The organism is Ensifer sesbaniae (genome assembly GCF_013283665.1).
In the GTDB taxonomy this organism is placed as follows: domain Bacteria; phylum Pseudomonadota; class Alphaproteobacteria; order Rhizobiales; family Rhizobiaceae; genus Ensifer; species Ensifer sesbaniae.
In genome coordinates this window covers 344,707-399,223 of record NZ_JABEKU010000003.1, presented here as the reverse complement: position 1 = coordinate 399,223, position 54,517 = coordinate 344,707, and the positions used below count along the sequence as shown (strand labels likewise).

At 63.4% G+C, this 54,517-nt stretch carries 54 protein-coding genes (2 of these 54 running past the window's edge); 29 read left to right on the top strand and 25 right to left on the bottom strand.

Going from position 1 to position 54,517, the window contains the following annotated elements:
• The 3 genes from BHMPCIPO_RS30475 to BHMPCIPO_RS30465 form a co-directional block, all read left to right on the top strand.
• A protein-coding gene (locus BHMPCIPO_RS30475) for an electron transfer flavoprotein subunit beta/FixA family protein (protein ID WP_173520556.1) crosses the window boundary here: on the top strand, nucleotides 1-138 show its final stretch. The gene continues 612 nt to the left of window position 1, outside the view; only the last 138 of its 750 coding nucleotides appear in the window; its start codon lies beyond the left edge, outside the window; the stop codon is at nucleotides 136-138.
• A gap of 23 nt (nucleotides 139-161) precedes the next feature.
• Nucleotides 162-1,091, top strand: a complete 930-nt coding sequence (locus BHMPCIPO_RS30470) for an electron transfer flavoprotein subunit alpha/FixB family protein (RefSeq protein ID WP_173520555.1) — start codon at nucleotides 162-164, stop codon at nucleotides 1,089-1,091.
• A 149-nt stretch (nucleotides 1,092-1,240) separates the two neighbouring features.
• Nucleotides 1,241-2,113: a 3-hydroxybutyryl-CoA dehydrogenase gene (locus tag BHMPCIPO_RS30465; protein WP_173520554.1), complete on the top strand. Its 873-nt coding sequence runs from the start codon at nucleotides 1,241-1,243 to the stop codon at nucleotides 2,111-2,113.
• A 69-nt stretch (nucleotides 2,114-2,182) separates the two neighbouring features.
• Here BHMPCIPO_RS30465 and tlpA read toward each other — a convergent pair whose 3' ends face one another.
• Nucleotides 2,183-2,854 (bottom strand): thiol:disulfide interchange protein TlpA, encoded by a 672-nt coding sequence (gene tlpA, locus BHMPCIPO_RS30460; protein ID WP_173520553.1) that lies wholly within the window; start codon nucleotides 2,852-2,854, stop codon nucleotides 2,183-2,185.
• A 26-nt stretch (nucleotides 2,855-2,880) separates the two neighbouring features.
• Here tlpA and argH point away from each other — a divergent pair, with 26 nt between their 5' ends.
• The 4 genes from argH to BHMPCIPO_RS30440 all read left to right on the top strand — a co-directional run bounded on the left by argH (nucleotide 2,881) and on the right by BHMPCIPO_RS30440 (nucleotide 8,787).
• Complete coding sequence (gene argH / locus BHMPCIPO_RS30455) at nucleotides 2,881-4,284, top strand: argininosuccinate lyase (protein ID WP_173520552.1); 1,404 nt, start codon at nucleotides 2,881-2,883, stop codon at nucleotides 4,282-4,284.
• Nucleotides 4,285-4,392: 108 nt separating this feature from the next.
• Complete coding sequence (gene lptM, locus BHMPCIPO_RS30450) at nucleotides 4,393-4,587, top strand: LPS translocon maturation chaperone LptM (protein WP_173520551.1); 195 nt, start codon at nucleotides 4,393-4,395, stop codon at nucleotides 4,585-4,587.
• 73 nt (nucleotides 4,588-4,660) lie between these two features.
• On the top strand, nucleotides 4,661-5,929 hold the full coding sequence (gene lysA / locus BHMPCIPO_RS30445; protein ID WP_173520550.1) for a diaminopimelate decarboxylase: 1,269 nt from the start codon (nucleotides 4,661-4,663) through the stop codon (nucleotides 5,927-5,929).
• A gap of 203 nt (nucleotides 5,930-6,132) precedes the next feature.
• Nucleotides 6,133-8,787, top strand: coding sequence for a TIGR02302 family protein (locus BHMPCIPO_RS30440; protein ID WP_173520549.1), 2,655 nt, complete (start codon nucleotides 6,133-6,135; stop codon nucleotides 8,785-8,787).
• Between the two features lie 170 nt (nucleotides 8,788-8,957).
• Here the strand turns inward: BHMPCIPO_RS30440 and BHMPCIPO_RS30435 are convergent, their stop codons facing one another.
• The 3 genes from BHMPCIPO_RS30435 to BHMPCIPO_RS30425 form a co-directional block, all read right to left on the bottom strand.
• Nucleotides 8,958-9,317 carry a response regulator gene (locus BHMPCIPO_RS30435; protein WP_173520548.1) on the bottom strand — a complete coding sequence of 120 codons (360 nt, stop codon included), beginning with the start codon at nucleotides 9,315-9,317 and terminating at the stop codon, nucleotides 8,958-8,960.
• 224 nt (nucleotides 9,318-9,541) lie between these two features.
• Nucleotides 9,542-10,087, bottom strand: a complete 546-nt coding sequence (gene hpt, locus BHMPCIPO_RS30430) for a hypoxanthine phosphoribosyltransferase (protein WP_173520547.1) — start codon at nucleotides 10,085-10,087, stop codon at nucleotides 9,542-9,544.
• Between the two features lie 63 nt (nucleotides 10,088-10,150).
• The gene (locus tag BHMPCIPO_RS30425; RefSeq protein WP_173520546.1) at nucleotides 10,151-10,813 is read right to left on the bottom strand and encodes a hypothetical protein; all 663 of its coding nucleotides are present in this window, start codon (nucleotides 10,811-10,813) and stop codon (nucleotides 10,151-10,153) included.
• A 348-nt stretch (nucleotides 10,814-11,161) separates the two neighbouring features.
• On the opposite strand from BHMPCIPO_RS30425, the gene ftsE reads away from it, so the two are divergent.
• The 4 genes from ftsE (at nucleotide 11,162) to BHMPCIPO_RS30405 (ending at nucleotide 14,517) form a co-directional block, all read left to right on the top strand.
• On the top strand, nucleotides 11,162-11,785 hold the full coding sequence (gene ftsE, locus BHMPCIPO_RS30420) for a cell division ATP-binding protein FtsE (protein ID WP_246304743.1): 624 nt from the start codon (nucleotides 11,162-11,164) through the stop codon (nucleotides 11,783-11,785).
• Between the two features lie 67 nt (nucleotides 11,786-11,852).
• Complete coding sequence (locus BHMPCIPO_RS30415; protein WP_376741740.1) at nucleotides 11,853-12,800, top strand: cell division protein FtsX; 948 nt, start codon at nucleotides 11,853-11,855, stop codon at nucleotides 12,798-12,800.
• A gap of 98 nt (nucleotides 12,801-12,898) precedes the next feature.
• Nucleotides 12,899-13,597 carry a YdcF family protein gene (locus BHMPCIPO_RS30410; RefSeq protein WP_173520543.1) on the top strand — a complete coding sequence of 233 codons (699 nt, stop codon included), beginning with the start codon at nucleotides 12,899-12,901 and terminating at the stop codon, nucleotides 13,595-13,597.
• 128 nt (nucleotides 13,598-13,725) lie between these two features.
• Entirely contained in the window at nucleotides 13,726-14,517 is a 792-nt protein-coding gene (locus BHMPCIPO_RS30405) for a lysophospholipid acyltransferase family protein (RefSeq protein ID WP_173520542.1), read from the top strand.
• A 3-nt stretch (nucleotides 14,518-14,520) separates the two neighbouring features.
• On the opposite strand, the gene BHMPCIPO_RS30400 is transcribed toward BHMPCIPO_RS30405, so the two are convergent.
• The gene (locus tag BHMPCIPO_RS30400; RefSeq protein WP_173520541.1) at nucleotides 14,521-15,072 is read right to left on the bottom strand and encodes a gamma-glutamylcyclotransferase; all 552 of its coding nucleotides are present in this window, start codon (nucleotides 15,070-15,072) and stop codon (nucleotides 14,521-14,523) included.
• A gap of 314 nt (nucleotides 15,073-15,386) precedes the next feature.
• Between BHMPCIPO_RS30400 and BHMPCIPO_RS30395 the strand changes: the two genes are divergently transcribed.
• Nucleotides 15,387-16,397: a DUF2125 domain-containing protein gene (locus BHMPCIPO_RS30395; protein ID WP_173520540.1), complete on the top strand. Its 1,011-nt coding sequence runs from the start codon at nucleotides 15,387-15,389 to the stop codon at nucleotides 16,395-16,397.
• A gap of 62 nt (nucleotides 16,398-16,459) precedes the next feature.
• On the opposite strand, the gene BHMPCIPO_RS30390 is transcribed toward BHMPCIPO_RS30395, so the two are convergent.
• The 3 genes from BHMPCIPO_RS30390 to BHMPCIPO_RS30380 all read right to left on the bottom strand — a co-directional run bounded on the left by BHMPCIPO_RS30390 (nucleotide 16,460) and on the right by BHMPCIPO_RS30380 (nucleotide 19,399).
• The gene (locus BHMPCIPO_RS30390) at nucleotides 16,460-17,383 is read right to left on the bottom strand and encodes a prephenate/arogenate dehydrogenase family protein (protein WP_173520539.1); all 924 of its coding nucleotides are present in this window, start codon (nucleotides 17,381-17,383) and stop codon (nucleotides 16,460-16,462) included.
• Nucleotides 17,383-18,489 carry a histidinol-phosphate transaminase gene (gene hisC / locus BHMPCIPO_RS30385; RefSeq protein WP_173520538.1) on the bottom strand — a complete coding sequence of 369 codons (1,107 nt, stop codon included), beginning with the start codon at nucleotides 18,487-18,489 and terminating at the stop codon, nucleotides 17,383-17,385. The genes BHMPCIPO_RS30390 and hisC overlap by 1 nt, the downstream gene beginning before the upstream one ends.
• 145 nt (nucleotides 18,490-18,634) lie before the next feature.
• A complete protein-coding gene (locus BHMPCIPO_RS30380) occupies nucleotides 18,635-19,399 on the bottom strand; it encodes a class I SAM-dependent methyltransferase (protein WP_173520537.1) in 765 nt (254 codons plus the stop codon).
• A gap of 81 nt (nucleotides 19,400-19,480) precedes the next feature.
• On the opposite strand from BHMPCIPO_RS30380, the gene gloB reads away from it, so the two are divergent.
• Both gloB and BHMPCIPO_RS30370 read left to right on the top strand, forming a co-directional pair.
• A complete protein-coding gene (gloB, locus tag BHMPCIPO_RS30375; RefSeq protein WP_173520536.1) occupies nucleotides 19,481-20,251 on the top strand; it encodes a hydroxyacylglutathione hydrolase in 771 nt (256 codons plus the stop codon).
• Nucleotides 20,251-20,688 (top strand): cupin domain-containing protein, encoded by a 438-nt coding sequence (locus BHMPCIPO_RS30370; RefSeq protein ID WP_173520535.1) that lies wholly within the window; start codon nucleotides 20,251-20,253, stop codon nucleotides 20,686-20,688. Before gloB ends, BHMPCIPO_RS30370 begins: the two co-directional genes overlap by 1 nt.
• Before the next feature lie 9 nt (nucleotides 20,689-20,697).
• Here the strand turns inward: BHMPCIPO_RS30370 and yddG are convergent, their stop codons facing one another.
• Complete coding sequence (gene yddG / locus BHMPCIPO_RS30365) at nucleotides 20,698-21,588, bottom strand: aromatic amino acid exporter YddG (protein ID WP_173520534.1); 891 nt, start codon at nucleotides 21,586-21,588, stop codon at nucleotides 20,698-20,700.
• A gap of 96 nt (nucleotides 21,589-21,684) precedes the next feature.
• Complete coding sequence (locus tag BHMPCIPO_RS30360) at nucleotides 21,685-22,461, bottom strand: DUF3108 domain-containing protein (RefSeq protein WP_173520533.1); 777 nt, start codon at nucleotides 22,459-22,461, stop codon at nucleotides 21,685-21,687.
• A 380-nt stretch (nucleotides 22,462-22,841) separates the two neighbouring features.
• Between BHMPCIPO_RS30360 and rpmB the strand changes: the two genes are divergently transcribed.
• On the top strand, nucleotides 22,842-23,132 hold the full coding sequence (rpmB, locus tag BHMPCIPO_RS30355) for a 50S ribosomal protein L28 (protein ID WP_034806568.1): 291 nt from the start codon (nucleotides 22,842-22,844) through the stop codon (nucleotides 23,130-23,132).
• Between the two features lie 151 nt (nucleotides 23,133-23,283).
• Nucleotides 23,284-23,925, top strand: a complete 642-nt coding sequence (locus tag BHMPCIPO_RS30350; RefSeq protein ID WP_173520532.1) for a queuosine precursor transporter — start codon at nucleotides 23,284-23,286, stop codon at nucleotides 23,923-23,925.
• 134 nt (nucleotides 23,926-24,059) lie between these two features.
• On the opposite strand, the gene BHMPCIPO_RS30345 is transcribed toward BHMPCIPO_RS30350, so the two are convergent.
• The 4 genes from BHMPCIPO_RS30345 to BHMPCIPO_RS30330 all read right to left on the bottom strand — a co-directional run bounded on the left by BHMPCIPO_RS30345 (nucleotide 24,060) and on the right by BHMPCIPO_RS30330 (nucleotide 29,074).
• Nucleotides 24,060-25,064 (bottom strand): esterase-like activity of phytase family protein, encoded by a 1,005-nt coding sequence (locus BHMPCIPO_RS30345; RefSeq protein ID WP_173520531.1) that lies wholly within the window; start codon nucleotides 25,062-25,064, stop codon nucleotides 24,060-24,062.
• A 201-nt stretch (nucleotides 25,065-25,265) separates the two neighbouring features.
• Nucleotides 25,266-27,161, bottom strand: coding sequence for a cobaltochelatase subunit CobT (cobT, locus tag BHMPCIPO_RS30340; RefSeq protein ID WP_173520530.1), 1,896 nt, complete (start codon nucleotides 27,159-27,161; stop codon nucleotides 25,266-25,268).
• 207 nt (nucleotides 27,162-27,368) lie between these two features.
• Entirely contained in the window at nucleotides 27,369-28,364 is a 996-nt protein-coding gene (gene cobS / locus BHMPCIPO_RS30335; protein ID WP_034806552.1) for a cobaltochelatase subunit CobS, read from the bottom strand.
• A 74-nt stretch (nucleotides 28,365-28,438) separates the two neighbouring features.
• Nucleotides 28,439-29,074, bottom strand: coding sequence for a J domain-containing protein (locus BHMPCIPO_RS30330; protein ID WP_173520529.1), 636 nt, complete (start codon nucleotides 29,072-29,074; stop codon nucleotides 28,439-28,441).
• 148 nt (nucleotides 29,075-29,222) lie between these two features.
• Between BHMPCIPO_RS30330 and BHMPCIPO_RS30325 the strand changes: the two genes are divergently transcribed.
• On the top strand, nucleotides 29,223-29,504 hold the full coding sequence (locus tag BHMPCIPO_RS30325) for a BolA family protein (RefSeq protein WP_173520528.1): 282 nt from the start codon (nucleotides 29,223-29,225) through the stop codon (nucleotides 29,502-29,504).
• 4 nt (nucleotides 29,505-29,508) lie between these two features.
• On the opposite strand, the gene BHMPCIPO_RS30320 is transcribed toward BHMPCIPO_RS30325, so the two are convergent.
• Genes BHMPCIPO_RS30320 through BHMPCIPO_RS30310 form a run of 3 tightly spaced genes read right to left on the bottom strand, consistent with a single transcriptional unit; the run spans nucleotide 29,509 to nucleotide 32,529 of the window.
• Complete coding sequence (locus BHMPCIPO_RS30320) at nucleotides 29,509-30,816, bottom strand: HlyC/CorC family transporter (protein WP_173520527.1); 1,308 nt, start codon at nucleotides 30,814-30,816, stop codon at nucleotides 29,509-29,511.
• Complete coding sequence (gene aroB / locus BHMPCIPO_RS30315; RefSeq protein ID WP_173520526.1) at nucleotides 30,813-31,946, bottom strand: 3-dehydroquinate synthase; 1,134 nt, start codon at nucleotides 31,944-31,946, stop codon at nucleotides 30,813-30,815. The genes BHMPCIPO_RS30320 and aroB overlap by 4 nt, the downstream gene beginning before the upstream one ends.
• The gene (locus BHMPCIPO_RS30310) at nucleotides 31,939-32,529 is read right to left on the bottom strand and encodes a shikimate kinase (protein ID WP_173520525.1); all 591 of its coding nucleotides are present in this window, start codon (nucleotides 32,527-32,529) and stop codon (nucleotides 31,939-31,941) included. The genes aroB and BHMPCIPO_RS30310 overlap by 8 nt, the downstream gene beginning before the upstream one ends.
• A 235-nt stretch (nucleotides 32,530-32,764) precedes the next feature.
• Between BHMPCIPO_RS30310 and BHMPCIPO_RS30305 the strand changes: the two genes are divergently transcribed.
• From BHMPCIPO_RS30305 to BHMPCIPO_RS30285, 5 genes are all read left to right on the top strand, one after another.
• Complete coding sequence (locus tag BHMPCIPO_RS30305) at nucleotides 32,765-32,914, top strand: hypothetical protein (protein ID WP_173520524.1); 150 nt, start codon at nucleotides 32,765-32,767, stop codon at nucleotides 32,912-32,914.
• Nucleotides 32,911-33,867, top strand: coding sequence for a site-specific tyrosine recombinase XerD (gene xerD, locus BHMPCIPO_RS30300; RefSeq protein ID WP_173520523.1), 957 nt, complete (start codon nucleotides 32,911-32,913; stop codon nucleotides 33,865-33,867). The genes BHMPCIPO_RS30305 and xerD overlap by 4 nt, the downstream gene beginning before the upstream one ends.
• A gap of 63 nt (nucleotides 33,868-33,930) precedes the next feature.
• A complete protein-coding gene (locus BHMPCIPO_RS30295) occupies nucleotides 33,931-34,884 on the top strand; it encodes an acetyl-CoA carboxylase carboxyltransferase subunit alpha (protein WP_173520522.1) in 954 nt (317 codons plus the stop codon).
• 301 nt (nucleotides 34,885-35,185) lie between these two features.
• Complete coding sequence (locus BHMPCIPO_RS30290; protein WP_173520521.1) at nucleotides 35,186-36,622, top strand: L,D-transpeptidase family protein; 1,437 nt, start codon at nucleotides 35,186-35,188, stop codon at nucleotides 36,620-36,622.
• A complete protein-coding gene (locus BHMPCIPO_RS30285) occupies nucleotides 36,622-36,858 on the top strand; it encodes a sulfurtransferase TusA family protein (RefSeq protein WP_173520520.1) in 237 nt (78 codons plus the stop codon). Before BHMPCIPO_RS30290 ends, BHMPCIPO_RS30285 begins: the two co-directional genes overlap by 1 nt.
• Before the next feature lie 27 nt (nucleotides 36,859-36,885).
• Here BHMPCIPO_RS30285 and BHMPCIPO_RS30280 read toward each other — a convergent pair whose 3' ends face one another.
• Nucleotides 36,886-38,046, bottom strand: coding sequence for a CobW family GTP-binding protein (locus BHMPCIPO_RS30280; RefSeq protein ID WP_173520519.1), 1,161 nt, complete (start codon nucleotides 38,044-38,046; stop codon nucleotides 36,886-36,888).
• A gap of 12 nt (nucleotides 38,047-38,058) precedes the next feature.
• On the bottom strand, nucleotides 38,059-39,129 hold the full coding sequence (locus BHMPCIPO_RS30275; RefSeq protein WP_376741739.1) for a D-alanyl-D-alanine carboxypeptidase family protein: 1,071 nt from the start codon (nucleotides 39,127-39,129) through the stop codon (nucleotides 38,059-38,061).
• Between the two features lie 202 nt (nucleotides 39,130-39,331).
• On the opposite strand from BHMPCIPO_RS30275, the gene BHMPCIPO_RS30270 reads away from it, so the two are divergent.
• Nucleotides 39,332-40,495, top strand: a complete 1,164-nt coding sequence (locus BHMPCIPO_RS30270; protein ID WP_173520518.1) for a M20 aminoacylase family protein — start codon at nucleotides 39,332-39,334, stop codon at nucleotides 40,493-40,495.
• Between the two features lie 19 nt (nucleotides 40,496-40,514).
• Nucleotides 40,515-40,979, top strand: coding sequence for an Lrp/AsnC ligand binding domain-containing protein (locus tag BHMPCIPO_RS30265; RefSeq protein ID WP_173520517.1), 465 nt, complete (start codon nucleotides 40,515-40,517; stop codon nucleotides 40,977-40,979).
• A gap of 268 nt (nucleotides 40,980-41,247) precedes the next feature.
• On the opposite strand, the gene BHMPCIPO_RS30260 is transcribed toward BHMPCIPO_RS30265, so the two are convergent.
• Nucleotides 41,248-42,294: an NAD(P)-dependent alcohol dehydrogenase gene (locus tag BHMPCIPO_RS30260; RefSeq protein ID WP_173520516.1), complete on the bottom strand. Its 1,047-nt coding sequence runs from the start codon at nucleotides 42,292-42,294 to the stop codon at nucleotides 41,248-41,250.
• Between the two features lie 217 nt (nucleotides 42,295-42,511).
• Here BHMPCIPO_RS30260 and BHMPCIPO_RS30255 point away from each other — a divergent pair, with 217 nt between their 5' ends.
• Nucleotides 42,512-43,450 carry an AraC family transcriptional regulator gene (locus BHMPCIPO_RS30255; RefSeq protein WP_173520515.1) on the top strand — a complete coding sequence of 313 codons (939 nt, stop codon included), beginning with the start codon at nucleotides 42,512-42,514 and terminating at the stop codon, nucleotides 43,448-43,450.
• Between the two features lie 107 nt (nucleotides 43,451-43,557).
• On the opposite strand, the gene BHMPCIPO_RS30250 is transcribed toward BHMPCIPO_RS30255, so the two are convergent.
• The gene (locus BHMPCIPO_RS30250) at nucleotides 43,558-44,040 is read right to left on the bottom strand and encodes an Lrp/AsnC family transcriptional regulator (RefSeq protein WP_173520514.1); all 483 of its coding nucleotides are present in this window, start codon (nucleotides 44,038-44,040) and stop codon (nucleotides 43,558-43,560) included.
• 78 nt (nucleotides 44,041-44,118) lie between these two features.
• Between BHMPCIPO_RS30250 and BHMPCIPO_RS30245 the strand changes: the two genes are divergently transcribed.
• Together BHMPCIPO_RS30245 and BHMPCIPO_RS30240 are read left to right on the top strand one after the other, a co-directional pair.
• Nucleotides 44,119-47,175, top strand: coding sequence for an aminotransferase class III-fold pyridoxal phosphate-dependent enzyme (locus BHMPCIPO_RS30245; protein WP_173520513.1), 3,057 nt, complete (start codon nucleotides 44,119-44,121; stop codon nucleotides 47,173-47,175).
• Between the two features lie 104 nt (nucleotides 47,176-47,279).
• Entirely contained in the window at nucleotides 47,280-48,290 is a 1,011-nt protein-coding gene (locus BHMPCIPO_RS30240; RefSeq protein WP_173520512.1) for an amino acid ABC transporter substrate-binding protein, read from the top strand.
• A 249-nt stretch (nucleotides 48,291-48,539) separates the two neighbouring features.
• Here the strand turns inward: BHMPCIPO_RS30240 and BHMPCIPO_RS30235 are convergent, their stop codons facing one another.
• From BHMPCIPO_RS30235 to BHMPCIPO_RS30220, 4 genes are all read right to left on the bottom strand, one after another.
• Complete coding sequence (locus BHMPCIPO_RS30235) at nucleotides 48,540-49,427, bottom strand: branched-chain amino acid ABC transporter permease (protein ID WP_173520511.1); 888 nt, start codon at nucleotides 49,425-49,427, stop codon at nucleotides 48,540-48,542.
• A 23-nt stretch (nucleotides 49,428-49,450) separates the two neighbouring features.
• Nucleotides 49,451-50,188, bottom strand: a complete 738-nt coding sequence (locus BHMPCIPO_RS30230; protein ID WP_246304741.1) for an ABC transporter ATP-binding protein — start codon at nucleotides 50,186-50,188, stop codon at nucleotides 49,451-49,453.
• A gap of 88 nt (nucleotides 50,189-50,276) precedes the next feature.
• Nucleotides 50,277-51,440 (bottom strand): ABC transporter substrate-binding protein, encoded by a 1,164-nt coding sequence (locus BHMPCIPO_RS30225; RefSeq protein WP_173520510.1) that lies wholly within the window; start codon nucleotides 51,438-51,440, stop codon nucleotides 50,277-50,279.
• 21 nt (nucleotides 51,441-51,461) lie between these two features.
• Nucleotides 51,462-53,333 (bottom strand): branched-chain amino acid ABC transporter ATP-binding protein/permease, encoded by a 1,872-nt coding sequence (locus tag BHMPCIPO_RS30220; protein WP_173520509.1) that lies wholly within the window; start codon nucleotides 53,331-53,333, stop codon nucleotides 51,462-51,464.
• Between the two features lie 179 nt (nucleotides 53,334-53,512).
• On the opposite strand from BHMPCIPO_RS30220, the gene BHMPCIPO_RS30215 reads away from it, so the two are divergent.
• Both BHMPCIPO_RS30215 and BHMPCIPO_RS30210 read left to right on the top strand, forming a co-directional pair.
• Nucleotides 53,513-54,394, top strand: coding sequence for a MurR/RpiR family transcriptional regulator (locus BHMPCIPO_RS30215; protein WP_173520508.1), 882 nt, complete (start codon nucleotides 53,513-53,515; stop codon nucleotides 54,392-54,394).
• A 46-nt stretch (nucleotides 54,395-54,440) separates the two neighbouring features.
• Nucleotides 54,441-54,517, top strand: the beginning of a protein-coding gene (locus BHMPCIPO_RS30210) for a cysteine hydrolase family protein (protein ID WP_173520507.1). The gene runs 586 nt beyond the window's last position; the window shows 77 of its 663 coding nt (coding positions 1-77); it begins with the start codon at nucleotides 54,441-54,443; its stop codon lies beyond the right edge, outside the window.

Here is a 54,517-nt window from a genome sequence, read left to right as displayed (position 1 = left end):
GCCGACTTCGGCGTCGACACCGCCGCCCGCCTCAAGGTGCTGAAGACCGAGGAGCCGTCGGGCCGCAAGGCCGGCATCAAGGTCAAGTCGGTCGCCGAGCTCGTCGAGAAGCTCAAGACCGAAGCCGGCGTCCTCTAAGTTCAGCAAAGGGAGATTAAATCATGGCCATTCTTCTTCTGGCTGACCACGACAGCAACCACCTTTCCGACCAGACCGCCAAGGCGCTGACCGCTGCCACCAAGATCGGTGGCGACGTGCATGTGCTGGTTGCTGGTGCCGGCGCCAAGACGGCGGCCGAACAGGCCGCCAAGCTTGCCGGCGTCTCGAAGGTGCTCGTCGCCGACGACGCCTCGCTTGCCAACAACCTCGCCGAGCCCTTAGCGGCGCTGATCGTCTCGCTCGCCGGCAGTTACGACACGATCGTTACCGCCGCGACCTCGGTCGGCAAGAACGTCATGCCGCGCGTTGCCGCCCTGCTCGACGTCAGCCAGGTCTCGGAAATCATCGAGGTCGTCTCCGCCGACACCTTCAAGCGCCCGATCTATGCCGGCAACGCCATCCAGACGGTGCAGACGACGGAAGCCAAGCGCGTCATCACCGTGCGTACCGCCGCCTTCGCCTCCGCTGCCGAAGACGGTTCGGCTGCGATCGAAACTGTTTCGGCGGCTGCCAACCCGGGCGTCTCCTCGTTCGTCGCCGACGCGCTGTCGTCGTCCGACCGCCCGGAACTGACCTCGGCAAAGATCATCATCTCCGGTGGCCGCGCGCTCGGCTCCTCGGAGAAGTTCCAGGAAGTGATCCTGCCGGTGGCCGACAAGCTCGGTGCCGCCGTCGGCGCTTCGCGCGCCGCCGTCGATGCCGGTTATGCTCCGAACGACTGGCAGGTCGGCCAGACCGGCAAGGTGGTCGCACCCGATCTCTACATCGCCTGCGGCATCTCCGGGGCGATCCAGCATCTCGCCGGCATGAAGGACTCCAAGGTGATCGTCGCGATCAACAAGGACGAGGAGGCGCCGATCTTCCAGGTCGCCGACTACGGCCTCGTCGCCGATCTCTTCGACGCCCTGCCGGAGTTGCAGAAGGCCCTGTAACCCACGGCAAGATCCGCCCGCCGCCGCCCATGAAAAGGGCTGGCAAAAGCGTGGACTTGGCATTAACAATCTACCGGGCCGGCCAAACCGGCCCGGTTTGCGTGTCTGAGGCGGCCTGGCCGCCCACTTGAAGATGGATGTTCGCCGCAATGATCAAGACGGTCGGAGTTATTGGTGCCGGGCAAATGGGCTGCGGCATTGCGCATGTTTCGGCAATCGCCGGATACAAGGTGCAGATCTACGATCTTGCCGCTGAACGGATCGAAGCGGGCCTTGCCACCATCAACGGCAATCTCGCCCGCCAGGTATCCTCCGGCAAGATGACCGACGAGGCGCGCAAGGCGGCGCTTGCGTTGATCAAGGGTTCCTCCGACATCAACGACCTGTCGCAGGCCGACCTCGTGATCGAAGCCGTCACCGAAGACGAAACGATCAAGCGCAAGATCTACGGCCAGGTTTGTCCGATCCTGAAGCCGGAAGCGATTTTGGCGACCAACACCTCTTCCCTGTCGATCACCCGCCTGGCCTCGGCCACCGATCGCCCCGAGCATTTCATGGGCATCCACTTCATGAACCCGGTTCCGGTGATGAAGCTCGTCGAGCTCGTGCGCGGCATCGCCACTGACGAGCAGACCTTCAAGACCGCCAAGGAATTCGTCGCGACGCTCGACAAGACCGTAACGGTCGCCGAAGATTTCCCGGCCTTCATCGTCAACCGCATCCTGCTGCCGATGATCAACGAGGCGATCTATACGCTTTACGAAGGCGTCGGCAGCGTCGAGGCCATCGACACGGCCATGAAGCTTGGCGCCAACCATCCGATGGGCCCGCTGCAGCTTGCCGACTTCATCGGCCTCGATACCTGCCTGTCGATCATGCAGGTGCTCTATGACGGCCTGGCGGATTCGAAGTATCGCCCCTGCCCGCTTCTGGTGAAATATGTCGAAGCCGGTTGGCTCGGCCGCAAGTCTGGCCGCGGCTTCTACGACTATCGTGGCGATGTCCCGGTTCCGACCCGGTAATGCCATCAGCAACTGACAAAAGAACCCGGCGCACCGCCGGGTTTTTCTTTGGGTGAGTTCTGATCCCGCTCAGCTGCCGGCAGCCGGGGCAATCGCCGCGCTGATCAGCGCCTTGGCGTCGTCGCTGTCCCAGGCGGCCGGGCCATTCATCGAGCCGATGAGGCAGCCCTTGTCGTCGAGCAGCAGCGTTGCCGGCAAGCCGAAGGCGAGACCTTCCTTCTTCATGTTGTTGAACACGCCCATAGACGCATCGCGGTAATAGGCAAGCTCATGCACGGCGGTCTCGTCGAGAAACGCCTTCGGCTTCTCGTCGTCGCCGACGTCGATATTGATCGCCACCACTTCGAACTTGTCGCTGCCGAGCGACTTCTGCAGCGCATTCAGCGCCGGCATTTCCTCGCGGCAGGGCACGCACCAGGTGGCCCACAGATTGACGAGCAGGGTCTTGCCGGCGAAAGCCGAGACGCTCGTCGGCTTGCCGTCGGGGCCGTTGAAGTCGAGCGCGATCGGCCGCGGTGACGACGCCGGCGCCATGGCGGCCACCTGCCCCTTCATCAGCGGCGTCAGTGATGCGACCTTGGCTGATGTCAGCGGGCAGCTGGCACTGGCCGTTTCGGTCTGCGCGCCATTGCCAGACCCCGTCTCCTTCACGTATACCGCTGCCGCACCGATGATCACGCCGAACAGGGCGGCGAGCGCGAACAGTTTCACGGCCGGGGGGGATTTCTTCTGGTCGGGCATCTCATTCTCCAAGGCGGGCATTCTTCATGACTGACGGCAATTCCGAGACGAAATTCTCCAACCAGATGTGGGGCGGTCGCTTTGCCTCGGGTCCGGACGCGATCATGGAGGAGATAAATGCCTCGATCGGCTTCGACAAGAAGCTCTATGCCCAGGATATCCGCGGCTCAATAGCGCATGCGACCATGCTGGCGCATCAAGGCATCATTTCGGCTGAAGACAAAGACAAGATCGTTCACGGCCTCAACACGATCCTGTCAGAAATCGAAAGCGGTCAGTTCGACTTCTCGCGCCGCCTCGAAGACATCCATATGAACATCGAAGCGCGGCTGGCGACGCTGATCGGCCCCTCGGCCGGCCGCCTGCACACCGCCCGTTCGCGCAACGACCAGGTGGCGCTCGACTTCCGCCTCTGGGTCAAGGAAGAGTTGCAGAAGACCGAGAAGGCGCTGACGGCGCTGATCGCCGCCTTCCTCGACCGCGCCGAGGAACATGCCGACACCGTCATGCCCGGCTTCACCCACCTGCAGACGGCCCAGCCCGTCACCTTCGGCCACCATTGCATGGCCTATGTCGAAATGTTCGGCCGCGACCGCTCGCGCGTGCGCCACGCTATCGAGCATATGGACGAAAGCCCGATTGGCGCGGCGGCACTGGCCGGCACCGGTTTCCCGATCGACCGGCACATGACGGCCAAGGCGCTCGGCTTCGCCGGCCCCACCCGCAACTCGATCGACACCGTCTCCGACCGCGACTTCGCGCTCGAATTCCTGTCGATGGCATCGATTGCCGCCACGCACCTGTCGCGTCTCGCCGAAGAGATTGTCATCTGGTCGACGCCGCAATTCGGCTTCATCCGCCTGTCGGATGCGTTTTCGACCGGCTCCTCGATCATGCCGCAGAAGAAGAACCCCGACGCCGCGGAACTGGTGCGCGCCAAGACTGGCCGCATCAACGGTTCGCTGATCGCGCTGCTGACGGTCATGAAGGGCCTGCCGCTCGCCTATTCCAAGGACATGCAGGAAGACAAGGAACAGGTCTTCGACGCCGCCGAAAGCCTCGAACTGGCGATTGCCGCCATGACCGGCATGGTGCGTGACATGACTGTTCGCACCGACCGCATGAAGGCGGCCGCCGGCTCCGGCTATTCGACCGCGACCGATCTTGCCGACTGGCTGGTGCGCGAGGCGGGACTGCCCTTCCGTGACGCCCACCACGTCACCGGCCGTGCCGTCGCGCTGGCCGAACAGAAGGCCTGCGATCTGGCGGATCTTTCGCTTGCCGACCTGCAGTCGATCCATGCCGACATCACCGAGAAGGTCTTCGACGTGCTGACCGTCGAGGCCTCGGTTGCCAGCCGTACCTCTTTCGGCGGCACGGCCCCCAACGAGGTTCGCAAGCAGATCGCCTGGTGGCGCGCCCGCAACTAGGGACGGACGAAGGTGCGGGCGGTTTCCGCCCGCAAATTCAGGGTGCACAAGCGCCGGAAAAATCGATAAGACATCGCACCAGCATCAGTCCCGCGAAGGAAAATCACGATGACATTCACGAAGGCGGCCCGGCTTGCGCTCCTGCTGGCGATCCCCGGGCTGGTTCTTGTCGGTTGCGGACGCAAGGGTGATCTCGACCGCCCCGGTTCGACGGCGCCGATTAACACCAAGACGCCCGCCGGAACCGTGGAGCAGAAGGAAAAACCCGACGAACGTCCTTTCCTGCTCGATCCCCTCCTCTAGTTGAAATTACGCAATTCCGGACGGAAGATCGCATCATACTTCCCTGGAATTGCTCAAAGCCGAGCTGCAGCCCGTGAACCACTTCCAGTACCGCGACGGAATCCTCTACGCCGAAGACGTGCCGGTCACCGACATCGCGCGCGCCGTCGGCACACCCTTCTATTGCTATTCGACAGCCACACTCGAGCGCCACTATACGGTCTTTTCCAAGGCCTTCGCCGACGTGGACGCGATGGTCTGCTACGCCATGAAGGCCAATTCGAACCAGGCAGTGCTGAAGACGCTCGGTCACCTCGGCGCCGGCGTAGACGTCGTCTCGGGTGGCGAACTCCGCCGCGCGCTTGCCGCCGGCATTCCCGCAAGCCGGATCATGTTCTCCGGCGTCGGCAAGACGCCGCAGGAGATGGATCTGGCACTGGACGCCGGCATCTATTGCTTCAACGTCGAGTCCGAGCCGGAACTCGAGGTGCTGAACCAGCGTGCCGTGCGGGCCGGCAAGCGCGCCCACGTCTCCTTCCGCATCAATCCGGACGTCGACGCCAAGACCCACGCCAAGATTTCCACGGGCAAGAAGGAAAACAAGTTCGGCATTTCCTGGGAGCGCGCCCGCGCCGTCTATGCCCACGCCGCCACCCTGCCCGGCATTGAGGTGACCGGCATCGACATGCATATCGGCAGCCAGATCACCGAGCTGCAGCCCTTCGACGACGCCTTCAAGCTGCTGCGTGAACTGGTCGATACGCTGCGCTCCGACGGCCATTCGATCGACCATGTCGACATCGGCGGGGGCTTGGGCATTCCCTACAAGGACGACAACAACCCTCCGCCGCTGCCGGATGCCTACGCCGAAATCGTCAAGAGCCAGTTGCAGTCGCTCGGCTGCAAGATCGTCACCGAACCGGGTCGGCTGATCGTCGGCAATGCCGGCATCCTCGTGACGGAGGTCATCTACGTGAAGGATGGCGGCGACAAGACCTTCGTCATCGTCGACGGTGCGATGAACGACCTCATCCGCCCGACGCTTTACGAGGCCTATCACGAGATCCGCCCTGTTCGCATCTCCGCCGCCAATGCCCCGCGCATCCGCGCCGACGTCGTCGGGCCGGTCTGCGAAACCGGCGATTATCTGGCGCTCGATCGCGAAATGGCGATGCCGAAGCCCGGCGATCTCTTCGCGATCAGTTCGGCCGGTGCCTACGGCGCCGTCCAGGCCAGCACCTACAATTCCCGTCTGCTGATCCCCGAAGTTCTGGTCAAGGGCGACCGCTTCCACGTGGTTCGCCCGCGCCAGGATTACGATGCCCTGATCGGCCTCGATTCGGTTCCGGACTGGCTCGGCTGAGGCAACCCGCACCAACGACGACAAATTGTGGTCGCCACCCGGGCGATCACGATTCTGTTTGCGCCCTCGTCTTCGCCACAAACGATGGTATCCTGAAGGCCAGCGGGCTAAGCGACGCTGCGTGCCGTTTCCAGCCGCATCTCGCTTTACTATATTGGGTCAGCCACGAGCGTTGATGGGCGACCGAAAGGAAACTTGGGCGGATGACGCAATTCCGGCAGGATGAAACGCCACAACCGAAGCCGTTTTCGAGAACCCTGGCACTGAAGAGATGGCTGGCGCGCTCGGTGCTGGTCGCCGAACAGCTTCTGCCGCGCATCCTCCTGCCCGGTTCCATCGTTCTTCTGTTTCTCGCCTTCGCCTGGCTCGGCTTCTTCCGCGTGGCGCCGTTCTGGCTGCATGCCCTGACGCTCTTTGTCTTCGCCATCGGCTTCCTCGCATCCCTGGTGCCGCTGGCGCGGATCCGCTTGCCTGGAAATGCCGATGCCGACCGCATGCTGGAAGAGCGCAACGCCCTGCCCCATCAGGCAATCCGCGTCCAGGACGACCGGCCGGCAACCGACAATCCCCTGGGCGAAGCGCTTTGGCGCGAGCACCAGGCCCGCATGGCACGAATGATCGGTGCGCTGGATACGGGGCTTCCGCGTCCTGACATCGCCCGGCACGACCCTTTTGCCCTGCGCGCCGTGCCGGTGCTTCTCGCCTGTATCGCCTTTGCCTATTCCTATTCCAACCGCGCCGGCCTGCTGAGCGACGCGCTGCGCCTGCCGCAGGCTTCGGTCGAAACGGCTGACATCCGCATCGATGCCTGGGTGACGCCGCCGGCCTATACCGGCCGCGCCCCGATCTTCCTCACCGGCAAGCCGCAGGCCGCACCTGCGGCAGAGGACGGCGGAGCCATCACCATCCCGCAATTCAGCGACCTGACCGTCCGGGTCACCGGGGCAGGACCGGACCAGGTCGTCCGCTTTGCCGAAAGTGGCGCGGCCAAGGCAATCGCCATTCCGGCGGCCGGCGAGAAAGCCGAGGAAACGAAGCCCAAGCCGAAGGTAGGCGAATCCGGACCGAAGGTCGCAGAAATGGCTGCGCCGGAGCCTGCCCGCTACCCGAATGCCGTGCGCAACCATGTCTACAAGGTCGTCAAGGACGGCGAGCTCGTCGTCGGGGAGCGGCGCTGGGCTTTCAAGATCATCCCGGACGGTGTGCCGCAGATCTCCTTCGACGGCATACCGCGTCCCACCGTCAATGCGGCGCTGGAAATCACCTTCGCGGCGACAGATGACTACGGCATCGCCCAGGCCTGGGCCGAGATCAAGCCGCTCGACGAAGCCGCGGAGGGGGCCCATCCGCTCTATCCGCTGCCCGAATACCGGCTCGACCTGCCACGCCGCAACGCGCGCGAGGCCAAGGGCACGACCAGCCGAAACCTCAGCGAACACCCGCTTGCGGGCAAGCGCGTGCGGATCAGCCTCGTCGCCCGCGACGCCGCTGGCCAGGAGGGCCGCAGCCCGCCGCAGGACATGATCCTGCCTGCCCGCCAGTTCATCCAGCCGCTCGCCGGCGCCGTGGCGGAACAGCGCCAGGTCTTCGCGCTCGATGCCAACGACCTGCCACGCGCCATCGACCTCAACGACGCCGTAGCCTCCCTTGCCGAGGACTGGATCCCCAACCTCACGCATTTCCTACTGCTGAAGTCGGCGCGGACACGCATGGCGCTTGCCTACAACGACGACATGCTGCGCGACGCCGCCGGATACCTCTGGGAGATTGCGCTCGGTATCGAAGACGGCGACCTGTCGCTCGCCGAACGGCGCCTGCGTGACGCGCAGCAGGCGCTCTCGGACGCCCTGGAGCGCAACGCGTCCGATCAGGAAATTGCCAAGCTGATGCAGGAGCTGCGCCAGGCCATGCAGGAATACATGCAGGCTCTCGCCCAGCAGGCGGCGAAAGACCCGCGCATGGCCGGAAAAATGAACCCGAACAACATCCTGCGCCAGCAGGATCTCGAAAAGATGATGAACCAGATCGAGAACCTGGCGCGCTCCGGCGCTCGCGATCAGGCACGCCAGATGCTGTCGGAGCTGCAGCGCATGATGAACAACCTGCAGGCCGGCCGCGGTCAGCAGCAGATGGGCGAGCAGAACGACGCCATGCGCCAGCAGATGGACAAGCTCGGCAAACTGATGCAGCAGCAGCAGCAGCTTATGGATGAGACGTTCAAGCTCGATCAGGCGCAGCGCGACCGCATGCAACGCGGCGACCCCTTGCAGGGTGAGGACAACGAGCTCTTCGGCCAGGAGATGCCGCAGGACCCGGGACAGCGCAGCGATCCAAACGGACAGCCCAATCCGCTCGACGACATGACCGCCGAACAGTTGAAGGATGCACTGAAGCAGTTGAAGCAGCAGCAGGATGAGCTCGGCAAGCAGCTCGGCGAACTTAACAGGAGCCTTGAAAGCATGGGCATCAAGCCGGGCAAGGGCTTCGGCGAAGCCCGGCGGGAAATGGACGGCGCTTCCGGCGCGCTCGGCAAGGGCCAGGGCGAACAGGCGGTCGGCAACCAGGGTCGCGCGCTGCAGGCCCTACGCCAGGGCGCCCAGGACATGATGAACCAGATGCAGAGCCAGGGTCAGGGCCCCGGCATGGGCGTTCCGCAATTCGGCCAGAACGGACGCGATCCGCTCGGCCGCCCCCAGAACAACCGGGGTCCGGAATTTGGCGACCACGTGAAGGTGCCCGAGGAATTCGACACGCAACGCGCCCGTCAGATCCTCGAAGAAATCCGCCGCCGGCTCGGGGATAACCTGTCGCCGGAAGTGGAACGCCAATATCTCGAGCGACTGCTAGACATGCAGTGAGGCCCGTAAGCCGGTTTGCCGCCAATTGAGCTAAGGATTCGCTGCTGCCCCTTCAGCCATTCTCGCGCAAAACGGCTGCGCACTTTAGCGCGACATGCACTGCGCTGCGAGCGGAACGCGGCGCTGGGCCCCGCAAGCGGGATAGCACTCAGTCGCCGGATTGGGCTTCGTCAGGCGGCCAGCGCAAGCGCAACGGCCTTGCGGATATCGGGAAGGGAAAAGGGCTTGGAGATGACGTCGACGATCTTGTCGGCGAGATCGTCGGCCCGCTCGCGCTGCTCGGCATAGCCGGTCATCAGCAGGATCTTCATTGCCGGAAAGGCGGCCGACGCTTGATGCGTCAGCTCGATGCCATCCATGACCGGCATGCGGATATCGGAAAGCAGGAGATCGAAAGCCTCGGTCTGGAGGCACGCAAGGCCGTCGGCACCGTCGCCCGCCTCGACCGTCTCATGGCCGTCGAGCTTCAATGCCCGCGCGACGAAGGAACGCAACGCATCCTCGTCCTCGGTAATCAGGATCTTCGCCATCATGGCCTCCGCGTTTCCAAGGCGCGGCTCTCACGCCGGCGCCCGCACCTGATCCAAAAGGTTACAGCGGGCGTCAGTCATCGACGGGACACGACGGCGCTGCAGCACCGCGAATCCGATAGGGAATCACCACGCGGCGCATCCCCAACCAATCAGTTTTTCGTTTGTGTTCGGTAAACGCTGAGCGACCGGATTTCAGGATCGGCGTGCCGTTTTGACACACCTTACTCGGCGTCGCCGGTGACGACGCCGACAAAAGGCAGCTCGCGGAAGGCATAGGCGACATCCATGCCATAGCCGACAACGAAGTGATCGGGGCACTCGAAACCGACATAATCGGCCTCGAGCTCGACCTTGCGCTTGACCCGCTTGTCGAGCAGCACGGCGATCGTCACGTTGCGGGCGCCGCGCTCGTACATCAGCTCCTTGGCGAAACGCAGCGTCCGGCCGGATTCGAGAATGTCGTCGATCAAGAGCACGTCGCGTCCATGCACGTCGCTGTCGATATCCTTGGTGATCTTGACGCCCTGCGAGACCGTGCCGGTGCCGTAGCTCGACAGTGTGATGAACTCGACTTCCGGCGCAAGACCGGCCGAATGCATGGCGCGGATCAGATCGGCGGCGAAGATGAACGATCCCTTGAGCACCGCGATCACCAGCAGATCCTTGTGCGGACCGTTGACGATCATCCCGGCCAGCTCGCTGTTGCGCGCTGCAATCGTTTCGGCCGTGTAGAGAGGTTCGATTTTCTTACCGCGAACAACGGGCATCAAGGCTTCTCCAGCGTTTCATCCGGAAGACCTAAGCCTTCCCATCCGCGCCGCTTAGCACAATCAGCGGGCCGAAACACCGTTTTCAGCGAAGGAAACCGTCACATCGGGCATTTTTCCACCTGCATAGGGCAGCCGCGTCATGAAATGACGGCTCTCGCCCGCCGCGATCGCCGTGCCTTCGGGCATCACCCGCGTCGTCGTAACCTGGCGGCCGTTGGCTGCCACCCCCACCACGACGAGCGGCAAGCGTTGTTCGGCATCCGAGCGGTTGTCGATGGAGCCGTAGACGGAGAGCACGCGCATGCCGCCGGAATAATCCAGTGAACTCGTCACCCCTGATATCGTGAGCGGCTGGACATCGGCCTGCCCGTCACCCGCGAAACCGACGATCACCAGAAAGGATGCAAGCGCGAAACCGGCGACCAAGCCGGCGAAGCGGCGCATTGGCATGTCGCGAAGCCGCGCTTCGGCGAGGCTCAGCAGCCGGCCGGCAGGCGACGTTTCGTGGGCCACGACCGTCAAGCTCGGCCGTTTCCGATTTCCGATCCTGACCTTGTCATTGAACACCGGATAGGGCGCTCGGCGCGAAGAGGCCGCAATCACCTCGAACTCGGCATCGACATAGTCGACGCGTCGCGGCATTGCGGCTCCCTCACGTCCGCCCCGTTCGGGCGGCAGGAAGTCCGCCGAGGCGCCGGCGGTTTTGGTCCGGAATGCATGCATGACCAGTTCCTCCTGTCCCACAGGGAGACGGTGCGGCCCACGCGACCTACCGCCTCGACTGCGAAACCATCGGGCAACGCTGACCCTTGGCCTGCAAGAATCTAGGCATTGCATCAAATCTTTCCGACACGTAAACCGGAATGGTTAATGTTTCGGAAAGACGTCGCGAAAGGGGCGCCTTTTCATGAAAAATTAACCGCTGCTTAACCATGATTCCGCTGGCGGTTTTGCCTTTCGAGGCTGGTCGTCCTATGCGCGGAGGACCGGAACCGGCCATCGGTTGCAGGGCCGTGAGAGAGACTGGGCTGCCGCTTGATTCACTTTGAGAACGTCGGACTGCGTTATGGTATGGGACCGGAAATCCTCCGGGACCTGACCTTCGACATTCCGCGCCGGTCGTTCCAGTTCCTGACCGGCCCGTCGGGCGCCGGCAAGACCACCCTCTTGAAACTGCTCTTCCTCTCGCTGCAGCCGACGCGCGGCCTGATCCGGATGTTCGACCGCAACATTTCGTCGATCCCGCGCGAGGAATTCCCGATGCTGCGCCGTCGCGTCGGCATCGTCTTCCAGGATTTTCGCCTGCTCGACCACCTCACCACTTATGAGAATGTCGCTCTGCCGCTGCGCGTCCGCGGCAAGGAGGAATCGAGCTATCGCGCCGACGTGCTGGAACTCTTGAAATGGGTCGGCCTCGGCGAACGCATCAATGTCCTGCCGCCGGTCCTTTCAGGCGGCGAGAAACAGCGCGCGGCGATCGCCCGGGCGCTGATCGACCGGCCGGAGATCCTGCTTGCCGACGAGCCGACCGGCAACGTCGATCCGCCAATGGCCAGGCGCCTCCTCAATCTCTTCCTCGAACTGAACCGGCTCGGCACCGCCGTGGTGATCGCCACCCATGATCTGTCACTGATGGATCAGGTGGAAGCGCGGCGCATGATCCTTTCGCAGGGGCGGCTCGACATCTATGAGTGACAGCCGCACGAAACGCCAGAACAGCGCAGCCGAGCAGCCGCCGGAACAGCCGCCGCGCCGGACGGAAATGCGCGTGCGGCCGACCGGGCCGATCGTGCCTTCGACCAATGTCTCCGGCCATGCGCTGATGTGCGTCATCGCCATCATGTCGTTTCTTGCCTGCCTGACGCTCGGCGGCGTCAGCATGGTCCGGGCAACGGCCCAGAGCTGGCAGTCGCAGATTTCCCGCGAGATCACCATCCAGATCAAGCCGGACGACAGCCTGGACATGGACAAGGCGCTTGCCGACGCCCGTGACCTTGCCTTGACCTTCAGCGGTACGACGGACGGCCAGATCGTCGATCGCGCCGCCACGGCGCGCCTCCTGGAGCCCTGGCTCGGCGAAGGCCTCGATCTCGACGAGCTGCCGGTGCCGAGGCTGATCATCATCACCATCGACGAAAACAATCCGCCCGATTTCGCCGCCATGCGCAAGGCGCTGACGGAGACGATTCCGCAGGCCTTCCTCGACGACCACCGCACCTGGGTCGACCGGCTCGTGGCCATGGCCAACACCACGGCAATGATCGGCACCGGCGTGCTGGCGCTCGTCTTCTCGGCCATGGTGCTGACCGTGATCTTCGCCACCCGCGGCGCACTTTCCGGCAACCGCCACATCGTCGAGGTGCTGCATTTCGTCGGTGCCGAGGCCGGTTTCGTCGCCTCCGAGTTCCAGAAGCATTTCTTGAGGATCAGTCTCAAGGGTGCCGGCACCGGCGGCCTCTTGGCCGCGCTGTCCTTCGCGCTTGCCGGCTTCTGGCAATCGCAGACATTGGCAACACCGCAGACCGACCAGGCAACCGCGCTCTTCGGCACTTTCACCATTGGCTATGGCGGCTACCTCGGCATCGCCGCAATCATCGTCGTCATCGCCATCCTGACGACAGTGACCGCGCGCTTGACCGTCATGCGCACGATCTACGAGATCGATCTCATCCGTTCGGACCCCGGCCGCACGGACCTCTACCAAAGCTGACCGGCCCGATGTTTCGCTGCGCCTCGATCTATTCCTTGCCGCAATCTGCGGCTATGTGAAAGAGAATCATGATGGCGCGAGAGTTACGCGGGAACGGGATGACCGGAGGAGGCAAATGGCAGGGGAGAGCCGACGATCGCCGGCGGCCCCGCAGCCTCTTGCGCAAAATTCTCCGGCGAACCTTCTTTGTCCTGCTGCTGCCGCTCGCGCTCCTGATTGCCGCCTTCCTGAATTTTGCCGACACCGTCGCATCGCTGCAGCCGCCCGTGCATCCCAAGGCGGATGCGATCGTCGTCCTGACCGGCGGCTTCCAGCGCATCGATCAGGCGGTCGATCTCTTGAAGGGTGGCGCCGGCAGGCGCCTGCTGATCTCCGGTGTTCACCCGACGACCACCGGCAGCCAGATCCGGCGCAACACCCAGAGTTCCGCCGATCTTTTCAAATGCTGCGTCGACATCGGCCATGAGGCGATCGATACGATCGGCAACGCCACGGAAACGGCGCAATGGATCCGCGATCGCGGCTATACGAGCGTGCTCGTCGTCACCAACAATTACCATATGCCGCGCAGCCTGCTGGAGCTTCGGCGCACCCGCCCGGAGACGGAGTTCATCCCCTACCCGGTCGTCAACTCGGATCTCAAGACGACGAACTGGCTGCGCAACCCGATGGTATTGAAATCGATCCTCCTGGAGTTCGGGAAATATACGATCGCTTCGATTCGCGATTTCGCCGGCGCCCGGCCGACGAGCGGTCTGCGCACCGATCCCTCCCGCGCCACGCCGGCCGAAGAATAGAGACCATCGGGGACGTCGCCGGCCTAAAGTGAGGAAGGGCAGTTTTCCTTCGGCACGTATTCGTGTAGGCAGCCATCCATCGGCCTGACGCCGAGCCCCGTGAGAACCCGCCTACGAGAGCGTGCCTGATGATCGTCTTGCGTTCGATCCTTTTCAACATGGTGTTCTACGCCAATCTGATCGTGCAGATGATCGTGCTGACGCCGATCTATTTCCTGCTGCCGCGCAAGAAGGCCTGGTTCGTTCCCAAGAACTGGGTGCGCAGCAATCACTGGCTGCTCGAGAAGATGGTCGGGACGACCTTCGAGATCGAAGGCTTGGAGAATCTCCCTGATGTCCCCTACATCTTCGCCCCCAAGCACCAGTCCTTCTGGGATGCCTATGCGCTGCTTCCCTGGCTCGACGATCCTTTCTACATCCTGAAGCGCGAGCTCACCTGGATCCCGCTGTTCGGCTGGTACATTCTCAAGCAGCGCATGGTTCCGGTGAACCGGGCCGCACGCGGCAGGGCCATGACCAGCGTCATGGATCGCACCAAGCAGGAGATGGCAACCGGCCGCGAACTCATCATCTACCCGGAAGGCACGCGCCGCCCACCGGGGGCGCCGCCGGAATACAAATATGGCATCGCCCGTCTCTATCGCGATCTGAACGTGCCGGTCGTGCCGGTCGCCATGCATCCCGGCCTCTTTTGGCCGCGCCGCAAGTTCCTGCGCTTTCCCGGCCATTTCAAGGTCCGCATCCTGCCACCGGTCGAGGCAGGCATGGATCCGGATGCATTCCTTGCCAAGCTGGTGGAAGTCACGGAGAAGGCCAGCGACGAACTGCTCGTCGAAACGGTGAAGAACAATCCGCATTTGCCGCTGCCGCCGACAGCCGAACAACGGCTGAAGGAACTGAAGGCGGCAGGCCGCGCCTGAGCATCAGGCGCGCGCGCGCCGTGGCGTCTGCTGGAGCAATTCGACCACCTCTTCCAACCAGTGATCGCGGATACCCATTTCTCGCAGATGGGCGAGCGTATTGAACACATACTCGCTGTTCGGACCGGATTTTCCGATCGAAACCGCGACGATATCGGCGGCCTGCGAGGCTGTGAGCGTGCCCGCATATTGTACGTGGTCGCGGTCGATGACGTAGGCAAGCGCCGGCACGCGCCGCCCGTCGGCAAGCAGCACCGGCATCATGCGCTCCTTGTAGACATGCGTCACCAGTTCCCGCTCGCGCAGATAGTCGACGACGTCAGCCTGCTGCCCGCGCTCGACGCGGAATGCCGTGCCGATGCAGGAGCCGCCACGGTCGAGTCCGAGCACCAGTCCCGGCCGCTGCTCGGTGCCCCGATGAACCCAGGAATGCACGCAGAGTGAGCGGCGATAGCCGAAGGCGCGCGCCGTCAGCTTCTCCTCGAAGGCAAAGCCCGGGTTCCACATCAGCGACCCGTAGCCAAAGACCCAAAATTCGTCCATATCCACTGTCATTCAACCCGCGCTGTCTGCTCTCGCCACCGAATCATGATCGGCCCGTTGGAATGGTCAGCCATGTCGGTTTCTACGGCACAGCATCTCGGCACGAAAGAGACAAGCTCGTCCTCGTGCACCCGAACGAAAGAATAGTTTTGCGGATCGGCGGCGCCACCCGAAAGGCAGCCGCAATCCGGTTTAGAGTGGGATGAGGAAAGGTGTTTGCGGTTTTCCGCCCACATCCCGCTCTAGCTTGTTAGAAGCGATCACGCTTATGGCTTGGGTCGAGCCGACCCAAGATCATCGTGACCTAAAGTGAGGTATCCGCGCCCATGTCGGCAACCGCAGTTTCCAATCCCTCGCCGGTCAGCCGGAAGTTCCGCTGGCTGACCGCAGGCATCGTGCTTGTCGCCGGCATCTATTCGGCCGGATGGTTTCTCGCCGCCGATCAGATCGAGAAGCGTCTCACGACCCGTCTCGCCGACGGGCAGGCAGCCGGCCTCGGCGGCGAATGCACGAACATGGACGTGCGCGGCTTTCCCTTTCGCATCGGCCTCTTCTGCGACAAGGTCCATCTCGACGATACCCGTCACGGCACGTCGGCCTCCTTCGGAGCGCTGCGGACGGCCGCCCAGGTCTACCAGCCCGGCCATGCCGTGATCGAGCTTGATGGCCCGGCCGAAATCCGGGCCTCGCCCGGCCTCAACGTCTCCGCCGACTGGACCCTGCTGCATGCAAGCGTGCGCGCGACCTTGTCCGGCGTCGACCGCACCTCGCTCACCTATGACAATCTCACCGGCCGGGTGCGGCTGCCGCTCTCGGGCGACGGACTTGGCTTCGGCGCCAGCCACGGCGAACTGCATCTGCGCCAGAACGGCGCGGACCTCGATGCGGCCCTGAGCGTCGACAAGCTCGATCTTCGTCCGGAGGAAGGCCCGAGCTACGCGCCGCCGGCCACCGTCGCCGCGGACCTCACTTTCACCGACAAGGCGGCCTGGATGACGGCCACGCCGACGCCGCAAATGTTTCGCGGCAGCAAGGGCGAACTCAGGCAGCTCAACCTCGATCTCGGCTCCGGGATGAACGCCAAGCTTTCCGGTCCCTTCTCGGTCAACGACCAGGGACTGATCTCCGGCGAGTTCTCGCTGACGATGACGAACATCGAGGCCTGGCGGGCCAATCTGGTCGAGCTGATCCCCGACGATGCCAACCTCGTCGACAACACCGCCAACATGCTGAAAGCGCTCGCCAACGGCAATGACGAAGCGACAGTGAAACTCAACGTGCGCGACGGCACCGCGTTTCTCGCCTTCATCCCGATCGGCGTCCTGCCGACACTCTAAGACGCCGAGAAACGCAACTCCGCGAGGAAGGCCGCTTCACGGTCTTCCTCGACCTGCTCAAGTTATTTCTGGTCCATGGCATGCCGGCCGAAGTCCGGCATCGCCGTATCCTGGCCCGCCTGGATGATCGAGCGGCGGATGGCGCGGGTGCGGGTGAAGAGGTCGAAGAGCTTCTCGCCGTCGCCCCAGCGGATCGCCCGCTGCAGATAGGCGAGATCCTCCGAAAACCGCGCCAGCATCTCCAGGATCGCATCCTTGTTGTGCAGACAGACGTCACGCCACATGGTGGGATCGGATGCCGCGAGACGGGTGAAATCGCGGAAACCCGAGGCGGAATACTTGATGACTTCGGATTCGGTTACCGTCTCCAGGTCATCGGCGGTACCGACGATGTTGTAGGCGATGATGTGCGGCAGGTGCGAAACGATCGCCAGCACCTTGTCGTGATGCTCGGCATCCATCTCCTCGACCATCGAGCCGAGCGTTTCCCAGAAACGCCGGAGCCGCGCGACAGCTTCCCCATCAGCGCCTTCCGGCGGCGTCAGGATGCACCAGCGGCCGCGGAAGAGGCCGACGAAGCCGGCATCCGGCCCGGAATGCTCGGTGCCGGCGATCGGATGCCCCGGCACGAAATGAACGGTTTCCGGCAGATGCGGCGTCATCTGCGCGATCACCGAGCCCTTGGTCGAGCCGACATCGGTGACGATCGCGCCGGGTTTCAGATGCGCCGCGATCTCGGCGGCAACGGCGCCGGATGCGCCGACAGGCACCGAGACGATGACGAGGTCAGCATCGCGAACGGCGTCGGCCGCCGACAGCGTATAGCGATCGCCGAGCCCGAGCTCCTGCGTGCGCTTCAGCGTCGCCTCGCTGCGCGTGGAAACGACGAGCGTACCGGCGAGCTGTTTTTCGCGGATTTCACGCGCGATTGACGAGCCGATGAGACCAATCCCGATGAGGGCGATCGTTTCAAACTGCTGAGCCATTATTTCCGTCCCATGAATTCGGTCAGCGCCGCGATGACGCCTTCGTTGGCTTCTTGCGAGCCGATGGTCATGCGCAGTGCATTGGGGAAACCGTAGCTGCCGACCGCCCGCAGGATATAGCCGCGGCCGGTCAGGAAAACATCGGCTTCCTCGGCCCGCTTGCCGGCTTCCTCCGGAAAGTGGATCAGCACGAAGTTGGTGACCGAAGGCGTGACGCGCAGGCCGATCGCCTCGAGCGCTTCGCTGACACGCGCAAGCCAGGTGAGATTGTGATCGATCGCCGTTGCCACGAAAGCCTGATCACGGATCGCCGCAGCGCCCGCTGCAATGGCCGGAGCACTGAGGTTGAAGGGCCCGCGAACGCGGTCGACCGCATCGATCACCTCCGGCGGCGCATACATCCAGCCGATGCGCAAGCCCGCGAGACCGTAGATCTTCGAGAAGGTGCGGGTCATCACCACATTGCGGCTGGCCGAGACGAGCTCCAGGCCGGCGGCATAGTCGTTGCGGCGCACATATTCGGCGTAGGCCGCATCAAGCACCAGCAGCACGCCCTCGGGCAGGCCCGCGTGCAGCCGGCGAACTTCGTCGACCGGAATGTAGGTGCCGGTCGGGTTGGCGGGATTGGCGAGAAAGACGACCTTCGTCCGCTCGGTCACCGCCGAAAGGATCGCGTCGACGTCGACGCGCGCATCCTTCTCCTTGACGGTAACGGGCGTCGCGCCCGAAGCCAGGATCTGGATCTTGTAGACGAGGAAGCCATGCTCGGTGATGATGCCTTCGTCGCCGGACCCGAGATAGGTGTGGCAGAGAAGTCCGAGCAGTTCGTCCGAGCCGTTGCCGCACATGATGTTTGCCGGGTTGAGGCCGTGCACGGCGCCGATCGCCTCGCGAAGCGCCCGCGCCTGGCCGTCCGGATAACGTTCCAGGTTGAAGGCGGCCGCCTGGAAGGCTTCGATTGCCTTCGGGCTGGCGCCGAGCGGCGTCTCGTTCGACGAAAGTTTATGCACCTTGGCGACACCCGGCGCATGCTCCTTGCCCGGCACATAGGCGGCAATATCCAGGATGCCGGAACGCGGCTCGGGGCTCTTCGAAGCAAGGCTCATTGGGTCAGCTTTCTATGGCCGTCAAAGTGCCACAGCGACCGCTGCGCACCTTGGGAGGCGCAGGGCGCTGCAGGTAGGAAAAGAGGTCAAGGCATTAGCGGCGCAAGCGGCTTTTGTCGAGGGTCTGCCGCGGTTCCCACGCAGGTTAGCGGGTGGGGTACGGCCGAGCGCGCGTGCTCGGTACGCCCTGCGGCGCCAGAACAGGCACGAAGACCCGGCGCGATGCACGTGCGGCGACCGGCAATCCCTGGTAAAGCCGCTTCTGCGCCTCGACCACGATGACACCGGAGAAGACCGGCCAGAGCGAGCGGCCGAGCCGCTCGAAGCCCCGGCGCAGCCGCAGGATCGCCCTGAGCTTCGACGGTGGGAAGAACAACGCATCCGCCGTGGCACCGGGCGTGAAGTTGGTCTCGCGCAGCAGCGCCGTCAATTGCCCGCGCGAATAGGGGCGGCCGGAGCCGAAGGGCGTGTGTTCCATGCGCGCCCAGACGCCGCGCCGGTTCGGCACGACGATGACCAGGCGGCCGCCTGGCGCGAGCACCCGCCAGATCTCCTTCATCGTCTCTCGCGGGCTTTCGGCGAATTCCAGCGAATGCACCATCAGCACCCGGTCGATCGAGGCGTCGGGCAGCGGCAATTCCTCATCGAACACCAGCGCCGTCGAGGAATGCTCGGCAACCGGCCAGTTCACCGCCCCCTGCCCCGCCGGCATGAAGGCGAAGGTGCGCTCGGTATCCTTGCGGAACCGCTCGAGATAGGGAACGGCATAGCCGAGGCCGACCAGCCGCTCGTCCGGCAGGCGCGCCCAGACGGACGAAAGCGCCATGGTGACGGACTGCTCCGCCATCCGGCCGAGCTCGGAGTGATAGAATTCGCGCAGGTCGACGATATCGGTGTGCATTCGCAACATGTTAGCTGCGAAGCGGTAGACTTCAAGGCAAGCCTCGCTACATTCGGCAGCATTCCCTCTCTCCTGACCGGAGGACGTGCCATGGCCGCGCTCGAACTCGACCTCTTCCTCTGCCGCACCGACAATTTCGGTGTGCTCGTCCATGATCCCGAAAGCGGCATGACCGCCTCGATCGACGCGCCGGAAGAGCAACCCATCCTGGATGCGCTGGAGCGGCGCGGCTGGAAGCTCACGCATATCCTGACGACACATCACCACGGCGACCACGTCGCGGCCAATGATGCGCTGAAGAAGCGCTTCGGCGTCACGATCATCGGTCCGCTCAATGAAGCCTCGAAAATCCCGGGTCTCGACAAGGCGGTGCGCCATGGCGAGCATTTCGATTTTGCTGGCCGTTCCGTCGAGGTGATCGAGACGCCCGGCCACACGGCCGGTCATATCTGCTTCCATTTCACCGAGGATAAACTGCTCTTTGCCGCCGACACGCTGTTTGCGCTCGGCTGCGGACGCCTTTTCGAGGGAACGCCGGAGACCATGTGGCAGTCTCTCAGCCGGCTCGCCGCATTGCCAGACGACACGATGGTCTACTTCGGCCACGAATACACGCTTTCCAATGCCCACTTCGCGGTCACGATCGACCCAGAAAATTCCGAGCTCAAGGCACGCGCCGCCGAGATCGAGGAAACGCGCTGTGATGGCGGCTTTACGGCGCCGACGACGATTGGCCTTGAGAAACGCACGAACCCGTTCCTGCGTGCCGCTGATCCCGGCATCCGCGCCCATCTCGGCATGCAGAACGCCAGCGATGCCGCAGTCTTCGCCGAAATCCGCAGGCGGAAGGATAATTTCTAGTGGCTGGGGCGCAATCGGCGGCGGAGATCATCAAGGCGCTCGGTCTGGTGCGTCACCCGGAGGGCGGCTGGTACATCGAGACTTTCCGCGACACCGCAGGTGGCCCACGCGGTCACTCGACGGCGATCTATTATCTGCTGGAACGTGGCGAACGCTCGCACTGGCATCGCGTCCGCGACGCGGTCGAGATCTGGCACTATCACGCCGGTGCGCCACTCGAACTGAGCATCGCCGAGGATGGAAAGCCTGTCGAGACGCTGCGGCTCGGGTCCGACATCCTGAACGGTGAGCGCCCGCAGGGCGTGGTCCCCGCCGATTGGTGGCAGTCCGCTGCTTCGCTGGGGGACTGGACGCTGGTCGGCTGCACGGTCGCGCCGGCATTCGATTTCGCCGCCTTCGAAATGGCGGCTCCCGATTGGCAGCCGCCGAAACGATAACGGTCCCGATTACTCCGCCGGCTGCGCCACCATGGCACGCTTGCGGAAGATCATATCCTTCGCCGCAAGCACCGCGCCGCCGGTGACGAACAGGCAGGCGAGCCCAATGCGCCAGGACGGCTCGGCAAAGCCGAACAGGATCAGGATCAGCGTCGAGAGTACCGGCGCTGCATAACTCGAGACACCGAGAAGCTGGATGTTGCCGTTCTTCACACCGAAGTCCCAGGCGTAAAAGGCAGCACCGACCGGCAGCAACCCGAGTCCGGCAACCGCCAGCCACTCGAAAGTGGTCGCCGGCCAGACGGTCGTTTCAAGCGCCAAGTGGCAGACGAAGGACAGGATCGAGGTCGCAAGACAAAAAACAGTGACAACGTCCGTCGAGACTGCCTCGAAGCGGCGGGTGATGAGCGAATAGCCGGACCAGGTGAAGGCGCAGAGGAAGGCGGCGCCGTAGCCCATGAGATAGGCGTCGTCGAAGGCAACGCCATTGCGCGCGACGATCAGGATCGTTCCCACGAGGCCGGCGAGTGCGCCGGCGAGATGATACCAGCGCAAACGTTCCCCCGGCAGCAGCGCCGAGCCGACGACGATCAGCAGCGGCCAGAGATAGGCGATCAGCCCCGCCTCCACCGCCGGCGCGTTGCGCAGTGCCGTGAAATAGAGAAAGTGATAGCCGAACAGGCCGGCAATGCCGGTGATCCAGACCTTGGCCGGCTGCTTGAGCAGCGCCATGCGCTCCGGCCTCATCGCCAGCACCACCAAGCCCGGCAGACTGCCGATCAGGAAGCAGATCGCCGAAAGCTGGAATGGCGGCATCTTGCCGGATGCTGCCGTGAACAGCGCGAGCAGCGACCACATCAGAATGGCGGAAAAGCCGATCAGCGTTGCCTTGAATTTCATAGTCGTCCCCTCGCACGGCTTCTCTCACGGAAACCTGCGCCGATAAAATCACGGTGTTTCGTGGTGTTTAACCTTTTAGTTGCATAGGGCCGCGCGTCAACCACCAAATCGCGTCGCCGCGACCGTGACAGGCCCAAGCTTGGTGGGGATTCGGACATAGACGGGAGCATAGACATTTACGGCTTGCGCCTTGGCGAACCAGATCTCCATCGTCTGCAGACGACGCAGGTACTCGACATCCTCGCGGCCCTTCTTGTAGCCAGCCTTCGGGACAAAGCGGATGCCGCAGACGATCACCTCGCCTTCAAAACCCTTCGTCTTGAAAGGCTTGGTCCCCTTCGGCGAAAGCTTGATGTCGAGCCGCGACTCGCCGTCGAAGATCGGCAGCGTGTTCGGGCAGACACGCGCGTCGGCGGGAATGATGAGACCGGAAAGCGGATCGAGCACGTTGCGCATGTCGCGCGAGGTGACGGGCACCCAGTTCTTCGGCAAGGGCGTGCGCTTCGGCGTCATGCTCGCATGCACGACATTGCCGTTGCGATAGGTGACGCTGATCGCCCGGCCCTTCGAGCCGCTGCGATAGGACATCGAATATTGCGACGCCCGCAGGTGATCCTTGTCGACAACGCCCGAAACCTGGGTCCGGCCCGAGGTCCGGCTGAGGATATCGAGCAGCCCTGCGGACTTCAGCGTTCCCGATATCGTGTAGCGATTCTTTTGAAGCTCGGTATGGAAGGAGGCGCGCGCAACCGGCAAACCGGCGAGCGAGATGCTGTAATCCGTCAGATGTTCGACATCGGCGGCCGACGATGCTGTGGAAAACGAGACCGCGGACAGCAGCGCCGCCACGCGAAAGCCATTTCGCAACTTCATGCCCTGAAAAATCCATTACTTGAATTTCGCCGCAATACCCTGAAATGCAGGCTCTTTACGGCTTTTCTACGCCCAGCTCGCTGCAGCCGGTCGTGGGACCGGCCCTGCGGCAGCCACACGTCCTCATACCAGAAGTAGCGCATAGCAAAACCGCTTGGAATGGGTCCTGCAAGGTATTATTCCTACACGAGCCAGGCCTCACATCCGAAGATCGGCGGGGAAAAACCGCGGCTTTTCCGAGAATACTAGAGGTTTGGCTTGACGGGCGGGCCGTCTCTGACTATAGAACCGCGACTTTCCAATAATGGCCTAGGAACGCGGCCTGGGCTCTGGGCCCGCTACCGCATTGTCCGGCGGCGATAAAAGAGAATAGGTGTACCATGTCCCGTAGTTGCGAATTGACCGGCAAGGGCGTCCAGTCGGGCAACAATGTAAGCCACGCCAACAACAAGACCAAGCGCCGGTTCCTGCCGAACCTGTGCAACGTCACGCTGATTTCCGATGCTCTCGGCCAGCGCTACCGCCTGCGCGTTTCCGCTGCAGCTCTCCGCTCGGTCGAACACCGTGGCGGCCTCGACGCCTTCCTGCTGAAGTCGGACGAGAACGAGCTGAGCATGCGTGCTCGCCTGCTGCGCCGCCAGATCGTCAAGAAGGTTGCTGAAGCCGCCTGATCGGCGCCAGCGCACTGTCTTTGACACGCGTTTAAAAGGCTTGCGGGTTCATCCGGCAAGCCTTTTTCTCGTGCGCGTCTTTTGCCTCATCGGCCGGATACCTTGCCCGGCTTCCGCTCCTCTAGCTGGTGGCATCTCCCAGGATAAAAAAATGCTGATCAACCGTACGTTCTTCATTTATGTCGCGCTGATGACCCTCGTGGTCGTCGCCTCGAATATTCTCGTTCAGTTTCCGCTGCCGGGCTCGATTGCCGGCATGCAGCTCGGCGATCTCCTCACCTGGGGCGCTTTCAGCTATCCCTTCGCTTTCCTGGTGACGGACCTCACGAACCGGCAGTTCGGGCCGCGCCTCGCGCGCCGCGTGGTGGTCGCCGGCTTCATCGTCGCCATCCTGCTCTCCTTCGTCGCCGCCACGCCGCGGATCGCCATTGCCTCGGGCTCTGCCTTCCTGTTCGGTCAGCTTCTCGACATCTCGGTGTTCAACCGCCTGCGCCGCCAGAGCTGGTGGCATGCGCCGCTGGCCGGCTCGCTGATCGGCTCGGCGCTCGACACCGCGATGTTCTTCTCCTTCGCCTTTGCGCCATTCTTCGTGTTCTTCGGCCCGAACGACAGCTTCGCGCTGGAGACCGCGCCCCTGCTCGGCGTGCTCGCGGCCGAGGCACCGCGCTGGATTTCCTGGGCGATCGGCGATCTGAGCGTCAAGATCCTTTGCGGTCTCGTCATGCTGCTGCCCTACGGCGCACTGATGAGCGTCATCAAGCCGATGCCGGTGGCCGAAAGGGCCGCCGCCTAGGAATTGCGTAATTTCAAAAGATTAGATCCGACAATAAGACTCGAGCCGCTGACGCCGGTTGCATGGCCCGATGTCAGCGGCTTTTCCATTTCCGCGGCCAGCTATTGCCCGCTCCGCACTCCTTTGGGATTGCTTTATTGCGTCAGAGGCGACGTGAGGCGAAATTCGAGCATCAGGTTGCGCTCGAGGATCGAATGGTTGTCGTCCGAAACGACGATTACCCGGACTTCGCCGTCCGGTCGGGCGACGACGTCGAGCCCTTCCATATTGTCGATCTGGTAGCGCATGTCGGCTTCGAAGATGACCTCGCCATCGACCACGGCGCCGGGCTTGATCGTATCCCCGGCGATACGACGGATCTGCATTCCGAGACCCGAACCGAAAGAGAAGCGCCGCTCCAGGAGCAACAGGTCGCCGTTCGGCAGGAACGCCCCATCCGTCACCGCATAGGGATCCTTGCGCACGACGCTAAACGCGCCACGCTTTGGCCCGTCGAGGATGCCCGCCAGCAGATTGTCCGCCTTGTCGACGCTGCGCTCGGCAACAGCGATCGTCGCACCGGCCAGGGAGCTGTTCTTTGGCGCGACCGCGATGGTCTCGATGCCGCCATTGTTGCGCAGCTCCTTGATCGGAAACGGCAACGCCAGGCTCCCGATCGGCATCGAAGCGGCAAAACCCGGGTCCGGGTAGATGTCGATGCGATGCCCCTGCTCGTAGCTGACGACCACCTGCCCCGATCGGAGCGCCAATCCTTCGGAATCCACCTTCCACTTCGCCAGGCCGACGTCACCGTTTCGGTCGGCCATCGGCGTGGCGGAGAGATCCGTGAGACCGGAAAGCCGGCCGTCCGCATCGCGGGTCACGGCGCCTTCGAGCCAATGGCCGGTGTCCATGATCGCGATGAACGAGGTACCATCAGGTCGAAAACGGATCGCCGAGACGGCGCCGAACAGGGAATTCGGCGATGTCATTTCCAACCCGCCGACGAACTCCAGAGCACCGAACCGGGTGTCGCTCGATCCAACCGCAAAACTCGTGATCTGGTGGCTGCGGATCGGCAAAGTTTCGCTGTTCGAGGCGGCCCATGCCGAGCCGGTCGACGCCAGAAGCAGGAGGGCTAGAAGTCCGCGGCAAAGCATGGGGAGAGTACCTTCAGGGGGAAAGCATCGGGAATGAAACGGAGCACGACCACGAGGGGCGCCCGCCACGGCGCACTGAGATCATCGCAGCAGCTTGGTAGACCGTAAAACTTTGTCCGTAAATTGACTTCGGCTGAGAGCCGTAACGTGCAGCGGCCGAGTGGCGTTCGGAAGCGGCAAAGCCACCTCCGAACGACAGGATTATCCCGTGCGGCGATGACGCGACGAGCCGCGGCGCTGGCTTTCGTCCTCGAAGAGTGCGGCCAGCTGCTCGGTCATGGCGCCGGCGAGTTCGTCGGCGTCGACGATCGTCACGGCGCGGCGATAGTAGCGCGTCACGTCGTGGCCGATGCCGATCGCCAGCAGTTCTACGGGCGAGCGGGTTTCGATCTGCTCGATCACCGCGCGCAGGTGCCGCTCCAGATAGTTTCCGGGGTTGACCGAAAGCGTCGAGTCGTCGACCGGCGCACCGTCGGAGATCATCATCAGGATGCGGCGCTGTTCGCGGCGCGCCATCAACCGCTCATGCGCCCACATCAGCGCCTCGCCGTCGATGTTCTCCTTGAGCAGGCCCTCGCGCATCATCAGGCCGAGGTTGCGGCGGGCCCGGCGCCAGGGCGCATCGGCGGACTTGTAGATGATATGACGCAGGTCATTCAGCCGGCCCGGCGCCTGCGGCTTGCCACCGGCGAGCCACTTCTCGCGCGATTGCCCGCCCTTCCACGCCTTGGTGGTAAAGCCGAGGATCTCGACCTTCACGCCGCAACGCTCAAGCGTGCGCGCCAGAATGTCGGCGCAGGTCGCAGCAACGGTGATCGGGCGGCCGCGCATCGAGCCGGAATTGTCGATCAGCAGCGTCACCACCGTGTCGCGAAAGTTGGTATCCTTCTCGCGCTTGAACGAGAGCGGCTGCATCGGGTCGATGACGATGCGCTGCAGGCGCGCCGTGTCTAGGTAGCCCTCTTCGAGGTCGAACTCCCAGGAGCGGTTCTGCTGCGCCATCAGCCGGCGTTGCAGCCGGTTGGCGAGGCGCCCGACTGCGCCCTGGAGATGAGAGAGCTGCTTGTCGAGGAAGGCGCGCAAGCGATCTAGCTCGGCTTCGTCGCAAAGCTCTTCCGAGGCAATGGTCTCATCGAATTCGCGGGTGAAGACGGCGTAGTCGACCTTCTCGTTGAAGTCGGCAAAGGGCTGGTTCGGGCGCTTGACCTCGCCCGGCGTCTCGCTGTCCTCGTCGCCTTCGTCCTGGAGATCGTCGTCGGAGATCTCCGCGCCGTCCATCTCGCCTTCTTCCATCTGCTCTTCGGCAGCCTGGTTTTCATCGGCGGGGGCAGCGTCGTCGCCGGCTTCCTCGTCGCTGGCGTTCTCGTCCTGCTCCTGGCTGCGCGGCTGGTCCTCGTCGGTCTCGCTTTCCTGCTCGTCCGGTTCGACGTCGTCGTCACCGTATTTCTCGGCGACCTCCATCGAGGTCAGCATGTCGCGGACGACCCGGGCGAAAGCCTGCTGGTCGTTGATCGTCGACGACAGGTTCTTGATGTCGCCGGCAGCCTTGCCCTCGATGAACTCGCGCCAGAGGTCGAGCACCTTGCCGGCAGACGCAGGCGGCTTCTCGCCGGTCAGCTTTTCGCGCACCAGAAGCGCCACGGCTTCACCGAGCGGCGCGTCGGCCTGCCGCTCGATCGCCGCGAAATTCGCCTTGGCGTATTTCTCCTCGAGCATGACGTTGAGGTTCTTGGCGACACCCGCCATTCGCAACGCACCGATCGCCTCGACGCGAGCCTGTTCCACCGCGTCGAAGATCGCGCGAGCGTCCGCCCCCTGCGGCGACATCGTCGCGTGGATGCGCGCATCGTGACAGGCCTTGCGCAGCGCCATGCTGTCACCGAGACCGCGGGTCACGGAAAGCTCCTGAAGCGTCGGGCGCTTGGAAAGTTCCGGCAGGCGAATGCGCTCGCCGGTCATGCCCGGCCGCTCGTTGGCGAAAGCGACCTCCACCTCGGCATCGCCCGCGATCGATCGGATGCAGCCGGAAAGCGCCCGCTTGAACGGTTCCGCAGCGTTCTCGCGCGTGGTTGGCTTTGCCTTCGAGTTCGAGCTCACGACAGTTCCTTCTTCAGCCAGCGGCGATGATGCCCCGCTGCTGCATGGTTCCTTTGATCGTTGCCAATCAAAGGACAAAACATGCAGCAATTCAAACTGCTACCGCGATCTCTGCGCGTCTGACAAGACGCGCGGCGCTGTAGGGCATCATCGCGTTTGCCACAGCGTCACAGTCCGCCCTCCCCAATGGGGAAGGCAGACCACGGATCAGGCAGTGGCTTCGAGCACGATGTTGGCAGCGCTTTCCTTCAGCTCGATGCCGAAGGCGCGCTGATAGTGCTCGGCGACCAGCGCCCGTTCCAATTCGTCGCACTTGTTGAGGAAGGTTACGCGGAAGGCAAAGGCGATGTCGCCGAAGATATGGGCGTTCTCGGCCCAGGTGATGACCGTACGCGGGCTCATGACGGTCGAAAGATCGCCATTGATGAAGGCAGCACGCGTGAGGTCGGCAACGCGGACCATCTTGGATACGGTTTCACGGCCCTTGTCGGCGGTGAAGCCCTTCACCTTGGCAGCGACGATGTCGACTTCCTTGTCATGCGGCAGGTAGTTCAGCGTCGTCACGATCGACCAGCGGTCCATCTGCGCCTGGTTGATCTGCTGCGTGCCGTGGTAGAGGCCGGTCGTGTCGCCGAGGCCGACCGTGTTGGCGGTCGCGAAGAGGCGGAAGGCCGGGTGCGGGCGGATGACGCGGCTCTGGTCGAGCAGCGTCAGGCGGCCGGAAGATTCCAGAACGCGCTGAATGACGAACATCACGTCCGGGCGGCCGGCATCGTATTCGTCGAAGACCAGCGCGACATTGTGCTGGTAGGCCCAGGGCAGGATGCCGTCCTTGAATTCGGTGACCTGCAGACCGTCCTTGACGACGATCGCGTCCTTGCCGACGAGGTCGATACGGCTGACATGGCTGTCGAGGTTGACGCGCACGCACGGCCAGTTGAGGCGGGCGGCGACCTGCTCGATATGGGTGGACTTGCCGGTACCGTGATAGCCCGACACCATCACGCGTCGATTGTGGGCGAAGCCTGCGAGAATGGCGAGCGTCGTTTCGCGGTCGAAGAGGTAGTCCGGATCGAGGTCCGGCACATAAGCGTCGCCCTTCGAATAGGCAGGAACGCGCAAATCCGTATCAATGCCGAAAACCTCCCGGACCGAGATCGTCGTGTCGGGGAGGTTGGAAATATCGAGGTCAATCTTGCTCATCATGTCTCCAGAGCGGCCACCGGAAGGCACCCGCGCATTCGCCTGCAAAAGTGCTTCTGTAATAATCCGCGTTGTTAGCAGAAACCAGCCTGTTTTAACAATTGGTAGGCTTGAATAACGGCGCGAAAACGCTCTTCCGATCCTCTATCTCCGCCATTGGCATCGGGGTGATGCTTCTTGACGAGATCCTTGTAGGCGGCCTTGATATCCGCGGCGGTCGCCGACGCACCGAGACCGAGCGTTTCGAAGGCTTTCGCCTCGAGCGTCTTTAACTTGCGCTGGCGCGGCTCCGGGCGACCGGAACGCGCCCGCGCCTCGCTGACGAAGCCGAAGGGATCGCGCATGCGCGCCTGGGCGCCGGCGGTGCCGGATCGCACCTGCGATTGAGTCGGACCGTTCCTGGCGTTCTTGTTGACACCGACGGTCCAGGTCGGCCGGTGACCGGTCACCGCCTCCTTCTGGTAGCGCGCAACCTCGCTGTCGGACAGGCCGGAGAAGTAATTGTACCCCTTGTTGTACTCCTTCACATGTTCGAAGCAGAACATGAAGTATTGCCCCTCGGCATTGCGGCCGACGGGCGCCCGATGCACGCCTTTCTGATCACAGCCGTCCCACTGGCAGACGGGCGCAGCCGGCTCCGCCCGCGGCTCGACCTTGCGCCGGGTACGGATACGATCGAAGTATTTTGAATCGAGTCTCATGGCGCTCATTATGGGGGTTGGCCGGGGCCACAACAAGAATTGACAAAGTAGAATGTTGCTGGCTTTGTGCGGACATTTTGCGCCGCCGAGCCTGCGACTGCCGGGTTCGACAGACCCGCGAGGGGGCGTCAAACAATCAAGGAAATGGGACGGAAGAATGTCACTCACCGACACGATCGAAAAGAAGCTGATCGAGGCCTTCCACCCCGAGAGACTGGCGGTCATCAACGAGAGCCATATGCATGCCGGCCATCAGCCCGGTTTCGATGGCGGCGGCGAAACCCACCTGCGGGTGCGCATCGTTTCGAGCGCCTTTACCGGCATGAGCCGCGTCGCCCGCCACCGCGCCATCAACGACCTCCTGAAGCCCGAGCTTGATGCCGGCCTGCACGCGCTGGCGGTGGAGCCCGCTGCGCCGGGCGAACCGACCCGCTGGTAGATGATCAGACCGTGGGCGCGCCGTCTTCCGCCGGGCGGATTCGCAGCTTGGTGATCCGGTTCTTCACCCGCTTCATCACGATGAAGCGCTTGCCGTGGAAGGTGAAGGCCTGGCGCTCCTCCGGAATGCTCTTGGACTCGTGGATCACCAGCCCGGCAACGGTCGTCGCCTCCTCATCCGGCAAGGACCAGTCGAGCGCGCGGTTGAGATCGCGGATCGGCACCGAGCCATCGACGACGATCGAACCGTCGGCCTCCTGCCTCACCCCCTGAATGTCGAGGTCGTGCTCGTCGGCGATATCGCCGACGATCTCCTCCAGAATATCCTCAAGCGTCACCAGGCCCTGAACCTGGCCATATTCGTCGACGACGATCGCCAGATGCAGCTTGCGGCGCAGGAAGGCGTTGAGCTGGTCCTTGAGGTTGGTCGTGTCGGGCACGAACCAGGGCTTCTGCGCGATCTTGACGATATCGAGATTTTCCGGCTCGACGTTCGGCTCCGCGAGCGCCCGCAGCAGATCCTTGGAATGCACGACGCCGATGATGTTGTCGGTCGAGCCGCGCCAGAGCGGCAGCCGCGTGAACGGGCTTTCGAGAATGTCGCGGACGCAGACCTCCGGTGGCTCATCGGCGTTGATCGCCCGCATGCTGGTGCGGTGGATCATGATGTCGGAGATTTCGAGCTCGCCGAGATCGAGCACACCGCCCAACCGGTCACGGTCCGCCTTGATCACCGAGCCTTCGCGGTGGAGCAGGTCCACCGCGCCGCGCAACTCCTCATGCGCCGAGAGCATCGACATGTCGGCGGCGAGGTTGATACCGAAGATGTTGAGCAGGCGCCGGACGATGCCGTTGACCAGACTGGAGACCGGCCCGACGATCGCGACGAAGGGACGAACGAGCGGCGCGACCGCCAACGCGAAGCGATCAGGAGAGGCAATCGCCCAGCTCTTCGGCAGCACTTCCGAGAAGATGACGAGCAGCACGGTCATGGCGAGCGTCGCGAGCGCCACGCCGGAATCGCCGAAAAGACCGATCAGCAGGCTCGTCGTCAGCGACGAAGCTAGAATGTTGACGAGATTGTTGCCGATCAGCAGCGTGCCAATCAATCGGTCCCGGCGTTCGATCAGCCGGTTGACGATGCCGGCGCGCTCCTCGCCATTGTTCTCCAGCGTATGCATGCGCGAGCGCGAGGCGGCCGTCAGCGCCGTCTCCGAGCCGGAGAAGAACGCCGAGAGCACGAGCAGGCAGAAGACCGAGAGGATCGACAGCCAGTATTCCGCCAGAAAAGCTATAAAGGCTTCGCCGCTCATTGCGGATGTTTTTCCCTCAGGAAGCTCAGGACCTCCGACGCCGGAACGTCATCGGCGACAAAGGATTGTCCGATGCCACGCGTCAGGATGAAGGTGAGCTTGCCGCCCTTGACCTTCTTGTCCTGGGCGATCGCGTCCATCAGCCGCTCGGCCGGCGGTAGCGTACCGGGGACTTCCGACATGCGGGTCGGCAGACCCACGGTTTTCAGATGTGCCTCCACGCGCGTCGCGTCGTCGGGGCTCGCGAGGTTCATGCGTGCCGAGAACTGATGCGCCAGCACCATGCCGATCGAAACGCCCTCGCCGTGCACGAGCCGCGCGCTGTCATACTCGGTCGCCGCCTCAAGCGCATGGCCGAAGGTGTGGCCAAGATTGAGCAGCGCGCGCAAGCCGTTCTCGCGCTCGTCCGCGGCAACAACGTCTGCCTTGGCCTGGCAGCTTACCGCGATCGCCTCGATACGCGCCGCGCCGCCGGCAAAGATCGCCTGCCAGTTTTTTTCGAGCCAGGCGAAGAAGTCCGGCTTGTCGATCAGCCCGTACTTCGCGACCTCGGCATAGCCGGCGCGAAACTCGCGCGGGCTCAGCGTGTCGAGCACGTCCGTATCGGCAAGCACCAGGTCCGGCTGATGGAAGACACCGATCAGGTTCTTGCCGTGCGGAGAATTGATGCCGGTCTTGCCGCCGACGGAGGAATCGACCTGTGCCAGGAGCGAAGTCGGGATCTGGATGAAACGCGAGCCGCGGCGCACGATGCCGGCGGCGAAGCCGGTGAGATCGCCGATGACGCCGCCACCGAGCGCGATCACCGCATCGTTGCGCTCGATCCGGGCGCCGAGCACGGTTTCGCAAACCGGGATCAGGTGCTCGAAACTCTTGGTCTTCTCGCCGGCGGGCAGCACGAGCGACACCGCATCGATGTCACGCCCCTTCAAGCTCGCCATCAGCGGCTCGAGATAGCGAGGCGCGACGTTTTCGTCGGTGATCACGGCCATCTTCCGCCCCTTGAGGCGGGCTGCGATCTGCTCGCCGGCGGCCGCAATCAGCCCGGGGCCGATCAGGATATCGTAGGAGCGATCGCCGAGGTCGACGCGGACCTGGCGTTCGGCAGCGGGCATCGCATGGCTATTCATGACTTTTCTTGTCCTGGTGTTCGATGACGGCAGCGAGAACGTCTTCCACCATCGTCTCTTTCCTCACATCGCGCGACAACACGATCAGGTCGGCTTCGGCGTAGATCGGGTAGCGCGCGTTCATCAGGTTTTCGAGCGTCTGCTTCGGATTTTCCGTCTTCAGGAGCGGCCGGGTATCGCGCTTGTTGACACGTTCCCAGAGCACCTCGAGTTCGGCATTGAGCCAGACCGTCAGGCCGCCCTTCTTGATCTGTCGGCGCGAGCGCTCGTTGATATAGGCGCCGCCGCCGGTCGAGACGACGCGCGGTCCACTCCTGAGCAGGCGCTTCAACACCCGCGTTTCCAGCGCGCGGAACTCCTCCTCGCCGTAGCGGGCGAAGAGATCGCTGATCGTCATGCGCGAGACGCGCTCGATCTCGTGGTCGGAATCGACGAAGGGAATGCCGAGTGCCTGGGCGGTCAACCGTCCGATTGCCGACTTGCCGGCACCCATCAGGCCGATGAACACGAGATTGCGTTTACCGAGTGCAAGCTTCGCCCGCTCGGCAAGCGTTGCGGAAACCGGTTCGATCACGTCGTTCATTGGACTTCTTATTCCCCATTCCCTTTCGGTATCGACAAATCGGGGTGTAGCGTCAAGTCGTCGCGCGCATCCGCTCACGGTTCTTGAACTCGGCCGAAGCGGCGTTCATATAGGTCTGGCACCCGCCATGGCGCCGCGTGTTCCTTCGAACGCGTGAACCGCACTGGCCGTTTGAACGCCTGCATGGGTATCCTTGCGTTCGCTTCATCGAAGGGCACATGCAGAGGAGATTGAAATGCCGACCCTATTCCGGTTCCTGTTCTTCTGTGCCGTTATCGCCGGAATAGTCTACGGCACGATGGTCTCCCTCGTCACCTTCGTCGAACCGGTCGAGCGGGACGTGACCGTGAAAATACCGTCCGAGCGGGTGAACAAGCCCCAATGAGCGACCTTTCCGCAGCCCATGTCGAGGCCTTCCTCGAAATGATGAGCGCCGAGCGCGGCGCTGCGGTCAACACGCTGCAATCCTATGAGCGTGACCTGGAGGACGCCTCCTCGCATCTGCGCACGCTCGGAACCGGGCTGACAGGGGCGACACCGGACGATCTTCGCGCCTATCTCGCCCACCTCTCGGGCCAGGGCTTCAAGCCCTCGTCGCAGGCACGACGTCTCTCGGCGCTCCGGCAATTCTACAAGTTCCTATACGCCGAAGGTATGCGCGGCGACGATCCGACCGGAATTCTCGACGCCCCGAAGAAGGGGCGCAGTCTGCCGAAGACGCTGAGCGTCGACGACGTCTCGCGGCTGATTGGCCAAGCGGAGACGGAAGCCGCGACAGGCGGGACCGAGCGTCTTGCCCGGTTGCGCATGCATGCGCTGATCGAACTGCTCTACGCCACCGGCATGCGTGTCAGCGAACTGGTCTCGCTGCCGGCAAGCGTGCTGGCGCAGAACGGCCGCTTCCTGGTCATCCGCGGCAAGGGCAACAAGGAGCGGCTCGTACCGCTTTCGCAGGCCGCGATCCGGGCAATGCGGGCCTATGGAGAGGCGCTCGCCGAGGAGATGGCCAAGGAAGACCCGGGCAGTCGCGAAAGTCCGTGGCTCTTCCCGTCTTCCGGCAAGCAGGGCTTCCTGCCGCGCCAGGTCTTTGCGCGCGATCTGAAATCGCTTGCCGCACGTGCCGGCATAAGGGTCGCCACGATTTCCCCGCACGTGCTCCGGCATGCCTTCGCCAGCCACCTGCTTGCCAATGGCGCGGACCTTCGCGCCGTGCAGGAACTGCTCGGACATTCGGACATTTCAACGACACAAATCTATACGCATGTGCTGGAAGAACGGCTGCACAACCTCGTGCAAAACCATCACCCTCTTGCCAAACAGGCGAAAAAACAGGATTAGGACCGCCGGGAAGCTGGTTTCGGCCCGCATATCCTTGTCGCAAAATGATCGGAAACGCATCTCATGCACAACTATCTCGATTTCGAAAAACCCATCTCGGACCTCGAAGGCAAGATTCTCGAATTGAAGAAGCTCGCCGGCGAAGACGAGAGCGTGAACACTTCGGATGAGATCGAACGGCTGGAGACGCGCGTCCGCGACGCGATGGTCGAGATCTATTCCAAGCTGACGCCGTGGCAGAAGACCCAGGTCGCCCGTCACCCTCAGCGCCCGCACTTCCTGGATTATGCCGCCGAGCTCTTCACCGAGTTCACGCCGCTTGCCGGCGACCGCAACTTCGCCAACGACGACGCCATCCAGGCCGGCCTTGCACGCTTTCGCGGCATGCCGGTGGCCGTTCTCGGCCAGGAGAAGGGCAACGACACGAAGTCACGCATCAAGCACAACTTCGGCAGCCCCCGTCCTGAAGGCTATCGCAAGGCGATCCGCGTCATGGAAATGGCCGATCGCTTCTCCCTGCCGCTGATCACGCTGGTCGACACCGCAGGCGCCTATCCGGGCGTCGGCGCCGAGGAACGCGGCCAGGCGGAAGCCATCGCCCGCTCCACCGAGATGTGCCTCAACGTTCGCGTGCCGATCGTCACCGTCGTCATCGGCGAAGGCGGCTCCGGCGGCGCCATCGCGATCGCCACCGGCAACCGCGTCTACATGCTGGAGCATGCGATCTACAGCGTCATCTCGCCGGAAGGCGCTGCCTCGATCCTCTGGCGCGATTCGACCCGCGCCAAGGAAGCTGCCAGCAACATGAAGATCACCTCCGAAGACCTGAAGGCACTCGGCGTCATCGACGGCATCATTCCGGAGCCGGTCGGCGGCGCCCACCGCGACCCGAACGCAGTCATCAGCCGCACCGGAACCGTGATCGCCGACGCGCTGAAGGAGCTTTCCGGACGCAACGGCGACCAATTGCGCACGGATCGCCGACAGAAGTACCTCAATATCGGCCGCAATCTCTAAGCTAGAGCCGGATGCGGGCGGAAATCCCACGCGCGCCCATCCCATCTCGCCCCGATGGTTCGCGATTGCGGGAGCGGATTTCGCAACCGCAAAGCGGAGTGTGGCCAAATCTTGGCCATATTCATGAGGTCATGAACAGCGCATCGGCAGGGGCACCCTGCAGGGTTAAGAATTCGTGAAGTATAATCGCTTAGTGATTCTCTGAAGGGGCCCTCCCTCGCGGACTTGGGCTCTCCTGCGTAATTCCTTAAATCGGCATCGATTTAAGTAGTCGAGTTTGGGTTTGAACGGGCCTCTGCTGATGCGTTTCAGAAACCTTGTAGCCTCCGCCGCCATTGTCGCCGCGCTTGCCGGCTGCACCAATGAAACGCTGGACACGACGACATCGGTCGACCTCAAGTCCGTGAAGAACAAGACCGAGTACCAGGTTTCCGGACCCCTGGTCCAAAAGATGACCGAACTCGGGATGCAGAAGCAGGCCCCGATCGCGCTGCGCATCTTCAAGGAGGAAGGCACGCTCGAGGTCTGGAAGGCCAATACCGCCAACCGCTTCCAGCTTCTGAAGAGCTACAAGATCTGCGCCTGGTCCGGCAAACTGGGACCAAAGGTGAAGGAAGGCGATCGTCAGGCGCCGGAAGGCTTCTACCCGCTCTTCCCGCATCAGTTGAACCCTAATTCGAAGTACTATCTGGCGATCAACACCGGCTATCCCAACGCCTACGACAAGGCGAACGGCCGTCAGGGCACGCATCTGATGATCCACGGCGCCTGCTCGTCGGCCGGGTGCTACTCGATGACCGACGAACAGATTATCGAGATCTTCGCGCTCGCCCGGGATTCCTTCAAGGGCGGCCAGGAAAGCGTTCAGCTCCAGGCCTTCCCCTTCCGCATGACGGCGGAAAACATGGCGCGCCATCGCAATAATCCGAATATCGACTTCTGGAAGATGCTGAAGGTCGGCTACGACCAGTTCGAAATCACCAAGCGCCCGCCCGAAGTCAATGTCTGCGAGAAGAAGTACGTCTTCAACCAGCAGGCGTCCGGCCCGTTCAACCCGAGCGGCCAGTGCCCGGCCATGTCGACGCCGCCGGCGCTGCAGGTGGCCATGGCGAGCTTCGAGAAGAGCTATCAGAGCGACTACGACAAGGCCATGAAGAAGTATGACGGCATGGTCTGGTACGAGCCGAGCGAAGCCGAGCGCAAGGCGATCGTCGCCAAGCAGCGCGTCGGCCGCGAGCTCGCCTATGCGCCGACCGGCAACTCCTTCGACGCCGGCAAGCTGATGAAGGCGAGCGATCTCGAGAAGAAGCTCGCCGAACAGAAGGAAGCGGAAGAGACGAAGCAGGCCGTCGAGATCCAGAAGAAGGAACTCGAAAAAGCGACCGACGGCGGAAAGCACGTACCGGTTCCGGCCGCCAACCCCATTCCGCAGCCGGTGATGCAGGCGGCCGTCGAGCAGCCCAAGAAATCCTTCTGGAGCCTGTTCTCCAAGAGTGAGCCTGAGCTTCAGATGCCCGCTCCGGTCGTCATCACGCCGGAACAGCAGGCCGCCGTCTCGCCACAGGCTCAGGAGCCGGCAAAGGCCGAGAAGCAGGCGCGGGCCGCGGCGACCATCGCTGCGCCACAGCAGACCGCGGCCGTTGCCACGGCACCGGCCCCCGATGCGGTGGCGCAAACGCCTGTCCTTCCCGAAGAGCCGCCGAAGAAGCGCCCTTTCTGGAAGATCTGGGGCAATTGATGCCGAACGAAACCAAGATCGTCTACGACCTCAGGGGGCTTAAATGCCCCCTTCCCGTTTTGAAGACGCGCAAGCGCATGGCCGCGCTCGCCCCGGGCGCGCTTCTGGAGATCGAGACCACAGATCCTCTGGCGGTGATCGATATCCCGCACTTCTGCGAGGAGGACGGCCACAAGCTCGAAGAGGCGGCGTCCGCCGAAGGCGGCCACCGGTTCCTCATCCGCAAGGGCGGCTGAGAGGCCGCGTCCGTTCAGCTCCGTTGGCTAGAACCGCATACCGGGAACGGCGAGCGGATTGTCGGAGAGCGCCTGGGCGTCCGGCCGGTCGATGCGCGGCTTTCCGGTAAAGGCGTCAAACAAGTCGCGCACGAAGTCTTCCGTCAGGCCCTTGGTGATCAGCACCATGCGCGTGCGCCGGTCGTTTGGGTCCGGCCACGCGGCCAGCCGTTCCGGCGCGTGGAAGACGTTCTGCACGCCGTGCAGCACCAGCGGCCGGTTCGGCCTGTCGGCAACAGCAACGATCGCCTTCATCCTCAGCAACTTCTCGCCATGCGCCGAACGCAGCAGGTCGATGAACATGTCGAGCGCCATCGGCTCGATCGGCCGGTCATGCACGATGCTGAATGAACGGATGTCGCCGCCATGGCGGTTCACATCATGGTGATGGTGGTTGTGTTCGTGATCGTGGTCATGGTCATGATGGTGGTCGCCATGATCGTGGTGATGATGGTGGTGGCCGTCATCGTGGTGCGCTTCATCCTGCAGCCAGCGGCCGACATCGGCAATCTTCGAGGACGGGTCGTAGAGGCCACAGGCGAATAGAGCCGAGCGTCCCGCCTCGTCGCTATCGCCGTCGATCAGCGGCGCACGCGGGTTGAACGTCCGGATCCGGGCTGTCAGCGCGTCGCGCTCAGACGCGTCGGCGAGACCGGTCTTGCTGATGACGATGCGGTCAGCGACCGCGACCTGCTTCAGGGCTTCCTCGTGATTGGCGATCGTCTGCAAGCCGTTGACGGCATCAACGACGGTGACCACGCCGTCCAGGCGGAAATTCTGCGCGATGATTGGATTGCCGATCACCGATTGCAGCACCGGCGCCGGATCGGCAAGCCCGGTCGTTTCGATGACGACGCGCTTCAGCGGCTTGATCTTCCCGGTCTGCATCCGGTCCATGAGATCGGCGAGCGTGTCGACCAGTTCGCCGCGCACGGTGCAGCAGAGGCAGCCGTCGGAAAGCTCGATGACGCCGTCGCTCGACGCTTCCACCAGCAGGTGGTCGATCGAAACGTCGCCGAACTCGTTGATGATGACCGCCGTGTCGGAGAGATCGGAATCCTTCAGCAGCCGGTTGAGCAACGTCGTCTTGCCCGCACCGAGAAAGCCGGTGAGGATCGAGACCGGCACCGCCGGCATAGGACTAACCATCATGAACTCCGATCAGAAAGTCGGCCGCGGCACGGGGATCGGCACATTGGCGACATCGCCCTGGCCGACCGGATCGCCGGCAACCTTCGGTGCCTTTTCGCCGCTGCCGGCGATAAGGCCGGCGAAGGCGAGCTTCAGCGGCCGGTTGATTTCATGGATATAGGGCGAGAGCAGCTTCTGGCGGCCGGCCTCGTCGCGGCCTTCGCTGCGAACCTTGGCCGCTGCCTTCGAGCAGATCTGCTTGCTGACATCGGCCACCGTGTCGCGCGTCTCGCCATAGGGCGGGATCTGCACCAGCGATGGCTTGCCGTTGCCGCTCGTCGTCAGCGCCATCTGCATCAGCCGCGCGGATTCGTCGGCGCGCGCGCCGAGGCTGCTCTCCCCGAGCACGACCGAAACGACGCTGCGCCCGTCACGGGTGGCAGACGAGACCTGGTTGAAGCCGGACGCGCAGATGAAGCCGGTCTTCATGCCATCGGCACCTTCGAAGCGGCCGATCAGCATGTTGTAGTTCGCATAGTCCTTCTTGCCGGTCGTGAAACCTTCCAGCGAGAAATAGGAGGCGTATTGCGGGAACTCGCGCTTGAGCGTGATCGCCAGCACGGCAAGGTCACGCGCCGTGGTGTACTGGCCGGGGCCGGGCAAACCGTTGGCGTTGATGAAGTTCGAAGAGGTCATGCCGATGCGGCGTGCTTCGGCATTCATCCGCTCGATGAAGGCGGGCTCCGAACCGCCGACCGTCTCGGCGATTGCCACGGCGACGTCGTTTGCGGATTTGACCAGCATCATCTTCAGCGCGCTGTCGAGCGTCATCGCCTGGCCGGGCTTGTAGAACATCTTGCTCGGCGGCTCGGACGCCGCGTTCTTGGTCATCACGACCGGACTTTCGAGCGTAAGCTGTCCCAACTTGATCGCGCGGAAGGTCGTATAGGCCGTCATCAGCTTGGTCAGCGACGCCGGATACCATTTCTGGAAGATGTCCTGGTGCTCGTAGACCTTCAGCGAATTGACGTCGACGACGAGCCTCGGATTGGCCGCAGCCGGCAGCGTCGCAAGAAGCGTCGCGCAAGCCGCCGCCGTCACTCCCAGCGCCTTCATCTTGCCGCGCGTGAAAAATCCTGCTGTCACCACGATAGAACCTCGAAATTCCGCTGTTGCCTCGTCTCGTCCGGCTATTTAGCCTATATGGCGAGGAGATGGCAAAGCCCATTCATGGGCAGCCCTGCCAATCCACCACAGAGACGCAGATACACTAAGTAATCGAACAGACCGACAGGACGAACCGATGCCGATACTCAACCGTGCCGCCGAGCTCCAGAACGAAGTCACCGAATGGCGGCGCCACCTGCACAGGAACCCGGAGCTCCTGTTTGCGGTCGAAAATACGGCATCCTTCGTCGAAAAGAAACTGAAGGAATTCGGCGTTGACGAAGTCGTGACGGGACTCGGCCGTACCGGCGTCGTCGGCCTGATCCGCGGCGGGCTCGGCGCGGGCCGCACCATCGGCCTTCGCGCCGACATGGATGCGCTGCCGATCACCGAGACGAGCGGCAAGGCCTGGGCATCGCAGGCTTCAGGCAAGATGCATGCCTGCGGCCATGACGGCCATACGGCCATGCTTCTCGGAGCGGCCAAATATCTCGCCGAGACCCGCAACTTCGCCGGCAATGTCGCCGTCATCTTCCAGCCCGCCGAAGAAGGCGGTGGCGGCGGCAACGAGATGGTCAAGGACGGCATGATGGAGCGCTTCGCGATCGAGGAAGTCTACGGCATGCACAACATGCCGGGCATGCCGATCGGTCATTTCGGCAGCCGTGTCGGGCCGATCATGGCTTCGACCGACGAGTTCACCATCACCATCAAGGGCCGCGGCGGCCATGCGGCCCAGCCGCACAAGACGATCGACCCGATCGTCGTCGGCACGCAGATCGTCACCGCACTGCAGACGATCGCGTCGCGCACCGTCGATCCGCTCGCCTCGGTCGTCGTCTCGGTCACCAAGTTCAATGCCGGCTTTGCCCACAACGTCATCCCGGAAGAGGCCGTGCTCGGCGGCACGGTACGCACGCTCGTGCCTGAGGTGCGCGATGTCGGCGAGAGCCGAATCCGCACGATCGCCGAGGGTGTCGCCGGCCTCTATGGCGCGACCGTCACCGTACAGTACGACCGCAACTATCCGGTGACCGTGAATCATGCGGAAGAGACCGGATATGCCTTGAAGGCCGCGGCCGAGATCGCCGGCGAGGGCAACGTCAAGCCTTCGCTCGACCCGATGATGGGCGGCGAGGATTTCTCCTACATGCTGCTCGCCCGCCCCGGCGCCTTCGTGTTCATGGGCAACGGCGAGACTGCCGGACTGCATCACCCCGCCTACGACTTCAATGACGAGGCGATCCCGCACGGCATCTCCTATTGGGTGAAGCTCGCAGAAACGCGACTTGGCGCCTGAGGCATCGGCGGGAGGCACCATGCATCAGATCGACAAGATTGACCGTAGAATTCTCAACATCCTCCAGGCCGATGGCCGCATCACCAATCTGGAGCTTGCCGATCGCATCGGCCTGTCGCCGACGGCGACCAGCGAGCGCCTGCGCCGGCTCTTGAAGGAGGGATACGTCTCGGGCTTCGGCGCAAGGCTCGACCCGCAAAAGCTTGGCTTCGGGCTGCTCGTCTTCATCGAGGTCATGCTCGACAAGACGACGCCCGATGTCTTCGACCAGTTCGCCGCCGCCATCAAACAGGCGCCGGCCGTGCTCGAATGCCACATGGTGGCGGGCGGCTTCGATTATCTCGTGAAGACGAGGTTTGAGGACATGGCTGCCTACCGCAACTTCCTCGGCCAGGTGCTCTGGACGCTGCCGGGCGTCAAGGAGACCCGCACCTATGCGGTGATGGAAGAGATCAAGAATGACGGGCCGCTGCCGTTGGTGTGAGCGGATTCACCGAGAGGCACCCCCCCTCTGCCCTGCCGGGCATCTCCCCCACAAGGGGGGAGATCAGATGGAGCACCGCTCTGCCCCGACCGCATTCAGCGGACGCATGAACCGCCACTCGGCTCAAGTGTGGAACCGGGCATCGCCCCGGGTCGATCTCCCCCCTTTTGGGGGAGATGCCCGGCAGGGCAAAGGGGCGGTATGATGCCCCCCACCCCCGTCCCGAATGGCACGGCACGCCTAGGAGATCCACCGCGCCATCGCCTTATCACTCTGCCAGCGATGCCATGTCGATCACGAAACGATAGCGCACGTCGCTCTTGACGACCCGCTCATAGGCTTCGTTGATCTGCTGGATGCGGATCGTTTCGATTTCCGAGACGATGCCGTGCTCGCCGCAGAAGTCGAGCATCTCCTGGGTTTCCTTGATCGAACCGATCATCGAGCCGGAAATGCTGCGGCGCGCCGGCACCAGCGAGAAGGCATGCACCGGCACCGCGTTTTCCGGAATGCCGACCAGCACGAAGTCGCCGTCCACCTTCAGGAGGTTGACGTAGGCGTTCCAGTCGATCTCGGCAGCGACGGTGCAGATGATCAGATCGAAGGTGCCAGCCAGCGCCTTGAAGGTCTCAGGGTCGTTGGTGGCGTAGTAGTGGTCGGCGCCGAGCTTCAGCCCGTCTTCCTTCTTGGAAAGGGTTTGGCTAAGAACGGTCACATCCGCCCCCATCGCGTGCGCCAGCTTGACGCCCATATGGCCGAGGCCGCCCATGCCGACGATTGCGACCTTCTTGCCCGGGCCGGCCTTCCAGTGACGCAGCGGCGAGTAAAGCGTGATGCCGGCGCAGAGCAAGGGTGCTGCGGCATCGAGCGGCAGGTTCTCCGGGATCGACAACACATAGCCTTCCTTGACGACGATGCTGTCGGAATAGCCGCCCTGGGTCGGCGTCTTGCCGTCGGCTTCGACACCGTTATAGGTGACGATCAAACCCGGCATGTAATGTTCCAGATCCACGTCGCGCGTGGCGCAGGTGGTGCAGGAATCGACGAAGCAGCCGACGCCGGCGCGGTCACCGACTTTGAACTTGGTGACCTTGGAACCGACCGCCGTCACGATGCCGACGATCTCGTGGCCCGGAACCATCGGGAATACCGAATTGCCCCATTCGTTGCGGGCCTGGTGGATGTCGGAATGGCAGACGCCGCAATATTTGATCTCGATCACCACATCGTCGTCGCGCGGCTCGCGGCGCTCGAAGGTGAAGGGCGTAAGCGGCTTCGACGCATCCGTCGCCGCATATCCTCTTGCAATGGCCATCAGTCTATCCTTCATTTTGGGAGAGGGTGCAGGCCGGAGGGAGCCGGCCTGACGCACCGCTGAATATGGGCGCGCTGACGGCAAGGGCGTTAGAGCGATCCTGCAAAGTTTTTGCACGATCCTCCGAGTTTGCGATAACGCCACTGGAGAAGTCGCACGACAGCCTTATCTGAGCAGCACCTCAGACAACGCTAAGCATCTGGAAAGGCCATAGATTATGACAGTCACGCGACAGACCACCCGCCACCAGATGATCGATGTCATTGCCCGGTTCGCCGAGCGAGACGGCGACCACATGACCGAGATTTCCGGGCTGACCCTTCATCGCCATGGCGGCGACGCTCCGGTCAATTGCTCTGCCTATCGGCCAAGCCTGGCCATCATCGTGCAAGGCGCGAAGCGCGTGGTGCTCGGTGAGGAGACATTGATCTACGGTGCCTCGGACTATCTGCTGACCTCGATCGATCTGCCGGTTCTCTCCCAGGTCTGCGAGGCCTCGGCGGAGGAACCTTATCTCAGCATGGCCTTCACGCTCGATCCCGGCAAGATCCAGGCGCTGCTCGCCTCATTGCCGCAACTGCCGCAGCCCGCCGCCTCGGCCCGCGGCATGACGGTGAGCAAGATCACCGCCGATCTCGAAGACGCAGCGCTGCGACTGCTGCGCCTGCTTGAGCGACCGGAAGACAGACCGGCCCTGCTGCCGCTGATCGAGCAGGAAATCCTCTATCGCCTCCTGACCGGTCCGCACGGCCACCGCCTGCGGCAGATGGCGACGGCCGACAGCCAGCCGCATCAGGTGGGCCGCGCCGTGGCCTGGCTCAAGGAGCATTATTCGCGCCCGCTCAGGATCGACGACCTCGCCAACCGCGTTTCGATGAGCGTCTCGTCGCTGCACCACCACTTCAAGGCGATCACCGCCATGAGCCCACTGCAATACCAGAAGCAGCTCCGGCTGCAGGAAGCGCGGCGGTTGATGCTGGAGGAGCAGTTGGACGCGGGCGATGCCGGCCATCAGGTCGGCTATGAAAGCCAGTCCCAGTTCAGCCGCGAATATGCCCGCCATTTCGGCGAACCGCCGATGCGCGACATCGGCCGCGTGCGCCGGTCACTGCTCGAACGCCTGGGCGGCGAAGCGGAAATGCTGAGCGAAGGCTAAGGTCTCTCGATATCCTCTGGAGTATCGGGCGTCTCCGGTACCCCTTGGCATATCAGCTCTGTTCGATATCCCCCGGGTATCAGGTCCGCCCGATATCCCCCGGGGTATCAGCTCCGCTCGATATCCCGCCGGAGCACGATCGATGTCGTCAGGTCCTCGACATTGTCCATCGTCGCCACTTCGTTGCGCAGTTCGTTGAGGGCGTTGATCGACCCGACCTCCACCTCGACGACGAGATCGAGCTGGCCGCTGACCGAGGAGACCTTGCGGACGGCGGAAAAGCCGGCCAGCCGGTCGAGCACGCCGATCGACGGTGTGCGTTTCAAGGTCACCAGCAGGAAGGCCTGGATCGTGCCCTCCTCCAGTTGCCCGATATCGGCGCGATAGCCGCGAATGACGCCGGCTTTTTCCAGCCGACTGACCCGCTCCGTCGTCGCACTTCGGGAGAGGCCGATCCGGCCCGCCAGCGACTTCATCGGGATGCGCGCCTCCTGCGACAGAATGCTGAGGATCGTGCGGTCGATCGCATCTATGTCCTGCATCTCTGCTCCTCCGGGACCCGCCGACAAGATGACGGTTATTATAAACATAGTGCCGGTGCAACCGGCATATTGCCGGATGCATCGCTGGGCCGCTCATGTAACTCTCGCTCACAGATGAGGGTCCCCATGAACGATATGCTGAAGACGACACCTGACTTTTCGACCGAAGCCGCCGCGGCGCTGCTGAAGGAGCACTATGGCCTGACCGGCGCGCTGTCGTTGCTTGCCAGCGAACGCGACCAGAACTTCAAGGTCGAGGCTGAAGGTGGCGGCATCTATATCCTAAAAATCATCAACGGTGCCGAACCCGAAGTCGAAAGCGACTTCCAAACGGCACTGCTGAAGCACGTCGGCGCACACGCCGCCGACCTGCCGGTGCCGCATATCCGCCCGACGCTGTCGGGCTCGAGCCTCGCTTCGACCACGAGCGCGCGCGGCGTCACGCACCGCTTGCGGCTGGTGAGCTGGGTCGAAGGCCTGCCGCTCGCCGAAACCGGCCGCAGCGAGGCGGCGCTGCAATCGCTCGGGCAGATGCTCGGCCGCTTCGATGCTTCGCTCAAAGGCTTCATGCATCCGGGCGCGCTGCGGGATCTCGACTGGGATATCCGCCATGCCGGCCGCTCGGCGGATCGGCTGCATCACGTCATCGCCGCCGAGGACCGCGCCTTGCTCGAGCGCTTTCTTGCCCGCTTCGAAAAATCCGTCGCGCCGCGGCTCGCCACCCTTCGCGCCGCCGTCATCCACAATGACGCCAACGACTGGAACGTGCTCGTCGACAAGGCCGACCACGACACCATCTCCGGCCTGATCGATTTCGGCGATGCGCTGCACGCGCCCATCATCGCCGAAGTGGCGATCGCCGCCGCCTATGCCGGGCTCGACCATCCCGATCCGATCGGCGCGGCAGCCGCGATCGCCCGCGGCTTCCATGCGGAATATCCGCTGAGGCAAGACGAGGTCGACCTGCTCTTCGATCTCATCGCCATGCGCCTTGTCACCTCCGTGACCATCTCGGCCTCGCGCCGGGCCCACACCGACGACAATCCCTATCTCGCGATCAGCGAGCGGCCGGCCTGGACGCTGTTGCGCAAGCTCGACCGGATGAACCCTCGTTTCGCCACCGCCATCCTGCGCAAGGCCTGCGGCTTCGAGGCCGTCCCCGGCGCGCGGGCAATCGCGTCCTGGATCCGCGAGAACCGCAAGACGCTGAAGCCGCTGCTCGAACGGCCGGCCGCAACCTATCCCGCAGCCCTGGTTCCCTACGGCGACCCGACGCATCCGATGACGGTGAAATCATCAGGCGAACAGCCGGATGAGGCCCAGGCGATCTGGGAGGATTATTGCCGTGAGCACGGCGTCGAGCTCGGCATCGGCCCCTTCGGCGAAGAGCGCACCGTCTATGCCGGCGAGATGTTCGTCTCGCGCTTCATCGACCACAGCCGCCGCACCCGCCATCTCGGCCTCGACCTGTTCATGGCCGCCGGCACCAAGCTCTATACCCCGCTTGCCGCAACGGTCGTCAGCGTCGAGATCGAGAAAGACCCGCTCGGCTACGGTTGCCTGATCGCGCTTCGCCACCAGCCGGAGGGCTGCCCGCCCTTCGTCACGCTTTGGGGCCACATGGCGCATGAGGCCACGGGACGCATCAAGGCCGGCGACAGGCTGGAGGAGGGCGCACTCGTCGGCGAGATGGGAGCGCCGAAGGAAAACGGCGGCTGGGCGCCGCATCTGCATCTGCAGCTTTCGACCGACACCAGCCTGACCGCGACCGAAATCCTCGGCGTCGGCGAGCCGCAGTTTCTCGACGTCTGGGCCGAGCTGTTCCCGGATGCGCGTACCTTCGCCGGCATTGCCGACGAATTCTACGAGAAGAAAGGCCGCTCGCACGAGGAGATCATCAAGCGGCGCAATGAACTGCTGCTGCCGAACCTCTCGATCTCCTACGACAAGCCGATCAAGTTCGTGCGCGGCGAAGGCGTCTGGCTGATCGACGATAGCGGCCGCGCCTATCTCGACTGCTTCAACAATGTCTGCCATATCGGCCACGCCCATCCGGCGGTGGTCGAGGCGATGGCCAAGCAGGCGGCCATCCTCAACACCAACACCCGCTATCTGCACGACAACATCGTCGCCTATGCCGAACGGCTGACGGCAACGCTGCCGAAGGAATTGACGGTTGCCGGCTTCGTCAACAGCGGCTCCGAGGCAAACGGCCTAGCTCTCAGACTGATGCGCGCCCATACCGGCCGCGAGAATGCGATCACGCTCGACTGGTCCTATCACGGCACGACCCAGGAGCTGATCGACATCAGCCCCTACAAATTCCGCCGCAAGGGCGGCAAGGGACAGAAGCCGCACATCCATGTGGCAACCATTCCGGACAGCTATCATGCACCGGCGGACTGGCCGGCCGAGGAACACGGCAAGCGCTTTGCCGAAAGCGTCGCCGAATTGATCGAAGCGATGAAGGCCAAGGGTGAGGGCCCCGGCTTCTTCATTGCGGAATCGATCCCGAGCGTGGCAGGCCAGGTGTTCCTGCCGGAAGGTTACCTGAAGGAAGTCTATCGGCTGGTGCGCGAGGCCGGCGGCGTCTGCATCGCCGACGAGGTGCAGGTCGGCTTCGGCCGCGTCGGCAGCCATTGGTGGGCCTTCGAGACGCAAGGGGTCGTGCCCGATATCGTCACGATGGGCAAGCCGATCGGCGACGGCCATCCGCTGGCCGCCGTCGTCACGACCCGTGAAGTGACGGACAGCTTCAACAACGGCATGGAATATTTCAACACCTTCGGCGGCAACCCGGTCTCCTGCGCCGTCGGTCTCGCCGTGCTCGACGTGATCGAGGGCCAGGACCTGCGCGGCAACGCGCTTACGATTGGCAACTACCTGATCGATGCCTTCCGCGCCATGCAGGCCCGCTACGAGGTGATCGGCGACGTGCGCGGCATGGGCCTGTTCCTCGGCATCGAGCTCGTCACCGACCGCAAGACGAAGGCGCCGGCGACCGAATTCGCCCGGGCCGTCTCCAACGGCGCACGCCGCCGCGGCGTGCTGATGGGCACCGAAGGCCCGCATGACAACGTTCTGAAAATGCGCCCACCGATGATCTTCTCGAAGCGTGATGCCGATCATCTGATCGCCGTGCTCGAAGAGACCTTCGCGGACGTATCGAAAACGCTCGGCTAAGGTCGGGCCAACAGCGGCAAAACAAAACAGATTGGCCGGGATGTGGACGCATCCCGGCAGCGAAGACGCATGCCTTAAAACATGAAAAAGAGGAGAACAGGACAATGAAACTTGGAGTTCTAGCGCTGGCGAGTGCGGCATTCCTCGCCGATACCGCCGCCAATGCCGGCATGCTCGACGTCATCAAGGAACGCGGCGAGCTTCGCTGCGGCGTCAGCCAGGGCGTGCTCGGCTTTTCCGCGCCCAACGACAGGGGCGAGTGGGGCGGCTTCGACATCGACTTCTGCCGCGCGGTGGCCGCCGCGGCACTCGGCAATGCCGACAAGGTGAAATACGTGCCGCTCTCGACCAAGGAGCGCTTCACCGCGCTGCAATCGGGCGAGGCCGACCTTCTGTCGCGCCAGACCACCTGGACGCTGTCGCGCGACACCGATCTCGGCATGAGCTTCGTCGGCGTCAACTACTATGACGGCCAGGCCTTCATGGTGCGCAACGACCTCGGCGTGAAGAGCGTCAAGGAACTCTCGGGCGCCTCCGTCTGCACAGAAACCGGCACGACGACCGAGCAGAACATGGCGGATTATTTCAGCGCCAACAACATCCAGTACCAGGTGATCGCCTTCGAGAAGGCCGATCAGACGATCCAGGCCTTCAACACCGGGCGCTGCGACGTCTATTCGACCGATGCCTCGGCGCTTTACGCCCAGCGGCTGACGCTCAACGATCCCGATCGTTTTGGCGTACTGCCGGAAGTGATCTCCAAGGAGCCGCTCGGACCGGCCGTCCGCCAGGGCGACGACCAATGGTTCAAGGTCGTGCGCTGGACCCTGTTCGCGCTGGTCGAGGCCGAAGAACTCGGCATTACCAAGGAAAACGCCGCCAAGCTCCTCGAAGGCGGGACGACCGCCCAGAAGCGTTTCCTCGGCATCGAGAACGAAGCCGGCAAGTCGCTCGGCCTCGACCCGAAATGGGCCTACCAAGTGGTTTCCGCCGTCGGCAACTATGGCGAAGTCTTCGAACGCCACCTCGGCAAGGACAGCCCGCTCAAGATCGAGCGCGGCCTCAACAAACTCTGGAGCCAGGGCGGCCTGATGTACGCTCCGCCGGCACGTTGATCTCCGGGCAATTCCAGGAAAACTGTGAAGCGGTTGCCATCCGGAATTGCTCGATCGAGAAAAGCGCCAACGAGACGCCGCGGCCCTCCCCGCGGCGTTTTCGTTTGGGTCAATTTGGGCCTGCTTCGCACCGCTGCCCGGTGAATAGGAACAACAGACCCCGTTGGCCACCTCAACAAAGACAAACGCCGCGACGGACTTCCATCGCGGCGTTTTGCTGTTGCATCCAGCAACCGATCCCCGGTGCGCTTAGAGCTTGACGATCGTTTTCCGCGCAAGCAGGCCCTGCGGTGCGAAGAGAAGCACGCCGATGACGAGCAGAATGGTGAAGGCGTCGCGGTAGCTGAGCAGCCCTTCCGGCAGGTAGGCCTGCAGGAACACCTCGATGAAGCCCAGGAGAAAGCCGCCGGCAACGGCACCGGAGAGGCTGCCGAGGCCGCCGATGATCGCGGCGATGAAGGCTTTCAGTACCGGCAGGAAACCCATCAGCGGATCAACGCTGCCGCGCTGCGCCACCCAGAGGATGCCGGCGACACCGGCGAGCAGGCCGGAAATCGCAAAGGCGGTGGCGACCACCGCATTGGCGCGGATGCCCATCAGCCGCACGATGGCGAAATCTTCCGAAGCCGCGCGCATCGCGCGGCCGAGTACGGTCGTGCGCAGGAAGAGGTTGAGACCGGCAAGCATGATGATGGTGACGAGGATCGAGGTGCCCTGAATGAGGCCGAGATGCAGACCGCCGATCTCGATCGTGCCGGAAAAGCTCTCGGGCATCGGCACCGGCTTCGGACGGGCGGAAATGAAATTCTGGAAGATCACGCGCAGGATGGCGCTGACGGCAAAGCTCGTCAGAAGCAGCGTCGTGCCGCTGGCGCCGCGCACAGGCCGAAAGGCGATGCGCTCCATCAGCATGGCGAGCACGATCGCGATCATCAGCGCCGCGCAGACGGCGAGCGGAAACGGCAGCCCAAGCAACAGGGCGAAGCAGAGCCCGTAGCCGGCCGCCGTCATCAGTTCGCCATGGGCGAAGTTGATGAGCCCCATGATCGAGAAGACGACTGCAAGGCCAAGCGCCAGGAGCGCATAGGTGCCGCCGAGGCTGAGCGCATTGACAAGCTGCTGCAGGAACATGTCCATGAATTGACCTCCACGCACTCGGCTCAGGCGCCGAGATAGGCGCCCTGGATTTCTGTTGAATTGCGGAGTTCGGCCGCCGTGCCCGACAGCACGATCCGGCCATTGGCCATGACGTAGCCCGTATCGGCGATCTCGAGCGAGAGCGAGACATTCTGCTCGACGAGCAGGATCGTCAGGCCCTTCTGCCGGAGCCCTGCGATCAGGTCGAAAATCAGGTCGACCACCTGCGGCGCAAGGCCGAGCGAAGGTTCGTCGAGCAAAAGCAGGTCCGGCGACGACATCATCGAGCGGGCGATCGCCAGCATTTGCTGTTCGCCGCCGGAGAGCGAGCCGGCTTTCTGCATGAGACGCTCTTTCAGGATCGGAAAGCGCGACAGCATGTCTTCGCGCACCTCAGATATCGCCCCGCGCGCCTTGTGCATGGCGCCGCCAAGCAGCAGGTGCTCGTCGACCGTCAGGCTCGGAAAGATCCGCCGCCCCTCCGGCGTCAGCGTCATGCCGAGCCGGACGATCTGCTCCGGCGCGAGATTGGAAATATCCTGGCCGTTGAATGAGACGCGTCCGGCCTTCTTCGCGGCCAAGCCGACGAGCGCGTTCAGGGTCGAGCTCTTGCCGGCGCCGTTGGCGCCGAGCAGCGTAACGATCTGCCCCTTGCCGACGGTGAGGTCGACGCCCTTCAGCGCCTCGACAGCGCCATAGGCGACCTTGAGACCGCTCACTTCCAGAAGCGGCTTCGGGACGGGAATTTCACTCATCATCATCGGGGCAAAGTCCTTGCCATGAATTGCGAGGCGGCGCAGGCAGCGGGAGCTATCCCCGACAAAGCAGGGATCGCCAGATGAAAGCGGATCAGGGAGCCGGAATATCGGCGGCCGCCGGTACGCCCTGGCTGATCAGTTCGCGGTTGCCGCCTTCGATGCGCACCAGCGACACCGCGCGCAGCGGCATGCCCTGCGTGCCGGCATAGCTGATCGGGCCGGTCACGCCCTGGACGTTTTCGAGCGAGGCGATCGCGTTGCGGATCGCGACCGGATCGGTGCTGTTGGCTTCCGTCACCGCCGCGTCGATCACCTTGCCGAGGTCGTAGCCGTTGGCGATATAGACCGTGTCCGGCACCTGGCCGAACTTCTCCTTGTACTTCACGTTGAAGTCGGCGAGCGGGCTGCCTTCGCTGGCAAAGCCGGCGGTGGTGAAGACGACGCCGTCGACGGTCGCGCCAAGGCCGAAGGTGGTCGGCGAGTCGATGCCGTCGCTGCCGAGGATCGGGATCGTCACACCGGCGCCGCGCAGCTGGCGGATGAAGGCAGGGAAATCAGGCTCGTAGGCCGCTGTCATGATGACGTCCGGCGCCGGGTTCATCGCCTTGATCTTGGTGACTTCGGCGCCGAAATCCTGCTGGCCCATGCTGAAGGTGCCCTCGCCCAAGAGCTCGCCGCCCTTGGCGGTGAAGGCGGCGGCGAAATACTCAGGCAGCTTCAGCGTATAGGCGCTGTCGGGCGACTTCAGGATGTAGGCCTTCTTGTAACCCTTCTCGATGGCATAGGTCGCAAGCACCGAGGCCTGGACGTTGTCGGCCGGATAGTTGCCGAACATGTAGTCGCCGACGGCGAGCGGCATGGTCGGTGTCGTCGCGCAGAAGGAGAAGGCCGGGATCTGAGCGGCCTGGGTCACCTGGCCGGCGGCAATCGACGGATCGGCGTCGCAGGGCGTAATCATGATCTTGACGCCCTGGTCGACCAGCTCCTGTGCCACCAGCGCCGTCTGGGCCGCATCCGAGCGGGTATCCTTGGCGACGAGTTTGATCGGGAACTTGCCGGCCGCACCGCCGGCCGCGTTGATCTCCTCGACGGCCATTTCCAGGCCCTTCAGCGACGGCTGGTCATAGGGCGCGAGACCGCCGGTCTGCGCAGTCGCAAGGCCAATGACCAGGTCTTCCGCAAGCGCCGGCAGCGGCGACAGCATGAAACCGCCGAGCATGGTGGTGAGGCACAGGGCCTTGACGTTCTTTTTCATCTGAAAAGTTCCCTCTCTTGATTATGCAGGATTGTGCAGACCCGGCGCGCTGGACGGCAACCCGGAGACTTCCCCCTGCTCGCTTCGCGCCTGCGCCGATGAGCGGCGGCGACCGATATAGGCCTCGATGACTTCAGGATTGGCCTGGATCTCCGCCGGCGTGCCGATGGCGATCTGCTGGCCCTTGTTGAGCACGACGACGACATCGCAGAGCCGCATGATCAGCTTCAGATCGTGCTCGACGACAAGCAGCCCGAGGCGGTACTTCGTGCGGATGCGGTCGAGCACATGCATCAGTTCCTCGGTTTCGGCCGGGTTCATGCCCGCGGCCGGCTCGTCGAGCAGCAGGTAGCGCGGCTTCAGCGCCAGGGCGCGGGCGATCTCCAGGCGACGTTGGGCCCCATAGGAAAGCGTGCCGGCCAGCCTGTCGGCAAAGTCCTCGAGCCCAACTTCCGCCAGCACCGTCAGGGCGCGCGCCGCCGGATCCTCACCCGACTTCAGCGCACTTGCCGCGACCGTGACGTTTTCGAGCACCGTCAGGTTCTTGAACAGGCGGATGTTCTGGAAGGTGCGGGCGAGACCCGCGACCGGAACGGCGTGAACGGCGAGCGACGCGACATCTTGCCCGTCGATCAAGACGCGGCCAGTCGACGGCGGAACGACGCCGGAAACGCTGTTGATCAAAGTCGACTTGCCGGCACCGTTCGGGCCGATGAGGCCGGTGACGAGACCGGGCCTGATCTCGAAGTTGGCGTTCTCCAGCGCCACGAGCCCGGCAAACCTCTTGCCGAGGTTTTCGACTTGAAGCACGCCCTGACCGGCTGAAGGGGTAGCCACTGCCGACGCAGAGCTGACGACGCTTTTTGAAGCGAAGCGCTTGAACCAGCCGAAACGCTCGTCGAGCTCGCGCACGCCGAAGAGGCCGTCCTGCAGGCGATACATCACCACGAGGATCGCAACACCAATGCCGATGTCGGTGAGGCCGAAGACCGTCGGCAGCTTCAGAAAGCCGAGATCGACGCCGCCTTCGAGCTTACGCAACAATTCAACGATCAGCATGATCACCGCAGCGCCGCCGACGGCGCCCGAGACCGTGGTGATGCCGCCAAGGATCAGCATCGCCAAGAGCATGAAGGTCAGGTTGAAATAGAAGTCCTTGGGCGAGAAGGCGCCGAGGAAATGCGCAAGCAGCGCGCCGGCAGCACCGGCAAGCAGGGCACCCAGAACCCAGGCGAAGAAGCGGTGCAGCTTGACGTTGACGCCGACAGCGGCCGAGGCAATCTCGTCCTCGCGCGAGGCCCGGAGCTTCAGGCCGGCACTCGAATCCCGGTAGAGGCGCGCGACCGCGACGGCCGCGATGGCAAAGGGCAGCGCCACCCAGAGATTGACGGCGCGCGGAATGCCGAAAAAGGTCTGGCTGCCGCGGGTGAAGTCGGTCGAGGCGACGAGCACGACATGTATGATGACGAGGAAGCCGAGGGTGGCGATCGAGGCCGATGAGCCGCCGAGGCGCGCGACCGGAATACCGATCAGCACCGCGACCAAGGCGACCACGACCAGCGCAAGCATAAGCGCCGGGACGAAGGGCATACCGATGCCCGCCAGCCATTCCGGCAGGTGCGGCAGCGCCGTCTTCTGGATGATCGGGTTGAGCGTCAACAGGCCCGACGCATAGGCGCCGATCGCCATGAAGCCGACGTGGCCAAAGGAAACGATGCCGGAATTGCCGGCATAGATGCCGATGCCGAGCACGGCGATGACGTTGATCATGTAGAGCGTCACCAGGCGCTCGCCGCTGCCCGGAAAGAACAGCGAGGCGACCACGGCGGCGGCCAGAAGCGGCAGCGACGTTACAAGGATACCAAAGACGGTTTCTCGCCTGACGCGCACCATCCGCATTCCCCCAAATTTTCGGCCCGCCTCATATTTTTGGCTCGGGCCCGTTCCCGAAATGAACGTTATCGCAGATCGATCAAATGTCAATCTTGTTTCAAAAAACATTCTCTGCTAGCAATTCTGTAACAAAAAGTAGAAATTGGGGTTCACGCCATCATTTTTGGGAGGCAGAAATCGTGGCAATCCGGGACCGACTGACAGACGGCGCGATCACCTTCACGCGCTCGGAACTGAAGATCGTGAGGCAGTTGCTGTCGAACTATCCGGCAGCGGGCCTGAACACGGTCGCGCATCTCGCCGCGACCGCCGGCGTCAGCAATCCGACCGTCGTGCGCTTTGCCAACAAGCTCGGCTTCGAGGGCTATCCGGAATTCCAGAAGGCGCTGCTCAGCGAAGTGCAGGAGCGCATGAGTTCGCCGCTCTCAATGCTGGACGAACGGCGGCCGTCGCTGGAGCAGGAGAACTTCTACCAGTACTTCCTGCGCGCCAGCATCCATGCGCTCGAATCCTCGATGCAGATGCTGCCTTCGGAAGATTTCGAGGCCGCCGTCGATGCCGCAGCCGACATGGGCGCCCGCATCCACTGCCTCGGCGGCCGTTTCAGCGGCTTTCTCGCCGGCCTGCTCTGGTCGCACATGAAGCAGCTGCGCGGCGATACGCGCTGGATCAACGGAAGTCAGGCCGATCAGGTCGACCAGCTCGTCGATCTCGGCAAGCGCGACGTGCTCTTCGTCTACGACTACCGCCGCTACCAGAACGACACGATCCGCTTCGCCCGCCAGGCGGCGGCGCAAGGTGCGCGCATCGTGCTCTTCACCGACCGCTGGGTCTCGCCGATCGCCGATTTCGCCACCGTGACGCTGATGGCGCCGGTCGACACGGTCTCGCCCTACGACACCATGGTGCCGGCGATCGCCCAGACCGAGGCGCTGATCGCGGCGCTGACCGCCCGCCTTGCCACCCAGTCGCGCAGCCGCATCGAGCGCATGGAGGAACTGCGCCGCGGCTACGCCATCACCGAGGACGCCTTCAATCCGCAGGTCGAGGACGACCGCTGAGCCTTTCCGCCGTCATGGCGAACCAGACAAACCGAGGAGACTTCGAATGAGTGCGATCACTGTAAAGGTTGGCGACGATCTCTTGAGGCGCGACAGTGCCTATGAGGCTGGGCGCACCTCGCT

What these genes read in the sequence shown, in the direction of transcription:
- BHMPCIPO_RS30470 (WP_173520555.1), top strand. Translation starts at nt 162, where the DNA reads ATGGCCATTCTTCTTCTGGCTGACCACGACAGCAACCACCTTTCCGAC.
- BHMPCIPO_RS30465 (WP_173520554.1), top strand. Translation starts at nt 1,241, where the DNA reads ATGATCAAGACGGTCGGAGTTATTGGTGCCGGGCAAATGGGCTGCGGC.
- tlpA (WP_173520553.1), bottom strand. Translation starts at nt 2,854, where the DNA reads ATGCCCGACCAGAAGAAATCCCCCCCGGCCGTGAAACTGTTCGCGCTC.
- argH (WP_173520552.1), top strand. Translation starts at nt 2,881, where the DNA reads ATGACTGACGGCAATTCCGAGACGAAATTCTCCAACCAGATGTGGGGC.
- lptM (WP_173520551.1), top strand. Translation starts at nt 4,393, where the DNA reads ATGACATTCACGAAGGCGGCCCGGCTTGCGCTCCTGCTGGCGATCCCC.
- BHMPCIPO_RS30440 (WP_173520549.1), top strand. Translation starts at nt 6,133, where the DNA reads ATGACGCAATTCCGGCAGGATGAAACGCCACAACCGAAGCCGTTTTCG.
- BHMPCIPO_RS30435 (WP_173520548.1), bottom strand. Translation starts at nt 9,317, where the DNA reads ATGGCGAAGATCCTGATTACCGAGGACGAGGATGCGTTGCGTTCCTTC.
- hpt (WP_173520547.1), bottom strand. Translation starts at nt 10,087, where the DNA reads ATGCCCGTTGTTCGCGGTAAGAAAATCGAACCTCTCTACACGGCCGAA.
- BHMPCIPO_RS30425 (WP_173520546.1), bottom strand. Translation starts at nt 10,813, where the DNA reads ATGCATGCATTCCGGACCAAAACCGCCGGCGCCTCGGCGGACTTCCTG.
- ftsE (WP_246304743.1), top strand. Translation starts at nt 11,162, where the DNA reads ATGGGACCGGAAATCCTCCGGGACCTGACCTTCGACATTCCGCGCCGG.
- BHMPCIPO_RS30415 (WP_376741740.1), top strand. Translation starts at nt 11,853, where the DNA reads ATGCGCGTGCGGCCGACCGGGCCGATCGTGCCTTCGACCAATGTCTCC.
- BHMPCIPO_RS30410 (WP_173520543.1), top strand. Translation starts at nt 12,899, where the DNA reads ATGACCGGAGGAGGCAAATGGCAGGGGAGAGCCGACGATCGCCGGCGG.
- BHMPCIPO_RS30405 (WP_173520542.1), top strand. Translation starts at nt 13,726, where the DNA reads ATGATCGTCTTGCGTTCGATCCTTTTCAACATGGTGTTCTACGCCAAT.
- BHMPCIPO_RS30400 (WP_173520541.1), bottom strand. Translation starts at nt 15,072, where the DNA reads ATGACAGTGGATATGGACGAATTTTGGGTCTTTGGCTACGGGTCGCTG.
- BHMPCIPO_RS30395 (WP_173520540.1), top strand. Translation starts at nt 15,387, where the DNA reads ATGTCGGCAACCGCAGTTTCCAATCCCTCGCCGGTCAGCCGGAAGTTC.
- BHMPCIPO_RS30390 (WP_173520539.1), bottom strand. Translation starts at nt 17,383, where the DNA reads ATGGCTCAGCAGTTTGAAACGATCGCCCTCATCGGGATTGGTCTCATC.
- hisC (WP_173520538.1), bottom strand. Translation starts at nt 18,489, where the DNA reads ATGAGCCTTGCTTCGAAGAGCCCCGAGCCGCGTTCCGGCATCCTGGAT.
- BHMPCIPO_RS30380 (WP_173520537.1), bottom strand. Translation starts at nt 19,399, where the DNA reads ATGTTGCGAATGCACACCGATATCGTCGACCTGCGCGAATTCTATCAC.
- gloB (WP_173520536.1), top strand. Translation starts at nt 19,481, where the DNA reads ATGGCCGCGCTCGAACTCGACCTCTTCCTCTGCCGCACCGACAATTTC.
- yddG (WP_173520534.1), bottom strand. Translation starts at nt 21,588, where the DNA reads ATGAAATTCAAGGCAACGCTGATCGGCTTTTCCGCCATTCTGATGTGG.
- BHMPCIPO_RS30360 (WP_173520533.1), bottom strand. Translation starts at nt 22,461, where the DNA reads ATGAAGTTGCGAAATGGCTTTCGCGTGGCGGCGCTGCTGTCCGCGGTC.
- rpmB (WP_034806568.1), top strand. Translation starts at nt 22,842, where the DNA reads ATGTCCCGTAGTTGCGAATTGACCGGCAAGGGCGTCCAGTCGGGCAAC.
- BHMPCIPO_RS30350 (WP_173520532.1), top strand. Translation starts at nt 23,284, where the DNA reads ATGCTGATCAACCGTACGTTCTTCATTTATGTCGCGCTGATGACCCTC.
- BHMPCIPO_RS30345 (WP_173520531.1), bottom strand. Translation starts at nt 25,064, where the DNA reads ATGCTTTGCCGCGGACTTCTAGCCCTCCTGCTTCTGGCGTCGACCGGC.
- cobS (WP_034806552.1), bottom strand. Translation starts at nt 28,364, where the DNA reads ATGAGCAAGATTGACCTCGATATTTCCAACCTCCCCGACACGACGATC.
- BHMPCIPO_RS30330 (WP_173520529.1), bottom strand. Translation starts at nt 29,074, where the DNA reads ATGAGCGCCATGAGACTCGATTCAAAATACTTCGATCGTATCCGTACC.
- BHMPCIPO_RS30325 (WP_173520528.1), top strand. Translation starts at nt 29,223, where the DNA reads ATGTCACTCACCGACACGATCGAAAAGAAGCTGATCGAGGCCTTCCAC.
- BHMPCIPO_RS30320 (WP_173520527.1), bottom strand. Translation starts at nt 30,816, where the DNA reads ATGAGCGGCGAAGCCTTTATAGCTTTTCTGGCGGAATACTGGCTGTCG.
- aroB (WP_173520526.1), bottom strand. Translation starts at nt 31,946, where the DNA reads ATGAATAGCCATGCGATGCCCGCTGCCGAACGCCAGGTCCGCGTCGAC.
- BHMPCIPO_RS30310 (WP_173520525.1), bottom strand. Translation starts at nt 32,529, where the DNA reads ATGAACGACGTGATCGAACCGGTTTCCGCAACGCTTGCCGAGCGGGCG.
- BHMPCIPO_RS30305 (WP_173520524.1), top strand. Translation starts at nt 32,765, where the DNA reads ATGCCGACCCTATTCCGGTTCCTGTTCTTCTGTGCCGTTATCGCCGGA.
- xerD (WP_173520523.1), top strand. Translation starts at nt 32,911, where the DNA reads ATGAGCGACCTTTCCGCAGCCCATGTCGAGGCCTTCCTCGAAATGATG.
- BHMPCIPO_RS30295 (WP_173520522.1), top strand. Translation starts at nt 33,931, where the DNA reads ATGCACAACTATCTCGATTTCGAAAAACCCATCTCGGACCTCGAAGGC.
- BHMPCIPO_RS30290 (WP_173520521.1), top strand. Translation starts at nt 35,186, where the DNA reads ATGCGTTTCAGAAACCTTGTAGCCTCCGCCGCCATTGTCGCCGCGCTT.
- BHMPCIPO_RS30285 (WP_173520520.1), top strand. Translation starts at nt 36,622, where the DNA reads ATGCCGAACGAAACCAAGATCGTCTACGACCTCAGGGGGCTTAAATGC.
- BHMPCIPO_RS30280 (WP_173520519.1), bottom strand. Translation starts at nt 38,046, where the DNA reads ATGGTTAGTCCTATGCCGGCGGTGCCGGTCTCGATCCTCACCGGCTTT.
- BHMPCIPO_RS30270 (WP_173520518.1), top strand. Translation starts at nt 39,332, where the DNA reads ATGCCGATACTCAACCGTGCCGCCGAGCTCCAGAACGAAGTCACCGAA.
- BHMPCIPO_RS30265 (WP_173520517.1), top strand. Translation starts at nt 40,515, where the DNA reads ATGCATCAGATCGACAAGATTGACCGTAGAATTCTCAACATCCTCCAG.
- BHMPCIPO_RS30260 (WP_173520516.1), bottom strand. Translation starts at nt 42,294, where the DNA reads ATGGCCATTGCAAGAGGATATGCGGCGACGGATGCGTCGAAGCCGCTT.
- BHMPCIPO_RS30255 (WP_173520515.1), top strand. Translation starts at nt 42,512, where the DNA reads ATGACAGTCACGCGACAGACCACCCGCCACCAGATGATCGATGTCATT.
- BHMPCIPO_RS30250 (WP_173520514.1), bottom strand. Translation starts at nt 44,040, where the DNA reads ATGTTTATAATAACCGTCATCTTGTCGGCGGGTCCCGGAGGAGCAGAG.
- BHMPCIPO_RS30245 (WP_173520513.1), top strand. Translation starts at nt 44,119, where the DNA reads ATGAACGATATGCTGAAGACGACACCTGACTTTTCGACCGAAGCCGCC.
- BHMPCIPO_RS30240 (WP_173520512.1), top strand. Translation starts at nt 47,280, where the DNA reads ATGAAACTTGGAGTTCTAGCGCTGGCGAGTGCGGCATTCCTCGCCGAT.
- BHMPCIPO_RS30235 (WP_173520511.1), bottom strand. Translation starts at nt 49,427, where the DNA reads ATGGACATGTTCCTGCAGCAGCTTGTCAATGCGCTCAGCCTCGGCGGC.
- BHMPCIPO_RS30230 (WP_246304741.1), bottom strand. Translation starts at nt 50,188, where the DNA reads ATGATGATGAGTGAAATTCCCGTCCCGAAGCCGCTTCTGGAAGTGAGC.
- BHMPCIPO_RS30225 (WP_173520510.1), bottom strand. Translation starts at nt 51,440, where the DNA reads ATGAAAAAGAACGTCAAGGCCCTGTGCCTCACCACCATGCTCGGCGGT.
- BHMPCIPO_RS30220 (WP_173520509.1), bottom strand. Translation starts at nt 53,333, where the DNA reads ATGGTGCGCGTCAGGCGAGAAACCGTCTTTGGTATCCTTGTAACGTCG.